This is a genomic window from Salmonella sp. NW1250 (genome assembly GCF_051812965.1).
GTDB classification, from domain to species: Bacteria; Pseudomonadota; Gammaproteobacteria; order Enterobacterales; family Enterobacteriaceae; genus Salmonella; species Salmonella enterica.
Genome location: NZ_JAMNDD010000005.1, coordinates 284776 through 340458 on the forward strand (window position 1 = coordinate 284776; position 55683 = coordinate 340458).

At 54.4% G+C, this 55683-nt stretch carries 62 protein-coding genes, 2 tRNA genes, 3 pseudogenes and 1 riboswitch (1 of these 68 only partly in view); of the genes and pseudogenes, 28 read left to right on the top strand and 39 right to left on the bottom strand.

Translation table 11 applies throughout. The features are described 5' to 3' along the window. Positions 1-51 precede the first annotated feature (51 nt). Positions 52-1746 (top strand): SEL1-like repeat protein, encoded by a 1695-nt coding sequence (locus NBA72_RS11425; protein ID WP_077917568.1) that lies wholly within the window; start codon positions 52-54, stop codon positions 1744-1746. A gap of 56 nt (positions 1747-1802) precedes the next feature. Beyond that, on the top strand, positions 1803-3533 hold the full coding sequence (locus tag NBA72_RS11430; protein ID WP_023242484.1) for a hypothetical protein: 1731 nt from the start codon (positions 1803-1805) through the stop codon (positions 3531-3533). Positions 3534-3590: 57 nt separating this feature from the next. Here the strand turns inward: NBA72_RS11430 and NBA72_RS11435 are convergent. Further along, positions 3591-3695 (bottom strand): annotated as a pseudogene (locus NBA72_RS11435) (DUF520 family protein); the annotation flags it as partial. 47 nt (positions 3696-3742) lie between these two features. On the opposite strand from NBA72_RS11435, the gene NBA72_RS11440 reads away from it, so the two are divergent. Beyond that, complete coding sequence (locus NBA72_RS11440; protein ID WP_000957535.1) at positions 3743-3916, top strand: hypothetical protein; 174 nt, start codon at positions 3743-3745, stop codon at positions 3914-3916. 506 nt (positions 3917-4422) lie between these two features. Here NBA72_RS11440 and NBA72_RS11445 read toward each other — a convergent pair. Then, entirely contained in the window at positions 4423-5877 is a 1455-nt protein-coding gene (locus NBA72_RS11445) for an AMP nucleosidase (protein ID WP_000428200.1), read from the bottom strand. 45 nt (positions 5878-5922) lie between these two features. Between NBA72_RS11445 and NBA72_RS11450 the strand changes: the two are divergent. Then, positions 5923-6083: pseudogene (locus NBA72_RS11450) on the top strand (cytoplasmic protein). Here the strand turns inward: NBA72_RS11450 and NBA72_RS11455 are convergent. The 4 genes from NBA72_RS11455 to NBA72_RS11470 all read right to left on the bottom strand — a co-directional run bounded on the left by NBA72_RS11455 (position 6072) and on the right by NBA72_RS11470 (position 8950). Next, complete coding sequence (locus NBA72_RS11455; RefSeq protein WP_000228159.1) at positions 6072-6398, bottom strand: DUF1493 family protein; 327 nt, start codon at positions 6396-6398, stop codon at positions 6072-6074. The pseudogene NBA72_RS11450 and the gene NBA72_RS11455 overlap by 12 nt on opposite strands. Next, complete coding sequence (locus NBA72_RS11460; RefSeq protein ID WP_000381834.1) at positions 6392-6856, bottom strand: STM2901 family protein; 465 nt, start codon at positions 6854-6856, stop codon at positions 6392-6394. Before NBA72_RS11460 ends, NBA72_RS11455 begins: the two co-directional genes overlap by 7 nt. 420 nt (positions 6857-7276) lie before the next feature. Then, positions 7277-7352: transfer RNA gene (locus NBA72_RS11465), tRNA-Asn, on the bottom strand. A 140-nt stretch (positions 7353-7492) separates the two neighbouring features. Beyond that, on the bottom strand, positions 7493-8950 hold the full coding sequence (locus NBA72_RS11470; RefSeq protein ID WP_042949194.1) for an EmmdR/YeeO family multidrug/toxin efflux MATE transporter: 1458 nt from the start codon (positions 8948-8950) through the stop codon (positions 7493-7495). A gap of 159 nt (positions 8951-9109) precedes the next feature. On the opposite strand from NBA72_RS11470, the gene NBA72_RS11475 reads away from it, so the two are divergent. Both NBA72_RS11475 and NBA72_RS11480 read left to right on the top strand, forming a co-directional pair. Continuing rightward, positions 9110-9185, top strand: a tRNA-Asn gene (locus NBA72_RS11475). A gap of 165 nt (positions 9186-9350) precedes the next feature. Then, positions 9351-9649: pseudogene (locus NBA72_RS11480) on the top strand (integrase arm-type DNA-binding domain-containing protein); the annotation flags it as partial. 21 nt (positions 9650-9670) lie between these two features. On the opposite strand, the gene arsB reads toward NBA72_RS11480, so the two are convergent. Genes arsB through NBA72_RS11505 form a run of 5 tightly spaced genes read right to left on the bottom strand, consistent with a single transcriptional unit; the run spans position 9671 to position 13785 of the window. After that, on the bottom strand, positions 9671-10720 hold the full coding sequence (gene arsB / locus NBA72_RS11485) for an ACR3 family arsenite efflux transporter (RefSeq protein WP_042949059.1): 1050 nt from the start codon (positions 10718-10720) through the stop codon (positions 9671-9673). Between the two features lie 17 nt (positions 10721-10737). Continuing rightward, positions 10738-12498, bottom strand: coding sequence for an arsenical pump-driving ATPase (gene arsA, locus NBA72_RS11490; protein WP_042949058.1), 1761 nt, complete (start codon positions 12496-12498; stop codon positions 10738-10740). A 43-nt stretch (positions 12499-12541) separates the two neighbouring features. Continuing rightward, a complete protein-coding gene (arsD, locus tag NBA72_RS11495) occupies positions 12542-12904 on the bottom strand; it encodes an arsenite efflux transporter metallochaperone ArsD (protein WP_000849418.1) in 363 nt (120 codons plus the stop codon). Positions 12905-12937: 33 nt separating this feature from the next. Continuing rightward, on the bottom strand, positions 12938-13414 hold the full coding sequence (locus tag NBA72_RS11500) for an arsenate reductase ArsC (protein ID WP_001101541.1): 477 nt from the start codon (positions 13412-13414) through the stop codon (positions 12938-12940). Continuing rightward, entirely contained in the window at positions 13411-13785 is a 375-nt protein-coding gene (locus NBA72_RS11505; protein WP_001041817.1) for an ArsR/SmtB family transcription factor, read from the bottom strand. The genes NBA72_RS11500 and NBA72_RS11505 overlap by 4 nt, the downstream gene beginning before the upstream one ends. A 413-nt stretch (positions 13786-14198) precedes the next feature. On the opposite strand from NBA72_RS11505, the gene NBA72_RS11510 reads away from it, so the two are divergent. Further along, positions 14199-14384, top strand: coding sequence for an Arm DNA-binding domain-containing protein (locus tag NBA72_RS11510; protein WP_023242481.1), 186 nt, complete (start codon positions 14199-14201; stop codon positions 14382-14384). A gap of 148 nt (positions 14385-14532) precedes the next feature. On the opposite strand, the gene ldtA is transcribed toward NBA72_RS11510, so the two are convergent. From ldtA to pduF, 23 genes are all read right to left on the bottom strand, one after another. Continuing rightward, on the bottom strand, positions 14533-15462 hold the full coding sequence (ldtA, locus tag NBA72_RS11515) for a L,D-transpeptidase (protein ID WP_042949057.1): 930 nt from the start codon (positions 15460-15462) through the stop codon (positions 14533-14535). Positions 15463-15539: 77 nt separating this feature from the next. Then, on the bottom strand, positions 15540-16610 hold the full coding sequence (gene cobT, locus NBA72_RS11520; protein WP_042949056.1) for a nicotinate-nucleotide--dimethylbenzimidazole phosphoribosyltransferase: 1071 nt from the start codon (positions 16608-16610) through the stop codon (positions 15540-15542). Positions 16611-16636: 26 nt separating this feature from the next. Further along, on the bottom strand, positions 16637-17380 hold the full coding sequence (gene cobS, locus NBA72_RS11525; RefSeq protein WP_023181993.1) for an adenosylcobinamide-GDP ribazoletransferase: 744 nt from the start codon (positions 17378-17380) through the stop codon (positions 16637-16639). Next, complete coding sequence (gene cobU, locus NBA72_RS11530) at positions 17377-17922, bottom strand: bifunctional adenosylcobinamide kinase/adenosylcobinamide-phosphate guanylyltransferase (RefSeq protein WP_000973189.1); 546 nt, start codon at positions 17920-17922, stop codon at positions 17377-17379. Before cobU ends, cobS begins: the two co-directional genes overlap by 4 nt. Further along, positions 17919-19439 carry a cobyric acid synthase gene (locus NBA72_RS11535; protein ID WP_042949055.1) on the bottom strand — a complete coding sequence of 507 codons (1521 nt, stop codon included), beginning with the start codon at positions 19437-19439 and terminating at the stop codon, positions 17919-17921. The genes cobU and NBA72_RS11535 overlap by 4 nt, the downstream gene beginning before the upstream one ends. Continuing rightward, on the bottom strand, positions 19436-20251 hold the full coding sequence (locus tag NBA72_RS11540; RefSeq protein WP_042949054.1) for an energy-coupling factor ABC transporter ATP-binding protein: 816 nt from the start codon (positions 20249-20251) through the stop codon (positions 19436-19438). The genes NBA72_RS11535 and NBA72_RS11540 overlap by 4 nt, the downstream gene beginning before the upstream one ends. A gap of 8 nt (positions 20252-20259) precedes the next feature. Then, entirely contained in the window at positions 20260-20937 is a 678-nt protein-coding gene (locus tag NBA72_RS11545) for an energy-coupling factor ABC transporter transmembrane protein (RefSeq protein ID WP_000147137.1), read from the bottom strand. Further along, positions 20924-21205: an energy-coupling factor ABC transporter substrate-binding protein gene (locus NBA72_RS11550; protein WP_000753212.1), complete on the bottom strand. Its 282-nt coding sequence runs from the start codon at positions 21203-21205 to the stop codon at positions 20924-20926. Before NBA72_RS11550 ends, NBA72_RS11545 begins: the two co-directional genes overlap by 14 nt. 1 nt (position 21206) lies before the next feature. Beyond that, positions 21207-21944, bottom strand: a complete 738-nt coding sequence (cbiM, locus tag NBA72_RS11555) for a cobalt ECF transporter S component CbiM (RefSeq protein WP_042949053.1) — start codon at positions 21942-21944, stop codon at positions 21207-21209. Further along, positions 21941-22654, bottom strand: a complete 714-nt coding sequence (locus tag NBA72_RS11560) for a cobalt-factor II C(20)-methyltransferase (protein ID WP_001013552.1) — start codon at positions 22652-22654, stop codon at positions 21941-21943. The genes cbiM and NBA72_RS11560 overlap by 4 nt, the downstream gene beginning before the upstream one ends. After that, positions 22651-23445, bottom strand: a complete 795-nt coding sequence (cbiK, locus tag NBA72_RS11565; protein WP_000709784.1) for a sirohydrochlorin cobaltochelatase — start codon at positions 23443-23445, stop codon at positions 22651-22653. The genes NBA72_RS11560 and cbiK overlap by 4 nt, the downstream gene beginning before the upstream one ends. Positions 23446-23447: 2 nt before the next feature. Next, positions 23448-24239, bottom strand: a complete 792-nt coding sequence (locus NBA72_RS11570; RefSeq protein ID WP_001001983.1) for a cobalt-precorrin-6A reductase — start codon at positions 24237-24239, stop codon at positions 23448-23450. Beyond that, positions 24236-24961, bottom strand: a complete 726-nt coding sequence (locus tag NBA72_RS11575) for a precorrin-3B C(17)-methyltransferase (protein WP_042949052.1) — start codon at positions 24959-24961, stop codon at positions 24236-24238. The genes NBA72_RS11570 and NBA72_RS11575 overlap by 4 nt, the downstream gene beginning before the upstream one ends. Further along, the gene (cbiG, locus tag NBA72_RS11580) at positions 24961-26016 is read right to left on the bottom strand and encodes a cobalt-precorrin 5A hydrolase (RefSeq protein WP_042949191.1); all 1056 of its coding nucleotides are present in this window, start codon (positions 26014-26016) and stop codon (positions 24961-24963) included. Before cbiG ends, NBA72_RS11575 begins: the two co-directional genes overlap by 1 nt. After that, a complete protein-coding gene (locus NBA72_RS11585; RefSeq protein ID WP_000004859.1) occupies positions 25997-26770 on the bottom strand; it encodes a cobalt-precorrin-4 methyltransferase in 774 nt (257 codons plus the stop codon). The genes cbiG and NBA72_RS11585 overlap by 20 nt, the downstream gene beginning before the upstream one ends. Further along, positions 26754-27332, bottom strand: coding sequence for a decarboxylating cobalt-precorrin-6B (C(15))-methyltransferase (locus tag NBA72_RS11590; RefSeq protein WP_042949051.1), 579 nt, complete (start codon positions 27330-27332; stop codon positions 26754-26756). The genes NBA72_RS11585 and NBA72_RS11590 overlap by 17 nt, the downstream gene beginning before the upstream one ends. Further along, entirely contained in the window at positions 27322-27927 is a 606-nt protein-coding gene (locus NBA72_RS11595) for a cobalt-precorrin-7 (C(5))-methyltransferase (RefSeq protein WP_023242476.1), read from the bottom strand. The genes NBA72_RS11590 and NBA72_RS11595 overlap by 11 nt, the downstream gene beginning before the upstream one ends. After that, positions 27921-29060, bottom strand: coding sequence for a cobalt-precorrin-5B (C(1))-methyltransferase CbiD (gene cbiD / locus NBA72_RS11600; RefSeq protein WP_042949050.1), 1140 nt, complete (start codon positions 29058-29060; stop codon positions 27921-27923). Before cbiD ends, NBA72_RS11595 begins: the two co-directional genes overlap by 7 nt. Then, on the bottom strand, positions 29060-29692 hold the full coding sequence (locus tag NBA72_RS11605) for a cobalt-precorrin-8 methylmutase (RefSeq protein WP_000558993.1): 633 nt from the start codon (positions 29690-29692) through the stop codon (positions 29060-29062). The genes cbiD and NBA72_RS11605 overlap by 1 nt, the downstream gene beginning before the upstream one ends. 10 nt (positions 29693-29702) lie before the next feature. Further along, positions 29703-30662, bottom strand: a complete 960-nt coding sequence (gene cbiB / locus NBA72_RS11610; protein WP_000153654.1) for an adenosylcobinamide-phosphate synthase CbiB — start codon at positions 30660-30662, stop codon at positions 29703-29705. After that, on the bottom strand, positions 30659-32038 hold the full coding sequence (locus NBA72_RS11615; RefSeq protein WP_042949049.1) for a cobyrinate a,c-diamide synthase: 1380 nt from the start codon (positions 32036-32038) through the stop codon (positions 30659-30661). Before NBA72_RS11615 ends, cbiB begins: the two co-directional genes overlap by 4 nt. Before the next feature lie 97 nt (positions 32039-32135). Beyond that, a riboswitch (cobalamin riboswitch) is annotated at positions 32136-32310 on the bottom strand. A gap of 325 nt (positions 32311-32635) precedes the next feature. Continuing rightward, positions 32636-33547, bottom strand: a complete 912-nt coding sequence (pocR, locus tag NBA72_RS11620; protein WP_000622326.1) for a transcriptional regulator PocR — start codon at positions 33545-33547, stop codon at positions 32636-32638. Between the two features lie 216 nt (positions 33548-33763). Continuing rightward, a complete protein-coding gene (gene pduF, locus NBA72_RS11625; RefSeq protein ID WP_001000023.1) occupies positions 33764-34558 on the bottom strand; it encodes a propanediol diffusion facilitator PduF in 795 nt (264 codons plus the stop codon). 524 nt (positions 34559-35082) lie between these two features. Between pduF and pduA the strand changes: the two genes are divergently transcribed. The 21 genes from pduA (at position 35083) to pduX (ending at position 51857) form a co-directional block, all read left to right on the top strand. Further along, positions 35083-35367: a propanediol utilization microcompartment protein PduA gene (gene pduA / locus NBA72_RS11630; protein ID WP_001183618.1), complete on the top strand. Its 285-nt coding sequence runs from the start codon at positions 35083-35085 to the stop codon at positions 35365-35367. Continuing rightward, a complete protein-coding gene (gene pduB, locus NBA72_RS11635) occupies positions 35364-36176 on the top strand; it encodes a propanediol utilization microcompartment protein PduB (protein ID WP_000097500.1) in 813 nt (270 codons plus the stop codon). Before pduA ends, pduB begins: the two co-directional genes overlap by 4 nt. Positions 36177-36194: 18 nt before the next feature. Beyond that, on the top strand, positions 36195-37859 hold the full coding sequence (gene pduC / locus NBA72_RS11640) for a propanediol dehydratase large subunit PduC (RefSeq protein WP_001256896.1): 1665 nt from the start codon (positions 36195-36197) through the stop codon (positions 37857-37859). Between the two features lie 10 nt (positions 37860-37869). Next, positions 37870-38544, top strand: a complete 675-nt coding sequence (gene pduD, locus NBA72_RS11645) for a propanediol dehydratase medium subunit PduD (protein ID WP_000405049.1) — start codon at positions 37870-37872, stop codon at positions 38542-38544. A 14-nt stretch (positions 38545-38558) separates the two neighbouring features. Then, positions 38559-39080, top strand: coding sequence for a propanediol dehydratase small subunit PduE (gene pduE / locus NBA72_RS11650; protein WP_001090600.1), 522 nt, complete (start codon positions 38559-38561; stop codon positions 39078-39080). A 15-nt stretch (positions 39081-39095) separates the two neighbouring features. Further along, the gene (gene pduG, locus NBA72_RS11655) at positions 39096-40928 is read left to right on the top strand and encodes a propanediol dehydratase reactivase alpha subunit PduG (RefSeq protein ID WP_017441814.1); all 1833 of its coding nucleotides are present in this window, start codon (positions 39096-39098) and stop codon (positions 40926-40928) included. Continuing rightward, positions 40918-41268 carry a propanediol dehydratase reactivase beta subunit PduH gene (gene pduH / locus NBA72_RS11660; protein WP_042949048.1) on the top strand — a complete coding sequence of 117 codons (351 nt, stop codon included), beginning with the start codon at positions 40918-40920 and terminating at the stop codon, positions 41266-41268. The genes pduG and pduH overlap by 11 nt, the downstream gene beginning before the upstream one ends. Before the next feature lie 18 nt (positions 41269-41286). After that, positions 41287-41562: a propanediol utilization microcompartment protein PduJ gene (gene pduJ / locus NBA72_RS11665; protein WP_001057755.1), complete on the top strand. Its 276-nt coding sequence runs from the start codon at positions 41287-41289 to the stop codon at positions 41560-41562. A 3-nt stretch (positions 41563-41565) separates the two neighbouring features. Beyond that, entirely contained in the window at positions 41566-42048 is a 483-nt protein-coding gene (gene pduK / locus NBA72_RS11670) for a propanediol utilization microcompartment protein PduK (protein ID WP_077248383.1), read from the top strand. After that, complete coding sequence (locus tag NBA72_RS11675) at positions 42048-42680, top strand: phosphate propanoyltransferase (RefSeq protein WP_042949047.1); 633 nt, start codon at positions 42048-42050, stop codon at positions 42678-42680. The genes pduK and NBA72_RS11675 overlap by 1 nt, the downstream gene beginning before the upstream one ends. Continuing rightward, positions 42677-43168 (top strand): propanediol utilization microcompartment protein PduM, encoded by a 492-nt coding sequence (gene pduM / locus NBA72_RS11680; protein ID WP_001012960.1) that lies wholly within the window; start codon positions 42677-42679, stop codon positions 43166-43168. The genes NBA72_RS11675 and pduM overlap by 4 nt, the downstream gene beginning before the upstream one ends. A gap of 3 nt (positions 43169-43171) precedes the next feature. Beyond that, positions 43172-43447 carry a propanediol utilization microcompartment protein PduN gene (gene pduN, locus NBA72_RS11685; RefSeq protein WP_000549825.1) on the top strand — a complete coding sequence of 92 codons (276 nt, stop codon included), beginning with the start codon at positions 43172-43174 and terminating at the stop codon, positions 43445-43447. A 9-nt stretch (positions 43448-43456) separates the two neighbouring features. Continuing rightward, on the top strand, positions 43457-44467 hold the full coding sequence (gene pduO, locus NBA72_RS11690) for a two-domain cob(I)yrinic acid a,c-diamide adenosyltransferase PduO (protein WP_042949046.1): 1011 nt from the start codon (positions 43457-43459) through the stop codon (positions 44465-44467). After that, a complete protein-coding gene (pduP, locus tag NBA72_RS11695; protein ID WP_042949045.1) occupies positions 44464-45858 on the top strand; it encodes a CoA-acylating propionaldehyde dehydrogenase PduP in 1395 nt (464 codons plus the stop codon). The genes pduO and pduP overlap by 4 nt, the downstream gene beginning before the upstream one ends. Before the next feature lie 11 nt (positions 45859-45869). Then, the gene (pduQ, locus tag NBA72_RS11700) at positions 45870-46982 is read left to right on the top strand and encodes a 1-propanol dehydrogenase PduQ (RefSeq protein WP_042949044.1); all 1113 of its coding nucleotides are present in this window, start codon (positions 45870-45872) and stop codon (positions 46980-46982) included. After that, positions 46979-48334 carry a cobalamin reductase PduS gene (gene pduS, locus NBA72_RS11705; protein WP_042949043.1) on the top strand — a complete coding sequence of 452 codons (1356 nt, stop codon included), beginning with the start codon at positions 46979-46981 and terminating at the stop codon, positions 48332-48334. The genes pduQ and pduS overlap by 4 nt, the downstream gene beginning before the upstream one ends. 2 nt (positions 48335-48336) lie before the next feature. After that, on the top strand, positions 48337-48891 hold the full coding sequence (gene pduT / locus NBA72_RS11710) for a propanediol utilization microcompartment protein PduT (protein ID WP_042949042.1): 555 nt from the start codon (positions 48337-48339) through the stop codon (positions 48889-48891). Continuing rightward, positions 48891-49241, top strand: coding sequence for a propanediol utilization microcompartment protein PduU (gene pduU, locus NBA72_RS11715; protein ID WP_000441100.1), 351 nt, complete (start codon positions 48891-48893; stop codon positions 49239-49241). The genes pduT and pduU overlap by 1 nt, the downstream gene beginning before the upstream one ends. 4 nt (positions 49242-49245) lie before the next feature. Beyond that, a complete protein-coding gene (pduV, locus tag NBA72_RS11720) occupies positions 49246-49698 on the top strand; it encodes a propanediol utilization protein PduV (protein WP_000826272.1) in 453 nt (150 codons plus the stop codon). After that, positions 49683-50897, top strand: a complete 1215-nt coding sequence (gene pduW / locus NBA72_RS11725; RefSeq protein ID WP_000120647.1) for a propanediol utilization propionate kinase PduW — start codon at positions 49683-49685, stop codon at positions 50895-50897. The genes pduV and pduW overlap by 16 nt, the downstream gene beginning before the upstream one ends. A gap of 93 nt (positions 50898-50990) precedes the next feature. Beyond that, positions 50991-51857 carry an L-threonine kinase PduX gene (gene pduX / locus NBA72_RS11730; protein ID WP_031618913.1) on the top strand — a complete coding sequence of 289 codons (867 nt, stop codon included), beginning with the start codon at positions 50991-50993 and terminating at the stop codon, positions 51855-51857. Between the two features lie 33 nt (positions 51858-51890). On the opposite strand, the gene NBA72_RS11735 is transcribed toward pduX, so the two are convergent. From NBA72_RS11735 to phsC, 5 genes are all read right to left on the bottom strand, one after another. Further along, positions 51891-52226, bottom strand: coding sequence for a DUF496 family protein (locus NBA72_RS11735; protein ID WP_000450405.1), 336 nt, complete (start codon positions 52224-52226; stop codon positions 51891-51893). A 244-nt stretch (positions 52227-52470) separates the two neighbouring features. Further along, positions 52471-53529: an FUSC family protein gene (locus NBA72_RS11740; RefSeq protein WP_042949041.1), complete on the bottom strand. Its 1059-nt coding sequence runs from the start codon at positions 53527-53529 to the stop codon at positions 52471-52473. Between the two features lie 118 nt (positions 53530-53647). After that, positions 53648-54115 carry a DNA gyrase inhibitor SbmC gene (gene sbmC / locus NBA72_RS11745; RefSeq protein ID WP_000384326.1) on the bottom strand — a complete coding sequence of 156 codons (468 nt, stop codon included), beginning with the start codon at positions 54113-54115 and terminating at the stop codon, positions 53648-53650. A gap of 150 nt (positions 54116-54265) precedes the next feature. Further along, the gene (gene dacD, locus NBA72_RS11750) at positions 54266-55438 is read right to left on the bottom strand and encodes a serine-type D-Ala-D-Ala carboxypeptidase DacD (RefSeq protein ID WP_000925042.1); all 1173 of its coding nucleotides are present in this window, start codon (positions 55436-55438) and stop codon (positions 54266-54268) included. A gap of 123 nt (positions 55439-55561) precedes the next feature. Then, positions 55562-55683, bottom strand: the end of a protein-coding gene (gene phsC / locus NBA72_RS11755; RefSeq protein ID WP_001092553.1) for a thiosulfate reductase cytochrome B subunit. Its footprint extends 643 nt past the window's final position; only the last 122 of its 765 coding nucleotides appear in the window; its start codon lies beyond the right edge, outside the window; it ends in the stop codon at positions 55562-55564.

Consider the following 55683-nt stretch of genomic DNA (forward strand, 5'->3'; position numbering starts at 1 on the left):
GATGATGAACTGCAACCGACGGTTAAACGTCAGGCAACAACAGTAGTCCATATGCCTCTCCCCTATGACAAAGAGAAAAAATTATGGAAAGTCACCGGCTGGTATCTGGAATCCTCAGAAGAAACAGGGGAAGTGATGCAGAGTAAACAGATAGCCTTTGAAGGCTATACCAACGAAGAAAACTTCGCTAACCGACAACGAGTTTCTGTATTTAAATCTTTCTATGAAAGCGGCAATCTCAAAAGTATTTATCATTATAATGCGCAAAATAAGCGTGACGGAAAAGCTGAAACTTACTTTGATGAAAAAGACAAAATAGCGGAAACGCTGACGTTTAAAGATGGTCAACCCGAAGGGGAATACATCGTATACCATGAAAACGGAGCCGTTGAAAGTAAACGTTACTTTGCCCAAGGTAAAATTAAAGATGGCGAATGCCCACATTTTTATGATAACGGCGTTTTAAAACAAAAACACAGCTATTTAAATCAGAAACTGGAAGGCCCGGCATTTGAATATTTCCCTGATGGGAAAATAAAGGAGAAATATTCATACAGTAAAGGCACCATTGTCGGCACCAGTACGGAATATTATTCTACCGGTAAAATTCGTGGTGTTTACCACAGAAATAACCAAGGTGAAAACGACGGAACGTTCGAACAATACAGTGAAGAGGGCAAACTCCTTTCTAAAGCGACCTATAAAAATGGCAAACAGCTTTCTGCTCAGAGCTGGTATGGAAATGGGCATCCCAAAGAAGAATCCTCTTTTGATAGTGAAGGCCGTAAACATGGTGCGGTCAAAGAATGGTTCAGCAACGGAAAGCCTGCCTCATCCAAAATGTATAAACATGATGTGTTAGACGGGGATTCCGAAAAGTGGTACGAAAATGGTCACCGCGAATCAGTCTATCCCTATAAAAACGGTATGCTAAATGGGGACGTTAAGCACTGGAATGAACAGGGCAAACTCACCTATACCACCGAATATAAAGACGATAAAAAGCAGGGAGCCGATCGCCGCTGGAGCGAACGTACCGGCAAACTTGTTGAAGAGGTTATGTTTGCTAATGATGAAAGAAACGGCCTGAAAAGAGAGTTTAACGATCGTACGGGTAAGGTCTTAAGTGCGCTGCCCTATGTCGATGGCGACAAGGAAGGTACAGAAGAAGCCTATGATGAAGACGGCATAAAATACATCCGTTGTTACCACAACGATGAAGAGCTTTCAGAGCTATATGCACCGACTGACGTCACCAATAAGGCAAAGCAGGGTGACAGCACTGCGCAATATCATTTAGGTAAGTATGAGTTTGAATGCACAAACTACGATGCGGCGATGAAATGGTTAACTCAGTCCGCAGAGCAAAATCATCCCGGCGCGCTTCTCTTTTTGGCCTATGCGTACAACGACGGTGATGGCGTAGCGCAAGACAGCAAAAAATATCTCTCCTATTTATTCAAAGCGGCAGAGCTTGGCGAAAGTTATGCGCAGTTAGAAGTGGGATATTTAAATCTTATCGGCGAAGGAATGCCGAAAAACCTGCCGGAAGCCTATAAGTGGATTAAAAAATCCGCTGACCAGGGAAATGCTCAGGCGCACTATAACCTTGGACTCATGTACAGGAATGGTGATGGCGTTGAGAAAGACCTCAACAAAGCCAAACTTCATCTTACAGCGGCGGTAAAAGGCGGCGTCAAACCTGCACTGGCAGCCTTAAAGGAATTAACGCCTCAAACTAAGTAAATATGACTTTGCTGTAAAGAGGCTATTCAAACGGAACTGAAAGGATACACGTTGCTATGAAATTTAAATTCGCCACATTACTCACAGCCGCCACGGTTTTTTACTCTTATCAGAGCGTTGCACAAAGTCAGCAATCGCCTGATGTCTGGTCAGTTGTCGAACAGAAACTGCAAAATGCCGTCCCTTTAAATGAAAACACCACTTTTAAATCGCAGGCAGCCTGGTTTGAATTACACAGGGAACTGTTTATGTACGGCCCGATGAGCCGTGCGGATGCATTACTGAAAAAGCTGGACACACAATCGAATGATGCGAAGTTTTCGCTAAACCATGAGGCCTCGTGGATCGCTGAAAATAATAGCCCGGATGCCGCGATGGTTTTCCTGTCCAAAATTGGTCTCGATAAACCGTCGAGCATTACCGCCTACGAGAGCTACGTTGATGGCTGGGTTAATCGCAAACAGCCTGAAAAAGCCTTAGCCCTTCTTAGCAAAAATGCCGACGCGAGGAATTTTTATTTAGCCACGGTTTTAGAATCCTGGCACTCAGAGCCTGATAAAACCGCCGCTATTTATAATGAAAATTACGCTGATAAAATTGTTGTTCCTTATACTCAGCTAAAAATGCTGCTTATTATTGCGAAGCAGTACCATGCCAAGGGCGACACCGCAAAGGCGTTGGTTTACGCAGATAGCGCGCTGAAAATGTTTGATACGGCTATTGCTCAACAACCGAGTGCTGAAGCCTACCGTTATCAAGAGTATCTCGACCTGATGGAGATCTATTACGCCACGGGTAATAAAGAGAAGGCGATGGCGTTGTCTGCGAGATTGCGCAAAGCAACCGGCAATAAAGGAAGCTATTTCCAGTATTCATTATCGGGATTGCTCTCTTTTTATAAGAAAAACGAGCTGACACAGAATTATCAAGAGACGCTTTCAACCTATGTGACGCAGGTCGATAAAATATTCAATTTTGCCCCTTCGCCGCGCATTGAAATGGAGCTGATTAATTTATTAAGCAAGCTTGATGATGTTGCGCTGATGAATAAGCGTATCGATTTGCTGATGAGCGCGCCGGAATATACCTGCTACGACGACAGGTATTGCTACGAGTACAAAATCAAAGCGCTGAAGAATCTCTTTCAGCATAAGCAGAATGCTGTGGCGGAAAAGCATATCGCAACCCTCTCCGCCGAGGCGCAAACCCTGACGTTCGCCGAATGGGAAGATGCAACAAATGAAATAGGTGAAGTACTCAAAGAAATTGGTCATCCTGAGGCAGCGCAAAAATTAGCCGTCAGCGCCGAGGCGATTTACCTCAGCCAGGCAAAAGCCTGGCCTGATGAAGATATGTCGCGTTCCTTTCAAAGGCTTGCGGAGCTTTACGGCTATGGCAACGACACGGTGAATGCCAAACGGGTGTTACACCAGCACGTTCCCTCTCTCGAAGAGGAGGCGATGATCGACCACTACATGAATGCAAAACAGTGGAGTCAGGCAAGGGAATTGATGATTAACGCAGACAGGGTCGATAATAAAAACCTGATGCTGTTACGCCAGATTTGTTCTGAAAACACGCCCGAGTGTCAGGAACATATTACCTTTACGCTGAAAAAATTAACCACGCAGGCGTCGATTACCCGCCAGGACGACACCGGTAATCAGCAGCTTTATCAGATTGGGAATATTTTTCACAGATTGGGTATCATACCGGGAGCGGAACAGCAGGCGTTGATTCAGGCGTTGTATAACAAGGCCGCAGAGCCTAAAAAAGCCACGCCTTAATCGATTTACCCGCCCTGCCACCTTTCTCACATGCGGGAAGGCGGCGGGCGGGAAAAATCAATCGCGGAAGTTTTTGAACTGGAACGGCTGGCCCAGATTGCCGCCGCGCACCAGCGCCATCGCTGCCTGCAGATCGTCGCGGGATTTACCGGTCACACGCACTAACGTAAATTCGAATCCAAACCCACAGAGATTACCGCAAGATATTAATGTTGACCCAACACCGCCTGCCGGAAGACCCGCGCTGGAACGCCCTGCACGAGGAGTTCAGCTTTGACGACGACGACAACCTGCTGGGCATGAACATGCCGCCCGAAGGTGGCGAGCATCAGGCGAAAGTCAAAGGCGACCGCCTGCTGCTACAGGGCAGACCACCACTATGAGTACGGCGAGTCCGGCAATCCCATCGCTGACCGCTGGGGCAAGGCGCAGTGCCGGGAGCACCGATTTGAATGGAACGGCGAGCACCGGCTGGTGCGCTTTACCGACGTGCGCCAGCTTTGCGCGCCACTCGTGGCGCTATGAGTTCGATAATAACGTGACCACCCTATATCCCTGCCCAACGCGAAAATCCTCAGTATCAAGCCTTCTGACACCCCTTTAAGCTGACCGCTTCTCACGGTCGGTATCTGCTTGTTAATCCGGGCTTGTGGGTCAGGCGCTCAAGGAGCGTGAAGTGCGACGCAATGTTTTCGCCTTCCGGCGCGTTTCCTGGCGTAGACGCGATTATCGGCGGCAGGTATCCGGCGATGGTGATGAAGCTCGCGGCACAATAAGGCCTTGGCGGGATGCAAAATCGCCTCCCGCTAAGGCTTCATTCAGCCGCTTTTCATATCACATAAATACGCCTCTTCCACTCCTGTCCAACAGCAGGCGACAGCTCATTTCGTTAGCGAAACGGTGGCTCATTAAACGTGCGTAATTTACGTGAGTGCAAACGATCACCTTCTGCGCGTAGTAAATCAATAGCACGAATACCAATTTGCAAATGTTCTGAAATAGCCCCCTCATAAAACCGGTTTGCCTGCCCGGGCAGTTTAATTTCACCGTGTAAAGGTTTGTCAGAAACACAAAGCAGCGTGCCGTAAGGCACGCGGAAGCGATAGCCCTGGGCTGCAATCGTCGCGCTCTCCATATCAATCGCGACCGCGCGGCTAAGGTTGAATCGCAGCGCCGATGCGGAATAACGAAGCTCCCAGTTACGATCATCCGTGGTGACGACCGTTCCCGTGCGCAGTCGCTGTTTCACCTCTTCGCCGGGCATTCCGCTAACCGCTTTGGTAGCGTCGTACAGCGCACGCTGTACTTCCGCAATGCTTGGAATAGGAATATCAGGCGGCAGAACGGCATCCAGCACATGATCATCGCGTAAGTAGGCATGGGCCAGCACATAATCGCCAATCGCCTGACTTTCTCGTAACCCTCCACAGTGCCCAATCATAAGCCAGACGTCAGGCCGCAACACGGCCAAATGGTCGCAAATCGTTTTAGCATTTGAAGGGCCGACACCGATATTTACCAGCGTAATCCCCTGCCCATCTGCCGTTACCAGGTGCCAGGCGGGCATCTGATGCTTCTTCCAGGCCAGATCGGAAATAGCCTCTTCCGGCGCTTCCGTTTCTGCCGTGATCCAAATTCCGCCAGCACAGGAAAGCGCGACATAGGGACTGTCAGGATCAAGAATTTGGCTGCATCCCCAGCGCACAAACTCATCGACATAGCGGGTGTAGTTGGTAAACAAAACGAAGGGCTGAAAATGTTCAACCGGCGTACCGGTATAGTGCCGTAACCGGGCCAACGAGAAGTCAACACGACGCGCGTCGAAGTGCGATAACGGATAGAATTCGCCGGGGTGGAACAGACCGTCTGCTGTCTCATCGCCAATCTGCGCCAGTTCTGTGGTAGGAAAATGGCGCGTTAGCCCAGCGCTCATAGAACGATCCAGCGTCAGAGCCGAGCCATCGATCACGTAAGGATACGGGATCTCATGGTGCGAGGCCTCCACCGCAATATGCGCGCCATAATCATGGTAAACGAGGTTAAGCTGTTCCAGAAGATAAGCGCGAAATAGCGCAGGCCGCGTAACGGTAGTGGTATAACAGCCAGGATGAGTAAAGCGTCCAAAAGCGCGTGTTTTAGGCGGGTTCGGTGTCGCGCCATCCCAGCTTACAGACAGCGAAGGATAAACAAACAGTCCGTTAAGCCTGGCGTGGGGATCGGGCAGCGTACCGTTATCAACATAGTCAGCGATGGCTTCACGGAGCGCGTTAACCGACTGCTCGTACAGCTCCTCCAGGCGCTCCAGCGCCTGCTCGGGCGTCAGGTTTGTGCCTTTATTTTCCATATTATTCTCCTTAGCGTTCACAGGTGAGGCACGTCATTCGATAGTATGACAGCAAAGGAGGAAACTAAAGGGGTTAGCGTAAGGGTGGCGGCAGTAAACATGAACCCTTTAAAAAGAAAAGAGAACTATCTTAGCGCCACCATCATCGCTCAAAAGAAGGGTACTGGTACAGCCATTTGTTAAGTTCATTACAATTAGTCATATAACCATTTCCCGGCTTTTGCTGACTCGATCAGCATGCTGATAGTGAAATCTGGGACGGGTACAGGCTCCGTTTTCTTGAACGGATGCCATGAAAAAGGGTGATTAGGAAAATAGGTTTCTATTCTGAAGTTACCTCGCTCGACATTGAGTTTCTCGAAGAATTTATTCATGAGATCTTCGGCTTCAAGTTCATCAATGCTCAGATCAGTATCAAGGTCAATCTCTGGTGTTAATTCCACTTGCTTAATGTTGAAAAGATATGTGCCAGCATAAGGCCGTACAAGCTCGTAAACTTGCTGTTCAATATTGTCTACCATAACTTATCATTGCCCCGAGCAATGGTATTGTAGTCGCGTATAGTGCGATATGTTATTTGTGACACATCTGCGGCAAGGATAATTTCCCCGATCAAAGGAATGGAACGTCCAACAAACGGCGCAATGTTACGAACCATAACACGTCTGGCTGTCCATGGGGTGTAACCGCCTAACCATGTCGGAAGGGATATTCCAAAGGGAAATTTTGACTTTTTAAACACTGCACGTGCAGTCCTGGACGCGTATGATGTGCCTTTAGTCGCTCCAGCGGGTTTCGCCCTTGTCCAGAGATTATTACGACCTGATAGCAGAGCAACAACGGCCCCGAAATCTGCAACACCAATCCCAAACTGGCTTGCGGTATTCTCACAAAAAATCATAAACAGAAGTTCGGCAGCAGTCAGATTGGATTTTCCTGCATAGAAGTATGTTCCATTTAGTTCTTCTACTGTATCCATTAGAAACTCTATAGTTGCTATTTTGGTTTACTTATTGTACAGCCTTGTTTCGAATGAAAGAAATCAATCTTTTGGGAAAGAACGGATCAAGATCACGGGAAATATCTGAAATCAGATGAAAGAGACGGTCGCGATTCCCACCAGGGGCATCACCTCGCAAGCTTGTGTGATCGCTCCGTTTGAACCGAACGCATCTATATGTCAGCATACTGATACGGATTTGATCTTGCGGATAGCGGTATCGGTTAATGCCATAGGAGGGGGCTCCATTTACTCAACGAACCGTGAGGCCCCGATTAAGCCCCCAAAAACCATGGATGTCAAAAAACCCGGTAAACCTTCTCAGGTCAACCGGGTAAAGATAAGTTATTGTTTTTTTAAACGTCTCCGGACTCGCTGGGATATCCCGAAACTAAAATTTGGCTCCTCTGACTGGACTCGAACCAGTGACATACGGATTAACAGTCCGCCGTTCTACCGACTGAACTACAGAGGAATCGTGTGAACGGGGCGAATATTAACGAGGTGCCCCTGGCTTGTCAAAGCCTGTTTTCACAAAAAAAGTTCGTTTGCTGCTTTATTCCACACTTCGGTTAAAATTCACCGTTTCCTGATGATTTTCACAGCAAAAAGCGCTTACTCCCTCTTTACGCGCGGGTACCTCCACAGCCAGCGCCCGCTTACCAGACGCCAGTAAAACAGTGCGCCGCGCACGGCCCAGTCAAGAAACATCCCCAGCCAAACCCCTACAACCCCCATACCCAGCACAATACCAAGCGTATACCCTGCCACAACGCGACAGCCCCACATCCCCAGCATCGATACCCACATCGCAAATCGCACATCGCGCGCGCCTTTAAAACCCGACGGCAACACCCACGCGGCCGCCCAAATTGGCATAAAGGCAGCATTAAGCCAGAGCAGAACTTTCACTACCTCTTTTACGTCCTGCTCCTGGGTATAAAATGAGGCAAACAGACCCGCGAACGGCGCCGTCCCCCAGGCAATTGCCGTAAGTACGATAGTCGACATCCAGAATACATGGCGCAGTTGACGCTCTGCCTGACCAATTTGCCCGGTACCAAGACGCTTACCGGTGATAATAGTCGACGCCGAACCAAGGGCGTTACCCGGCAGGTTGATAAGCGCCGCCACGGAAAAGGCAATAAAGTTACCCGCAATAACGTTAGTGCCCATTCCTGCGACAAACATTTGCGTCAGTAGCTTGCCACCGTTGAACAGCACTGATTCAATGCTCGCCGGAATACCGATACCCATCACTTCCCAGATAATGCCGAAATTCAGCGGCTTCAGATAGCTTTTCAGCGGAATACGCAGCGCCGGATTAAAACCAATCATCAGCACCCAAATAATCGCTACCGCGCCGATGTAGCGCGAAATGGTTAATCCCAGCCCCGCGCCGGCAAAACCCAGCCCTTGCCAGGAGAAAGCCCCGTAAATCAGGATGCTGCTGATGATAATATTGAGAATGTTCATCCCGCCGTTAATCATCAACGGGATTTTCGTATTCCCTGCCCCACGCAGCGCGCCGCTACCGATTAGCGCAATTGCCGCAGCCGGATAACTCAGCACCGTCAGTTCAAGGTACGTTAACGCCAGCCCCTTTACTTCTGGCGTCGCCTCGCCTGCGACAATATTAATAATTTCACTGCCGAAATAATGAATGACCACTGCCAGCACAACGGCAAATAGCGTCATAATCACCAGCGACTGGCGCGCCGCCGCCCTTGCCCGTCGCCTGTCGCGCTTGCCCAGGCTAAAGGCAACCACCACCGTAGTACCAAGATCGATAGCCGCAAAAAAAGCCATAATTACCATATTAAAACTGTCGGCAAGCCCCACGCCCGCCATTGCTTCCTTGCCCAGCCAACTGACGAGAAAAGTACTGAGCACGCCCATTAGCAAAACACAGGTATTTTCCAGAAAAATGGGGACAGCAAGTGGGGTGATTTCACGCCAGAACAACACTTTGTAGCTCTTGCGTTTGGCATACCAGGGCGTACGGACGACAGCCTGGCGTAAGGCAGTGGAGACGTTCAAAATGGACCTTAAAGAAGAGAGTTGAAACCACATTTCAATAATGAGCGAGAAATCGTAAGGCTGCAAAGCTTTTTGCAGAAAAAATGTCTGCAAATGCAACAAAGTGATGAGATAACCCGCAATCGAATCTGTAAGAGGTTAAATGGGGTTTGACAAAAATTTTTCCGCCGCTAATATACGACCCCACACGATTCCTCTGTAGTTCAGTCGGTAGAACGGCGGACTGTTAATCCGTATGTCACTGGTTCGAGTCCAGTCAGAGGAGCCAAATTTTAGTTTCGGGACATCCCAGCGAGTCCAGAGACGTTTAAAAAACAAGAACTTATCTTTACCCGGTTGTCCTGTGAAGGATTGCCGGGTTTCTTGACATCCATAGTTTTTGGGGGCTTAATCGGGGGCCTCACGGTTCGTTGAGAAAATGGAGCCCCCACCTATGGCATTAACCGATACCGCTATCCGCAAGATCAAACCCACCGAGAAATCTTCAAGATTACCGACAGTTCAGGACTCTACCTGCTGATCAAACCCAACGGCTCAAAGCTCTGGTATATGAAGTACCGCATCGATGGCAAAGAGAAAAAGCTGGCTTTTGGCCCCTATGCGGTGAAAAAACAGTTAATCAGGTCGAACCCTGCGCAAAATCTGGATGGTGAGTTCACGCCGCCTGAAACACAGCATTACCCGGCCCTGCCCCTTGAGAAACTGCCTGAATGTTTGTCGCGAACGGATAATTAGAGAGGGATAATATCTCCACTAAGCTCTCTCATACCACCCTTTCGAACGATTCACCACCCGCACAACCAGCAGCATCACCGGCACCTCAATGAGCACCCCAACCACGGTCGCCAGCGCCGCACCGGAATGAAAACCAAACAGGCTGATTGCCGCTGCGACAGCCAGTTCAAAGAAGTTCGATGCGCCGATCAGGCTGGATGGACAGGCAATATTGTGCTTTTCGCCCACCAGTCGATTCAACCCATAGGCCAGTGCCGAGTTAAACAGCACCTGAATCAGAATTGGCACCGCCAGCAGGGCAATGACCAGCGGCTGTTGCAGAATGGCTTCGCCCTGAAACGCAAACAGTAACACCAGCGTTGCCAGTAATGCCGCCATTGACCACGGGCCGATTTTCGTCAGCGCATTATCGAATGCCACTTGTCCCTTGCGTAGCAGGGCCTTACGCCAGAGCTGGGCCAGAATAACCGGCACAACGATGTACAGTACCACGGAGGTTAACAGGGTGGCCCACGGCACGATGATTGAGGACAAGCCGAGCAGCAGCCCAACAATCGGCGCAAAGGCGAAAATCATGATGGCATCGTTCAGCGCCACCTGCGACAGCGTGAAATAAGGGTCGCCGTTGGTGAGTCGGCTCCAGACAAACACCATTGCCGTACAGGGCGCGGCGGCCAGCAGAATAAGCCCGGCAATGTAGCTGTCAAGCTGATCGGCTGGCAACCACGGCGCAAATAAATAACGGATAAACAGCCAGCCGAGCAGCGCCATTGAGAATGGTTTAACCAGCCAGTTGATAAACAACGTTACGCCGATCCCGCGCCAGTGCGCTTTGACCTGCCCCAAAGCACCGAAATCAATGCGCAGCAGCATCGGAATAATCATTATCCAGATAAGCAGACCGACCGGCAAATTGACGCGAGCGATCTCCAGACCGCCGATAACGCGAAAGACGCTCGGCACCACCTGTCCGAGCAGAATACCGATGGCGATGCAGAGCGCAACCCAGACGCTCAGGTAACGTTCAAACAGGTTCATGGCCGGAGCGGCCTGGGTTTGTGCGGACATGTCAGGCTCCTTTGGGTTTATTTTCCGGTAGTGCTCAGTTGTAGTAAACGCTCAACGCCGACAGGCTCTTCCGCCTGTAGCGGCACCAGCGCACAGCGTCGGGTATGGTGGGTACAGACGGCATCAATCTGCGACCGTTCGCGTTCGGCACGCTGGCGCAGCAGCGGCGATGTAGTCGGCGTATTGATCAGGCTGTTATTAATGACCCAGCCCCACGGTTCAATCCCCGCGCGACGCAGGTCGTCCTGCAAATGAGCGGCTTCCAGCACCGGCGTGGTTTCCGCCAGCGTGGCGATGAGAACTTTCGTCTGATCGCTGTCCTGCAGGCGCATCATGGGCGTCAGTACGGGCTGACCGTGTTCCCCGGCCAGTCGGGCAATCTCACGGTGGTAAGCGCCGGTGGCGTCAAGCAGTAGCAATGTATGGCCGGTTGGCGCTGTATCCATAACGACAAACTGCTTACCCGCTTCCTGAATGATGCGTGAAAAAGCCTGAAACACGGCAATTTCTTCCGTACAGGGAGAACGCAGATCTTCTTCAAGAACGGCACGCCCCTGTTCGTCGAGGTTTTTACCCTGCTCAGCCATCACCTGCTGCCGGTAACGCTCGGTTTCAGCCTGCGGGTCGATACGGCTGACGCTCAGACCGTCGAATGAGCCGTCCAGCGTGTCAGTCAGGTGCGCCGCCGGATCGGATGTGGACAGGTGAACAGGATAGCCGCGACGAGCCAGTTCAACAGCAATCGCCGCTGCCAGCGTAGTTTTCCCCACGCCGCCTTTGCCCATCAGCATGATCAGGCCATGTCCCTGCGACGCGAATCCGTCGATCAGTGATGACAACGAAGGAAGATCTACGGGGGAGATATCTCCGACTTCCGCCGGGGTGCCAGTTGAACTGTCGTCCAGCAGACTCCGTAATGCCGCCAGCCCCACCATATTGAACGGTTTTAACGGCAGGCGATCGCAGGGCAATGCGCGCAGGTTATCAGGTAAATGTTGCAGCGCCTGTTGTTCACGCTGATACAGTGCCTGCGCCAGCTTATCGCGAGCGGTTTCCTGCTCAGGCAACAGGCCGTTAATGACCAGATACTGCTGCGTCAGACCAATGGCGGCCAGTTCGTCATAGGTACGCGATACTTCTTTCAGTGTTGCGGTTTGCGCTCTGGCGACCAGCACCATCCGCGTCAGTTCCGCATTCGCCAGTGCGTCTACGGCGGCGCGATACTGGCTGCGCTGTTTTTCCAGCCCGGCCAGCGGGCCGAGACAGGACGCACCGTGCTGGCTGTTGTCGAGATAACCGCTCCACGCGCCGGGCAGTTGCAGCATTCGTAGCGTATGCCCGGTTGGCGCGGTGTCGAACACAATATGATCGTACTCATCGCGCAGTTGCTGATTAGTCAGCAGCGCGGTGAATTCGTCAAAGGCGGCAATCTCGGTGGTACAGGCACCGGAGAGCTGTTCCTCAATACCCGCCACGATATCGTCCGGCAGAATTCCACGCACCGGTCCAACAATATGCTCACGGTATGCCGCTGCGGCAGCGGACGGATCGACTTCCAGCGCAGCCAGTCCGTTGACCGCTGCAATCGGGGTTATCTGATGACCGATAGTCTGTTCAAATACCTGCGCCACATTGGAAGCCGGATCGGTGCTGACCAACAGTACACGTTTGCCAGAGGCGGTCAGATGAATCGCGGTAGCGCAGGCCAGCGATGTTTTACCCACACCGCCTTTACCGGTAAAAAACAAAAAGGGGGGCACCTGCCGAAGCATCAGCATAAAAAAGACTCCTTTAAATTAAATAAAGCGGGAAATCAGTCCATCAGCAGCACTTATCGCCACCGCAACAGGAGGAAGTCGCTGGCGTAAAACTCGAATAGACGGTAAGCCCCATCCAGCGCGCCAGTTCCTCTCTGCGAGGGTAACGACCAGCCAGTGCGACTTCACCATCCACCAGAATCAGCGGTAGCGCCTCTTTGCCGGAACGGGCCAGAAAGCCTTTAACGATTTCGTTCTGTGCGAAGAGCAATGGTTGCTGTGCCAGATTGAAACGCTCAATATTGACGCCCTGCGTTCTGGCCCACTCAAAATCAGCGGCAAACGCGACCAGCGCCGGATCGGTTTCCGGGCCACAGACGCCGGAAGAACAGCATAAAGCGGGATCGAAAATCTGAATCGTCTTCATTTGACTCTCCATCAATTATTGAAATACAGGTCGTTAAAAAATTTCGCCAATACGATCCAGTTCGACTTTCAGACGAGCGCGATCGTGCAGCAATTCATTCAGCGGCAGCGCCAGAAAAGCTTCAATACGCGCACGTAATGTCTGGTAAGCAGTGACAAAAGCCGCATCGATTTCGGCATCGCTACCGGTAGCATGAGCCGGATCGTCAACGCCCCAATGGGTACGCATCACGTTACCGAGCCAGGCCGGACAGGTTTCTCCGGCAGCGTTTGAACAGACTGTCACGACAGTATCCGGCGTCTGCGGCAGATCGTTCCACGATTTGCTGAAATAGCCTTCTGTTGAAATGCCTTCCCGCGCCAACAACGCCAATGCTCGGGGATGTACGTAACCCGCCGGGTGACTGCCTGCGCTCATGGCGCGCCATCCGGCAGGAGCCAGATGGTTAAACGTGGCTTCGGCCAGCACGGAACGGCAGGAGTTGCCGGTACAGAGAAAAAGTACGTTCATGATTTACTCTTTTTCGTGGTGTTGAGTGGTGGTAAAACGGCTTCTGAGCAGGAAGAAGCCGAACGAAAACCTGCGCATTGTTCCGGGTGGCCTGAGCAGCACTCCTCGGTCAGCCAGCCGATTAAATCCAGCATCAGTGGGATGTTGGCACGATAACGCTGGTAACGACCTTCCTGTTCTACCGTCAGCATCCCGGCCTGCGTCAACGCCTTTAAATGAAACGATAAGTTAGTCGGCGGGATATCCAGCGTTGAAGCGATCTCCCCGGCAACCATGCCCTCGGTACCCATTTTGATCAGTAGGCGATATACATCCAGACGCACGCCGGAGGAGAGGGATTCAAAGATGGTTGTGGCAGTTTGTTTGTTCATAATGTGGGGCGGCCCTCTATGATTCAATACTTCAATCATTATTGAATAATCGAATTAATTCAAGTATCCGTTAATAATATCTAGTGGAAATGGCAAGATGGGGGGAAATAATCCCACTTTTAAAATGTGATAAAAATCACATTCTTAGTGCATCATTACGATCGGGGCTTTTATAAGGGCCTTATTTTGAATTTAGAAAATAAATATTTTATTATTCAATGAGATAAAAAACGCACCCAGTCAGAGGAGCCAAATTCCTGTTTTCAGGCATCTCAGCATGTCTCAATAGTATTTTGATTCAGAGAGTTAGCGTAGAAAACTGTCTCAGTGCATATTGATTTATCTCTCCGCATCGGGACAAATTGGTGGTCTGATTTGGGGTCACTTCAGTTCGATAAAGGAGTGACCACCACATGCCCCTTACTGACAGTAAAATCCGCGCTACTAAACCTTCACCAACTCCCTTTAAACTGATCGCTTCTCACGGTCTGTTTCTGCTTATCAATCCGGGCGGTTCCCGCCTCTGGTATCTCAAATATCATTTCGACCGAAAAGAATACTCGGCGCGGTGGATAAGAGAGCCTTGCAGACGCATATGAAAAACCTCCGGCGATACCGGAGAAAAGATTTATGACTTTGAGCTTAATCGGAGGGCTCACGGTTCGCTGAGAAATGGAGCCCCTGCCATGACACTCACTACTAATACAGATACTCCAGCCCATGAAAACCAGCAATGTGGCGGGATATTTAAAGGCCAGACCTGCCCGCGCTAATGTTGACCGGCATTCCGGAACGGCGCTCCAGCACCTCATTAACCCGCGAAGTATCAACGTCATCCCCTTTGATAAACGTGCGCAGCACTGGCGTAACGGGCAATGGAACTTTTTTGTCTGACTCAAATTCAGCACGGTTGCGAGAAAGCGGTTCGTGTACCTCCAGCCAACGACTGCCATCCGGCTCTACCGAAAATTTAACGGGCCTGTCGATAATCTGAACGCGGGTTCCTACAGGAATATGGTCGAATAAATATTTAATATCGTCATTGCGTAAACGGATACAGCCCTGACTGACGCGAAGGCCAATGCCAAAGTTAGCGTTAGTGCCATGGATGGCATATAACCTGCCGATATATATTGCGTATAGCCCCATAGGGTTATCCGGCCCCGCAGGCACCATCGCGGGCAGCGTTTTTCCCTCTTTAGCATATTCCCGACGCGTATTAGCCGTTGGCACCCAAACCGGGCCATCTTGTTTGCGTTCAACCGCAGTTACCCAGTTGCGCGGCGTTTCACGGCCAGCCTGACCAATACCAATGGGTAGCACCTCAACCGTATTCGTGCCTGCGGGATAATAATAAAGGCGCATCTCGGCGACGTTTACCACAATACCTTCACGAACGGTGTCAGGCAGAATCAACTGCTGCGGCACCACCAGTGTGGAACCAGACTGAGGTAAAAACACATCCACGCCGGGATTCGCTTCAAGCATATTACTCAGCCCCTGACCGTAGCGGGCGGCAAATGACTCTAAGGGCTGAGTATTGTTCTGCGGTACGGCGATTGTGACAGGCTGTCCTACCAGACGACTGCCTTCGGGCGGCAACGGATAGCTTATAGCCAGCGAGAAATGGCTTACCAACAAGACGAAAAACGGAAAAAAAGGTGTGATACGACGCATTATATCCCTTCCTTTGTCGCGGCAGGTGTGCGTTAAGTATAGCTTTTTTCTCACATGGCTGGTGTTGTGCGCCCGGGTTATGTTGCGCTTGCGTTCCTCTCCGGCAGGACAATATTACTGGCCGCTAACTCCCCCATATTGTGGAACATGGCGCACGCGGCTTCCACGATCGGCATCGCCAGCGCCGCGCCGCTTCCTTCACCTAACCGCATCGCCATATGCAAATAGGGTTCCATAGACAAATGCGCGAGCGCGATGCGGGCACCCTTTTCCGCCGAAAAGTGCGACGGGATCAGATAAGGTCTCACCGCAGGCGCAATCTGACAGGCCGCCAGCGCTGCCGAGTAGGAAAGAAAGCCATCCAGCAATACGGGTAAGCCACACCTTGCCGCACCAAGCATCACGCCGGTCATCCCGACCAGATCGAAACCACCCACCTTCGACAACACATCAATGCCATCGCGCGGATTGGGCTGATTAATCGCAATCGCCCGCCGCACGACGTCCACTTTATTATCGATGCGAGAAGGCGGAAGATTCGCGCCAATCCCCACCACCTCTTTTGCATCACTTCCTGTAAAAACGCTGACCATCGCGGCGGCTGGCGTAGTGTTCGCCATTCCCAGCTCCCCTACGCCAAATAAGGTCACGCCGCGTTGCGCCAGGTCGCAGGTGTAGCGGGAAACCTCCAGCAAAAGCGCCTCAGCCTGCGAGCGACTCATCGCCGGGCCAACGGCAATATTTCCGCAGCCGCGCGCGACGCGCATATTAACTACGCCAGGAATAGGTTCAGCATCAATACCAACATCAATGACATGCACCTTCGCACCGGCCTGAGCGGCAAGCACGCATACGCCGGTTGTTCCCTGCGTCATATTCGCCGCCTGAATCGCCGTCACGATTTTGGGCGAAACCGCTACGCCTTCATCCCAGACGCCATGGTCGGCGCACATCACCAGCACCGCCTTTTCACCTACCTGCGGCGTACCGTTAAGACCCGGCATTCCTGCGAGCTGAACGGCTAAGGTTTCCAGTCTGCCCAGGCTGCCCGGCGGTTTGAGCAGGCCGTCAATATGTTGCTGCGCACGCGCCATCGCCTCGGCGTCCGGCGCAGGAATGTCACGGAGTAAAGCGTGTAGTGTCTGCATAAGATGTCTCGTCCGTAATAATCGGCTCATAACAGAGCCAGCAGAAAGATCAGTTCGCCAAGTTCGATCGCCGCGCCCAGCGTATCGCCGGTTTGACCGCCAAGCGTACGTTTAAGCAACTGGCCAAGGATGAAAATCGCCGCGCATGTGACCACCATTGCGGCCAACCCTTGCATACCAGGCAGTAATACCGTGGCGACGATTACCGCCAATCCCAGAGTAATGCAGGTTTGCCGTCCGCTGACTTTACCGATAAATACATTGCCAAGCCCCTCTTCACGGGCGTAGCGATGACGGTACATCAATAAAACGGCGCTGCCGCGCCCAGCCGCACAGGCCGCCGCCAACGCCGCCAACATTGGCGTTCCACGTAACGCCAGTTCGCTGACCACCAGAATTTTTGCCAGTAGCACAAAAATAAGCGCCAGCCCGCCATGGGTTCCCAGACGACTATCACGCATAATCTCCAGCATTCGCTCACGGCGGCGCGCGGAAAAAATACCATCGCAGGTATCGGCCAGCCCATCCAGGTGAAAACCACCTGTCAGCAGCGCCAGCGCCAGAATACAGAGCAACGCCGCTAGCGGAATACCACACCAGGGTTGCAGGAGGATGAAAATCAGGCCGCTTACCCCTCCCAGAATCAACCCGATAAAGGGAAACATCACGATCCCACGCGAATACTGCTCGAAATCCAGTCCCTGCGACCAGCGTGACGGCACGGGCAAGCGGCTAATAAAAGCGAGCATGGCCCAAAACAGCTTACTCATTTAATTTTGACTCCAATACCTGAGACTACCAGCCAGACCTCATCCGCCGCTGCCGCCAGTCGTTGGTTGACCCGACCGGCAATATCACGAAAATGGCGCGCCAGACGGTTTTCCGGGACGATCCCCATTCCCACCTCATTTGTCACCAGTACCACTTTCGCCGGGCAGCGCTGGCAGGCTGCAATTAAAATCTGAATTTCATCGTCAATGGCGCGCTCCATCGCTGCATAATCCCATTGTTCGGGATCGTTTTCGCCTCCCAGCGCAAACAGCAGATTCGTCACCATGGTGGTAATACATTCCAGCAAAATCGCGTCGTCAGGGGCAAGATCCGCGGTAATCAACGTATCAAGATGCCGCCAGCATTCTGCGGTCCGCCAGTGTGCCGGCCTGCCATCTTTATGATGCTGAATTCTCGCCGCCATCTCGTCATCAAGAATGTGCGAGGTGGCGATATACAGTACCTGCGGCGCATCGCCAATTAAGGTTTCAGCATGACGGCTTTTACCACTACGCGCCCCGCCCGTCACCAGAATCATCATACCGGCTCCTGATGTTGTTGCATGATGTTATAAATTTCATCAATATCAATATGTTGCCGCATCGCTTCCGCCAGCAGATCAAATTGCCGCGCTTTATGCTCCGCATAACAAAAAGTCGTTTCCCACGGCGCAAGCCCTTTTCGCGCCCGTAACCCATTGACCACCGCACGGGTAAACGCATCGCTGTCAAACAGGCCGTGAAGGTAAGTGCCAAACGCCAGTCCGTCGGCGGTGACCGCGCCATCCGCCACAGAGCATCCATTTTTCTGTAACGTCATGGCCGTACAGCATCCTTCCTGCAGCACCGTTTCCCCCATGTGAATTTCATAACCGCGTACCGGTAGCCCCGCCGCGGCAGCCAGCCAGCCGGGCAGCTCGCCTGACATTGTCGCGTTAACCTGCGTCGTGGTTTTATCCTGTGCAAAGCGAGTGATCGTATTAAGCAGCCCCAGGCCCGGCTGCGTACCCAGCCCCGACTCCACCTCATCCACAATGGTGTCGCCCAGCATCTGGTAGCCGCCGCAAATCCCCATCACCGGCACGCCCTGCCGATGTGTCTGCAATACCGCATCCGCCATCCCGCTTTCACGCAGCCAGGCGAGGTCGCTCAGCGTATTCTTACTGCCCGGCAGGATCACCAGATCAGCGTCAGTCAACGCTTCCGGGCGGCGAATATAGCGTATGCGCACATCCGGCTGCGCCGCCAGAGCGTTAAAATCCGTAAAGTTAGAAATATGTGGCAGTTGCACAATGGCAATAGTGATATCACGGGGGGCGTTACCGCGATATTTATCGTTTTGCAGCGCGACGCCATCTTCATCTTCCAGATCCACATCCAGCCATGGCATCACTCCCAGGACCGGGACGCCAGTAAGCGATTCGATTTGTTCGATACCGGAATAGAGTAGCGCCACGTCGCCGCGGAATTTGTTGATAATGACGCCCTTTACTCTGTCACGCTCCTGTTTATGCAGCAGCGCCAGCGTGCCATAAATAGCGGCGAATACGCCGCCCCGGTCGATATCCGCCACCAGAATAACCGGACACTGGGCCATTTCCGCCATTCCCATATTGACGATATCGCGATCGCGCAGATTGATTTCCGCCGGGCTTCCGGCGCCTTCCAGCACAATAACGTCATATTCCTGCGCCAGGCTGTTATAGACCGCAAGGATTTGCTCACGCAAACGCGGTTTATAGTCATGGTAACTCACCGCATCCATATTGGTCGCCACTTTCCCCATCAGCACGACCTGCGCCTGGCGATCGCTGGTCGGTTTGAGCAGCACCGGGTTCATACGCACATCTGGCGTGATCCCCGCGGCTTCCGCCTGAAAAATCTGCGCCCGCCCCATCTCTTTACCATCCGGCGTAATACCAGAATTAAGCGCCATATTTTGCGATTTAAACGGCGCGGTACGCAGACCATCCTGATAAAAAATGCGGCATAAACCCGCCGCCAGCACACTTTTGCCGACGTCGGATGCCGTCCCCTGCAACATAACTACCTGCGTCATGACGCCTCCCTGAATACGCGCTTTTGCATTCGATGAAAAAACTCCGTTTCTGTTTTACACAGCGGCAGTCCCAGTTGAGTATGAAGTTTGACCAGCCAGGGCTGGGTTAGCCCCGCTTGTTCCATCGCTTCCGTACACGCGAAAACCTCGCCAGGCGCGCCATGCGTCAGGATCTGGCCATGGCGTAACACGTATACGGCATCGCTAATTTCATAAATAAGATCGATATCATGGCTGGAGATAATGACATGATTTCCCTGCGCCACAATCCGCCTGATGATAGCAAGCATCTGAGTGCGCCCTGCGGGATCGAGACCAGCAGTGGGTTCATCCAGCAATAGATAGCGCGCCTGTAGCACCAGCGCTCCGGCGATAGCCACACGTTTTTTTTGCCCATGACTCAAACACTGAATGGGCTGATGGCGAAAATGTTGGGCGTCAACCAGCGTTAGCGCCTCGTCGACGCGGCGCGTGATTTCCGCCTCCGGCACCCCCAAATTACGTAAACTAAACGCAATATCGCTATCGATATCAGTATAAAAAATCTGCTGTTCAGGGTCCTGAAAAACCGTCGCAACTTGCTGGCGCAGCGCCAGTAGTCCGCGCTTGCTGTAATCCAGCGGTTTTCCCTGCCACAACACGGCCCCTTTTTGCGGACGCAACAGGCCGCTCAGGTTCATAAAAAGCGTAGACTTCCCACAGCCGTTCGCGCCCACCAAACCGGTAACAGGCGAAAGCGAAAAATCCAGATTTAACCCTTTAAGTACCGGCTCATCCTGATAACGAAACCACAGGTCTGAAGTGGCAAGCATAATAGTCCTTACAGGTGAAAATCACCCTGATACAGTTTGATATCCAGCGTGGTGGTCATTTGCTGATAACGCATTAACACTCGCGTAAACAGGAGTCCAGCCAGCATCGCCAGAGATCGATAGCCGTTCGGCAGGCTGCAATAACCAAAACGCAGCGTTTGCGCGCGACGGATTGCCACCGCCTCATCCAGAAGAATAAAGAGAAAGCGCCACGTTAACAGGATTTGCTCGGTAAGCAGGCGTGGAATATGCGCGCGCTTAAGCAAGCTAATTAACTGCGGAAACGGTAGGTTCATCACCAGCCACAACGTCGCGGACAGCGCCGTCAGGCTACGCCAGAACGTTTCATTCGCCGTAACCACGCCCGCACGGGTAATCCCGATCCAGTACGGCCCGACAGAGATGCCAGCCAGCAGCATTTGCGGCTCGCGGCTGATGCTGAAGATAATCGTTATCACGCCGACCAACAAAAATCCAAAAGGTATCGCCATCCATCGACACCAGCGCCAGAGGGATATGCGCAATAGCCAACAGCTCAATCCGGCAATGATCAGCAGCTCAATGCCCTGCCCTACAGGCGGCAGAACAAACGCCAGTATCATCATCGCCAGCCACAGCAAAAACTTGCGCTGCGGCGCAACGTGTGCCCAGCGGCTTTGATAGCTGAGTCGATCAAGCCCGGTCATCACGGCGTTGTTTACCTTTGCAATACCCCAGGATATAAAAAATCACCGCCGCGCCAAGAGAGCCCTGAAGGGTAAACAGCAGGCTTTCAATTTCACCGCTGGCAGGTTCATATAACGGCTGAAACCAGGGTTTATACTGCGGCGCAATAGCCTGAATCTGGCTTTCCGCTTCGCCGTCTGAACCGCCATATTCACCGCCATGGTTAATAAAAAACGGCAGAATCACCAGCGCCACCACCATCGCTAACAACATCAACGTTTTTTTCATTTTAATGTCCTTGTACGGTAATCACTTGCCGTTTGGTTAACTGGTCATAAATCATGACGGTTAATAAACCTTCAGCAATGGCGACAGGAATCTGTGTGAGGCAGAAAATTCCCATAAATTTCACAACAGACCCTGTCGCTCCGGCATGGGGATCGGGAAACGCAACGCCAAGCTGGACTGAAGTCACAAAATAGGTCGCCAAATCCGCCAGCATCGCGCACAGAAAAACGGCGACATCGCGGCGCAGTCCGGCACGGCAGGCCATTTTCCACACCAGATAACCGACAACCGGGCCAATCACCGCCATCGACATTCCGTTTGCGCCAAGCGTCGTCAGGCCGCCGTGCGCCAGCAACAGCGCCTGAAACAACAGCACAACCGCACCGAGAATCGCCACCACCCCGGGCCCGAACAAGATAACCGCCAGACCAACGCCGGTCGGATGTGAACAACTCCCCGTTACCGACGGAATTTTGAGCGCGGACAGGACAAAAATAAACGCGCCGCACAGCGCCAGCAGTACCTTCTGATGATTATCCTCCCGCACAATACGCCGTAAGCGCACCAGTCCATACCACAAGCAGGGTAAAAACAGTAACCACCAGGCCAGCGCCCACACTGGCGGTAAAAAGCCCTCCATGATATGCATCGCAAACGCCTGTTGCGGGACAACCATCAGCAATAGCGCTGCAGCCAGTCCACTGAAAGACAACTGTCGAAGCTGCTGTTCAAGTTTCATTCTGCATACTCCCACTGTTTATTGACCAGAATGGTCGAAAAATAGGGCAACGGTCGATCATCGTTGACCTCGTGGAGATGGCGCCAGCACTGCTCGCCGGGCAGTGTGGCCTCGGACATCATTAAGGCGCATTCCAGCAGGCCAGCCTGCGCCAGCAACGCTTTAATACGGGCGAACCGGCCATACACTTTCATCAACACCAGGCTATCATGCTGTTGTAGCGCCTGGGCTATTTCCGCTTCCGGCGCGGTACAAGAAATAACCGCCAGCGATTGCCGTTCTATGGCGAGCGGCATTTTCGCGCGGGCGGCTATCGCGGCGAAGGACGTGACGCCGGGGACAATCTCCAGCCACTCCGGGCAGCCGATTCGCTGGAGTAAAAAAATCCAGGTACTGAATAGCATCGCATCGCCCAGGGTAATAAAACCGACCTGTTTACCCGCTTCCACCTCTGCGGTAAGCGCGGCGGCAACCTCGTTCCAGACTGCTTCTTTCTCGGCGCCGTCAGCGCTCATAGGGAAATGGCAACAACGTACTTCCGTCTGCTCGCCGAGATAGTCGCGCACAATCGACAGCGCCAGACTATCGCCCCCCTTACGACCGGCGGGCGCATACAGAATGTCCAGCGAGCCAAGAATCCGCGCTGCGCGGACGGTTATCAGGTCGGGCGCACCTGGCCCGGTACTTAATGCGTATAATTTACCGTTCATGCCGCCTCCTCTACCGCCATGTTCAGCGCCTGGTGCAAATGCGCGACAAACATCGCCCGGATAGCCGGGTTTTCTCCCAGCCCGCTCAGCCACGGCGTCGCCGGAATGCCCGCCGCGTTAAAGCGCATTTTCCATGAGTCGCCGTCGTCTGAAGCCATATCATTAATGGCGTGATCGCCCGCCACCAGCATTAATGGCATCAAATGTACGCCGGTGACGCCTTCGTCACGCAGGCTGTCGATCAGGATGTCGACCTCCGGGTAGCTTTCTACGGCGCCGACGCGCGCCGGAAAGCGCTGCGCGGTCATCATATGATCGAGACAGGCATAAGCTGCGAATGCGTGATGGCTGGCGCCGTGGCCCATAAAAACGACTTTCTCCGTTTGTCTGAGCGATGGCATCTGTTGTCGCAACGCCTGCATTAGCTGCACATAATCGTTATGGCTGCTCAGCAGCGGCACGCCCAGCGTCAGGCGAGTGAATAACGGACGCAAGAGTTGTACCTCACGGACAATTTTTTCATATTCGTCGCCGTTAATAATGTGCAACGACTGAATCGCCACGTCCTGATATCCCTGTGCGGCAAGCTTTTGCAAAGCCTGTAATGGCGTATCGATGTCGATACCGTCACGCTGGCGAAGCTTGCGAATGATCATTCCGGAAGTGAAGGCGCGAAACAGGTCGCGATCGGGACAGGACGCCGCCAGATCACGTTCGCACGCCACAATGTTTTTTTCACAGGTGTCGTGATAGCTGGTGCCAAAACTGACTACCAGAAGCGCTTTTTTCATTTTTACTCCTTAGCTGCGGCCAGCCAGCGCGATAAACGCTGCGCAAAGGCGGCCTGGCTTTCCAGTAACTCATCACCCGTCACAAGCGGCGTCGGGCGCGCAATAACGATGCAGGGAATGCCCGCATCCAGACAGGGCTGAACTTTTTCCTGATATCCCCCCTCCGCGCCGGACGCTTTGGTAATGACTACGTCGGCCCGGCACTGGTGGTAAAACGCGGCGTTAAAATCAGCGCTGAACGGCCCACACAGTGCGAAAATTTCTCCAACGCCGAACCCCAGTTCGCTGCAGCGTTGAATCACCTCCGCCACGGGCAGTACGCGCGCCAGCAACGTTTTTTCCGCCAGCCCGGCACGCCAGACGGCCAGATCTTTACTGCCGGTTGTCAGTAACACGCGCGGACCAAAACGCCTCGCTATCTCGCAGGCATCGGCAATACTACGCGCCGTATAGAGAAGCGGATGCGTCAGATTGCTAAGCTGCTCCGGACGCTGATAACGACTTAACAACACGCCCGCCGTTTCACAGGCGCGAAGGAGGTTATGGCTAACCATTTCTGCATAAGGATGCGATGCATCTATTACCCAGCGAGTACGGTTTTCTTTTAGCCAGGCGACCATCTGCCCGTATTCCAGACGACCACAGCGCACCTGTCCTTTAATGTCGCCAGCCAGCGCTTTTCCGGCTGGCGTCGCAACAGATAAGGTGTACGCGACGTTCGCCGCATCCAGTTGTCGGCATAACGCGCGCGCATCGCTGGTGCCGCCCACCACCAGCACTTCCCCCTCATTCACAGCGTGTAACCTCGCGGCGTTACCATCAGCCCATCCTGAACATAGGTCGTTTTATTACCAACGATGACCAGACTGGTCATATCTACCGGTTCAAAATCCATATCGCCGAGCGTAGTCAGCCATTTTTCCTCTTTCTTACGTCCGGCGGATTTCACCACGCCAACCGGCGTTTGCGCGCTTTTACTGGCGGCAAGCAGGTCAAACGCGCGCGCCAGATGCCCTTCGCGCCCGCGGCTGCGCGGATTGTAAAAACAGATAACGAAGTCGGCTTCGCCTGCGGCAACAATGCGTTTTTCAATCACCGGCCACGGGGTCAGCAGGTCGCTGAGGCTGATATGGCAGAAGTCATGCATCAGCGGCGCGCCCAGTAAAGAGGCGGCGGCGATGCTGGCGGTCATGCCAGGAATGAGCCGCACCTCGACGTCCAGTTTTTGCTTGCCGACCAGCTCCAGCACCAGCCCCGCCATGCCGTAAATACCGGCGTCGCCGCTGCTAATCAGCGCCACGTTATGACCGGCCTGCGCCAGTTCAATAGCCGCCTGGCAGCGTTCAATTTCCTTACACATGCCGGTCTTGATCACCTGTTTGTCGCCGGTGAATGCTTTCACCAGGTGGGTGTAGGTTTTATAACCGACGACGATTTCCGCCGCCTGTAACGCCTCAATCGCTTCCATGGTCATCATTGACTGTGAGCCAGGGCCAATTCCGATTACGCTTAACATCAGTGTGCAACTCCCAAAGTAATAGTGACGCCCTGTTCGCGCAGGGTTTCGCCTAACAATTGTCCCTGGCTTAATAACCACGCAGCCGGGCCGGATACGCTGCCAACGCCCACCGTTTTTCTGACGAAGCCAGAACCGGGAAAATGGTGTTCGAATTCGCGCAACGCTTCGGCGGTAAAGGTTTTAAAAGGCACGCGGCAGCAGGAGGCGAGCTGAATAAGCCCCGGCTCCCCTTTTTTGAGCGTGACGCTGCCAATCGCTTTTAACGCCAGCGGATCGAGTTTCTGCGCTTCAAGCTGGCGCGCCAGTAATGTTGCTAACAGGGGAAATGGCGTATCGCGGCGACAGCCAATTCCCGCCACCACGCGCTGGGGCACCAGTTTCCAGTGCGGTACGGGAAGCTCAGGGAGGTCATTACGCAAAGAGACGCAGATAAGCGCATCCAGTTCAGGCAGCCGCTGCAAATCATCAACAGGGATAAAACCGCGAATATCGCACTGGTCGATCTCTTCCGTTAGTTCGGCATCCCACCATAGCCCCACACGTTGATGACTGACCAACATCTGGTTAACGGTTTTTACCGCCGTGCGAAGATCGGTCATGCGGGCGTTAAGCTGGAAAGCTAAGGTGTCCAACGCGGACATCTCATTGACATCCGTTGCCGTGGTAATCACCGGATCGGCGCCTAACATTCCTGCCAGGTAACGCGTCAAGGCATTGGCCCCGCCCGCATGACCGGAAAGCAGGCTAATGACATGCTGACCACGTTCATCAATGACGACCACCGCAGGATCGCTGAACTTGTCGTTCACTAACGGCGCCAGGACACGAACGGCAATGCCGGTCGCGCCAATAAAAATAAGCGCGGTATAAGTGGTAAAAGCCTGCCGAGCGGTATTAGCGAATCCGCCATCGAAGGGAATAAATCCCTCTTCCCGCAGTTTATCACTGGTAAAGCAGGTTAACGGCAGCATCGCGGCGAGTCTCTTTGCCAGCGCCACGCCGCCGGGCGTCAGGCAAAACAACGCAATGGATTCAGGCTTTACGGTATTCATGGCTAAAGTCCGCTGCATAAAGTCTTGAGTAGTGATACTCCTTACCCAGAAAATTCCCGACCAGGATTAGCGCCGTCTTACGGATGCCAGCATCACGTACTTTGTCGCTAATATCCGCTAACGTGCCGCGAACGGTCTGACTTTCCGGCCAGGTAGCCTTATAGATGACTGCGACAGGCGTAGTTGCCGGATAACCGCCGGCAATGAGACGTTCCGCCACCCGATGAATACGCTGAACGGAGAGATAAATCGCCATCGACGTCTGGTGACTGGCGAACGCCTCCAGTTGTTCGCGCGCCGGTACTGGCGTACGCCCTTCCAGACGGGTAATAATGAGACTCTGCGATACCTCCGGTACGGTATATTCCACACCCAGCTCCGCCGCAGCGCCGAGAAACGCGCTGACGCCAGGCACTACCTGCCAGTCGATACCACGGCGGGTTAACTCTTCGCCTTGCTCACGTACGGAGCCGTACAGCGAGACATCGCCCGTTTGCAACCGCACCACCGTTTTTCCCGCTTTCACGCCCGCAGCCATCAGCTCGATAATCTGCTCAAGATGCAGTTCGGCGCTGTCGTAGCGTTCTGCCTGCGCGGGGCAGTAATCCAGCAGTTCGGTATTGATCAGCGAACCGGCATAGATAACTATCTGCGCCTGTTGCAGCAGGCGGTAGCCTTTAAGCGTGATCAGCTCGCGATCGCCCGGCCCGGCGCCGACGAACCATACACAGCGTGGATCAAATGTCTCTGACATGGTTTTCTTCCTTCTGACAGGCGATAACAAAAACAGGGTTGTTCGGTTTGAAATAGTGTCCCGCCCCCAGCGGCGTTAACGATGAAAGCTGAAGCTGTACACAGTCCATTCGACATGCGCCGATGTGCGCAAGATGCGCCAGCGCGCTATGGAGGTTTTCCTGCAAGATAAAGGTCATCACCAGACGGCCACCGGGATGCAGATGGCCCATCGCCCAGTCAATCAGCGCCGTCAGATGCCCGCCGCTGCCGCCCATAAACACCGCATCGGCTTTCCCGGTTATGGTCATTGGCGCTTCGCCGGGGAGAATATCGATATTGCCGCAGGCAAAGCGCTGACGATTCTCATCAAGCAGCCGTAGCGCGGCAGGATTACGCTCGATAGCCATCACCTGCAACGAAGGAAATTGCAGCGCCGCTTCAATTGAGACGCTTCCCGTTCCCGCCCCGACGTCAATCAGGTGACTGGCGCGGTGGAGCTCAAGTTTCGACAGTGCCAGCGCCCGTACCGCCTCTTTGGTCATTGGCACGTTCTCGCCGCGCAGAAAAAGCTCATCTTTCATCCAGGATCACCACTGCATTCATTTCATAGTCGGCGTTGACCGCACTGACGGGTAGCCAGTGGATCCGCTCATTTTCCATCGCCAGATTTTCACCAATCACCATTAAGCGATGCCCTTTACCGCGCGCGACCAGCTCCCGCGCGATTTCCCGCGGCCCGCAGCGGGCATCCGTGACCATCGCCACTTTGCGATGGTTCGCCAACTGCTCGAAGCTGACGCAACGACCGTGGCTACTGGTCAACCACATGTCATTCATATCAATTCCAGCCTGTGCGCACAGATACTGTACGGCGCTGATGCCAGGGATAATACGAACCTGTTCGATACCAAAATGCGCCACCAGGCGTGTACCGATGCCATAAAACAGCGGATCGCCGGAGGCCAGCACCACGATCCCTTTATCCCGACGGGCGGCAATCCATGACAACAACGCGCCAATATCCGCGCCCAGCGTAAATCGTTCGCCGCCAAACGCCGGAAACTGCTCCAAATGGCGTTTACCGCCTGCCAGCGCATCGGCGTGGTCTATCGCTTCCAGCGCCGCAGGCGTCATCAAATGCCGTCCAGCGGGCCCCATTCCCACGACCGTTAACATTGCAGCTCCTTAGCAATCTCGTCGACGGGACGATTACTGCCGAGAATATGGTTATCAAAAGAAAACAGGATGGCGTCGCAGACAGGCGGCGTTTTGGTAAAACGCAGCATCTGCATGACTCGCAAACAAATACGCCTGGCAAGATGGTTATAGATATGCCCGAAGCCATATGCTTCAATGTGCTCCATTGCCGCTTCGGTGGTATCGCAATCGCCGACCAGGGTGAGTAACTCCAGCGGCGCGCCCAGTAAAGCTAAATGCGCGACCAGCGTTTCCATGCGCGCATCGGCAATATGGCTATGGGTATGAAAGATCCCGGCGGCGATTTTGATCAATTTTCCAGGATGACCCACCAGCACTATCTGGCAAAATCCCAGCCGTACCGCCTCTTCAATCATGTAGCCGACAAAATTGCTCATGGTGACGACTGCCTGTGTGTCGACGCCCATTTGTTCGCGAACAAACCGTTCGCCGTGGTTGCCCGGCACGAGTATCACCCGCGTTAATCCTGACGCCCGTTTGATCTCCAGCTCCAGCGATAGCGAGCGTTTCCAGCTTTCTTCCGACATCGGCGTCACAATGCCGGTAGTGCCAATAATGGAAATGCCGCCAAGGATGCCAAGCCGCGAGTTATACGTTTTTTGCGCCCGCACTTCGCCTTCCGGGGCAAAAATCTCCACATCGGCCCCACGCGCCGGGCCTATCGCTTCGCGCACCGCTGACTCAATGGTATGGCGCGGCGTACGATTGATGGCGGCGCTCCCGAGCGGCAGCCCAACCCCTTTACGCGTTACCGTACCAATACCTTCGCCGCCAGTGAGCGTAATCTCACCGCTGTCGTTGAGCGTAACGCGGGCAAAAATCAGCATTCCGTGCGTGGCATCCACGTCATCGCCGCCATCTTTACGAATTGCGGCTATCGCCTGCTGGCCTTCAATGTGCGGCGACTCCACGTTCAGGCATAGCGTGACGCCCGACGGCGTGACGATGGAGACCTGATGAATCAGATGTTGACGCAATACCATCAGCGCGGCGACTTTTGCCGCCGCCGTCGCGCAGGAACCGGTGGTATATCCTTTACGTAACGCTTTACCGTGGTGCCAGACCGGCGCGTCAAAAGAAAGCTCGCTCATCAGGCCTCCCGGAGATGATAGAGCAGCGCATTGACGATAGCGGCAGCCACGTTACTGCCGCCTTTACGCCCTAACGCGGCAACCGCGGGGAAATGGCTATGGGTGAGCGCCTCTTTGGACTCCGCCGCGCCGACAAACCCTACCGGTACGCCCACCACGCCGCTCACCGTCACGTTATGTTCAAGCAAACGGAACAGGGCCGTCGGCGCATTACCGAAAACAAAGAGCTTGTTTTTCTCCTCCTCGGCGATAGCGATATCGACGGCGGCCATTGAACGGGTAATCCCCTGCGTTTTTGCGGCGCGCACTACGCGCGGATCGCTGATATAACAGCGACACTCGCCGCCAAACGTCGCCAGTAATCTTTTATTAATGCCGGACAGCGCCATCGTGGTATCGGTATAAATAATGCATGGTTGACGTAGCGCATCACAAAGCTGCTCCAGCGCATCGGCAGAGAACCACAAAATGTCCAGCCAGTCGAAATCGGCGGTGGTATGAATAACCCGCTTGATAATGGCCTCATGGAGCGGACTGGCGAAACGGTAATCAGGACGCGTTTCGCGAATAATGTCGCTAATAATGGTGAAACTGTTGGCCTCAATGGTTTGGGGCTGCTGGATATAATGCATACTGTCGTCCTCAGGCCACGCCAGATAACCCGCACCGCGCCGCAATAAACAGCGCCAGCGCCAGGGTTGAAGCGACCCACATCAATCGAATCGTTCGGGAAATATCGTCCACGGAAATATCGCGCTGCGCGTCGCCGATCCAGGGCTTGTCCACACGCTCGCCAAAGTAGTTATTTGGGCCACCGAGCTGGATACCTAAGGCGCCGGCCACACACGCTTCCGACCAGGCGCAATTTGGGCTACTGTGGTTATAACGGTCACGCCAGCCAATACGCAGCGCCCGCCAACCACTCAGGCGACACAGTCCTGCCGCAATGCCCAGCAACAGCCAGCTCAGTCGGGCAGGAAGATAGTTCGCTACGTCGTCCATACGGGCGCTGACCATACCAATCGCCCGGTATTTTTCATGTTTGTAGCCCACCATTGAATCCAGGGTATTGACGGCTTTGTAGGCCATCGCCAGCGGCGCGCCGCCGAGAAAGAGGAAAAAGAGCGGCGCGATAATGCCGTCAACGGTGTTTTCTGCAACCGTTTCCACCACGGCGCGATTGATCTGCGCTGGCTGAAGTTGCGACGTATCGCGCCCGACGATCCAGGAGAGTTTTATTCGGCTTTCCGCAAGGTCGTTCTCCCGCAACGGTCGCTCAACCTCCTGCGCGGCGCGGGCCAGAGAGCGTCCGGCCAGCGTGGTAAAGATCATCCAGACTTCGACGCTCCAGCCAAACCAGGGGTGAATCCGCTGCGCCAGCGCCAGTACGCCCCATGCCACGCCCCAGGTCGCCCCGACAACCACAACCCACATTACGCCGCCGCCAATCCGCAGCGCTTTATCGCCGGGACAATAGCGACGCACAATACGCTGCACAAACGTGATTAAACGGCCTATCCAGCGTACCGGATGGGGCCAGTGTTGAGGGTCGCCGATGATAAAATCCAGCACCCAGGCGATACACCAGGCAAGGATCGTCATAATATGCGCCTCGCCGCCGCCAGCCAGTGCTGCAACATTTCCGGACGCTGGGCGAAATGGACGTGCAGATAGCTGGCAAACGTGTTGCCTGTCTGCCAGCCGCCGGTCCATTCCTGTAACACGCGACCATCGCGAACCTTACGACAGGCCATAACGGCGGGTGTTTCGGGGATAAAATCTGAGTAGTGAAATTCATGGCCGCGCACTATCTCACCAGGCACCGCCAATAGCGTTGGCTGCATAGCCTGCGCCTCACAGTAACCAAAGCGGGTAAGTCGCTTACCCATTTTGCTGTGACCGGGGATAATATTCGCCATCTGATGAATTTCCCCGCCGCTATCCTCCAGAGTGCTCCCCAAATACATCAGACCGCCACACTCCGCGTAAATCGCCACGCCGCGCTGATGCGCCGCCCGCAAATGTTTTAACATCGCCGTATTTGCCGCCAGCTCTGCGGCGTATAATTCGGGATATCCACCGCCCAGCCAGATCATCTGACAATCAGGCAATACGCGGTCATGCAGTGGGCTAAAACGCACAATGTTAACGCCGGCACGCTCCAGCAAATCGATGTTATCGGGGTAATAAAAGTTAAAGGCTTCATCATCCGCCAGAGCAAGCGTCAGCCCTGCCCCCGCTGTGTTATCGGGGCGTTCAGGCCACATTCCCGCCGGAAGCGCTGATAACACGCTCAGCGAGAGTAGCGCATCCACATCCACTGTTTGTTCCAGCGTGGCGGCAAAATCATGCCATGATTGCTGATTGACGAGGGATTCTCTGGCGGTAATCAACCCCAGGTGGCGTTCAGGTAATGCGATGCCGTCGCAAGGAGGGACATACCCCAGTACCGGCAGTGAGCAATAATGTTCAATGGCATTTTTGAGGAGCTGATAGTGGGCGTCGCTAGTGACGCGATTCACAATCACGCCCGCGAGGTTGAGGGTCGGGTCGAAGTGCTGAAATCCCATAACGGTAGCCGCAAGCGACGTTGAAACAGCCTTGCCGTCCACCAGTAGGATGACCGGGCAACCAAGCTGTTTGGCCATCGCGGCTGTGCTGCAGTAATTGGGGTCGACGCCATAGCCGTCATACAGCCCCATGACGCCTTCAATGACAGCGATATCCGCCTGCCGCATTTGTTCGCAAAATAAGGCGTTGAGAACAGGAGGAGGAAGCATGAAACTGTCAAGATTACGGGACGCCACGCCACAGATAGCGGTATGCCAGCCGGTATCAAGGTAATCTGGCCCAACTTTAAACGGCTGTACGCGCAGCGCGCGTTTTTGCAGCAGCCTCAACAAACCAAGCGTCACCGTGGTTTTGCCGCAACCGCTTCCTGTGCCTGCAAGAATAAATGCGTGATGCCTTGCCGCCATTACCCTGATCCTGTTCAGGGTGGTAGAGGTATACAGGTACGCGCATGTTCAGTCTTTCGACTGTACGCGTCTTCGCAACCCACTTCCCACCGAAGTTGTTGGTTATCACCGACAGGCAGGTCTTCTGGCTTAGCGTCCTCCTCGCCCGTCCTTCCCAATCTTGCGATCAGTGGTCTTTACGGGGTCGTCAGCATCACAGCAGCGGGGGCTGCGGGGGATTTTCACCCCCTTCCCTACCACAAATGTGGCAAACCTGTTGGTTTACGTTATGGCTGTACGGCACACCCATAACGACAATTAATAATGTGCTACGTTTTACATTTCTGTGAGCAATAGCCTGAGCGGTTGCTCATCTGACGTTAATCTACTCATCCTTACCGGTATATTGACGATAAAACGTATCGACAAAGCGTAATAAAACTTATCTTTCCTGACACTGTACTTCATCACAAAAATAAAAACTGGTGCAGTTTATGCCCTAAATTTTATTATTTTGTTGCGCTATGACAATTTATTGTTACACCAGATAAATTTTCTTTCTGAAATGATTAAGATACAAAAGACTATCAAAAATCGGCAATAGCAAAATATTGCTATTCATAACGATGGAGGATGAGAATTCTCATTTATCTGCTGGCGATAAGCCTGCGGCGTAACCTGATAGGTCTGGCGGAAGACTTTGCAAAAATAGCTGGTTTGCGAAAAGCCTAAATTACGCGCAATACTGGCAATACTCCAGTCACTATGGCAAAGCAATTCTCTGGCGCTAACCATTCTCTGGCGGTTTACCCACGCATTAAATCCGATTCCCTGATATTTCTTGAATAGCTTACTGAAGTAATAGGGGCTGAGATAGACATGTGAGGCGACATCCTCAAGACGAAGATCGTCGGACAAATGCGCATCAATATAGCGAAGCGCTTTTTTCATTTTACTGTCATGCGGAGTGGGACCACGAGTGGTTTTATTTGCCTCCGATTGCTGCGGATTGTCTTTGATAACCACGAAATTGAGCTGTTTTTTCAGGCAATTCTCAACAATCAGTTTAAGAAGATCGGCGGAAGCGATAACGCGTGAATAGTCCATCTCTGGCACATTCCGAAATTCATTCAAGAGCTCAGGGTCAGCCTGCCAGCGATCGTCGACATTAAGAATGTTTACCAGCTCCACGTCATTACTTAAACGAACCTGCCCGCATAAAACAAAGCCAACTAAATGCCCTGCGATTACCAGCGGAATAGAAAAATCCGTTAGACCGGCATGACAACGATAAATACAGGGTTGATCGGACTTCGATGCCTCCAGTCCCCCGCAGCGATCGCTCATACGACAACGTGTACTATGCTGGGGATGCTGCCGCATCAACTGACAAAACGGCGTGAAATTGAATAGCTCAGATATTTCATCACCATGAATATTGACAACCACAACCGCCAGACCGGTGGCTTGTGCAAAATCCTGTGCGATTTTATTAATGAGTTCTGAGTTCAGAGCGCTCGCAGAAATCATGATAAAACCCCTCAGTTAATTTATTGTTATAAACAAAACACATTATTTACATTCACTTTTTATTAGCATTATCCTGGCCCTGATAAAAAGTACAATGACAATATCAAAAGTCTCCCATTGCTGGGAGACGTTTTGATCAGTTCGTGAAAGCAGATCACGAAATTATCTCACCTGTTTTTACGATACATCATTGCTGTGAATCTGGTTCGCATTTTCTTACAGTTCACAGCGGTTACAAGGTAAATTCTTACCAATAAAATAGCGATATATGGCTGCTCCGGCACAGGCGCCGATAACAGGCGCGACAATCGGCACGATAAAATAAGGGATCTCTCGCCCACCGCTCATCGCCATGTTCCCCCACCCCGCTAACCATGTGAACAGTTTGGGACCGAAATCACGCGCCGGATTCATTGCAAAACCGGTAAGAGGTCCAGTAGACGCGCCGATAACGGCAACCAGTATCCCAATAAGCAAAGGCGCAAGCGGCCCTTTAGGAATGCCATTGCCATCATCCGTCAATGCCATGATCATGCCCATCAGAATCGACGTAATGACCACTTCCACCAACGCAGCCTGCCATACATTTAGCGCTGCGGCCGGATAGGTACTGAAAATGCTGGCTAATTGCAAACTTTCGACGCTACCGCGCACCATATGATGCGCAGTCTCAAATTCAGTAAAAAGGCTACTATAAAGCACATACGCCAGCAGAGCGCCGCCAAAAGCGCCGGCAAACTGGGCAATAATATAAGGCAATACTTTCTGTTTGGGGAAGCAGGCAAACAGCCACAGCGCAATCGTCACCGCAGGGTTAAGATGTCCGCCGGAGATCCCGGCCGTAAGGTAAACGGCCAGTGAAATTCCAAGCCCCCAAATAATGCAAATCTCCCATAATCCGAGGCTGGCGCCTGCGACTTTGAGCGCGCTCAAACAACCGATACCAAAAAACAAAAAGAGTCCGGTGCCTAAAAATTCCGCACCACATTGCGCCTTTAGAGAATCATTCATGTGACACCTTCTGAGCAAAGTTCGTGTCCTGGCCAGCGCAAGTTTCGGCTGGCGGTAGAGTACAGCTAACCTCACTATAAAAAGTGCCGCCTGTAAATTGTTGGCAACCTGCGGGCCTGCCTCCCGGAAAAGTCGTGTTGCGATAGCAAAATTTTGCTTTTCCGATATTTTTATCAGCCCATCACACGGGAAATTTGAGCTATAAAATACGCCTGTGGAAATAATAAAATATTGCACAAGCCAACTTATCAATTTCGAATAAGCATCACATTTTGCGTCTTTCGCCATATCAAATAAAAATACTCTCGTCACTAACAAAAATGTAAAAATGAAATAATAAAAACAAAATAATCATATAGACAATAATAAATTAAATGTAATTTATCAATAAGTTACAAAAGCAAAAGACAATTTAGTCATATTGCTTTCCCATTATTTTCTGATGCTCAATAGCAAGTCAGCCATTCTTTTTCCTCGCATCTTCTTATAGTCCCAACTATCGGAACACTCCATGCGAGGTCTTTATGCAACAAGAAGCACTAGGAATGGTAGAAACCAAAGGCTTAACCGCAGCCATAGAGGCCGCTGATGCAATGGTTAAGTCAGCCAATGTGATGTTAGTGGGCTATGAAAAGATTGGCTCCGGGCTGGTAACCGTCATCGTGCGCGGCGATGTTGGCGCGGTCAAAGCGGCCACCGATGCAGGTGCCGCAGCCGCACGCAACGTGGGTGAAGTGAAAGCCGTACACGTCATCCCACGCCCTCACACCGATGTAGAAAAAATCTTACCGAAGGGAATTAGCCAATGAGCAGCAATGAGCTGGTGGAACAGATCATGGCGCAGGTGATTGCCCGTGTGGCAACGCCGGAACAACAGGCCATCCCTGGTCAACCCCAACCTATACGAGAGACGGCTATGGCAGAAAAAAGCTGCAGTTTAACGGAATTTGTCGGGACCGCCATTGGCGATACCCTGGGCCTGGTTATCGCCAACGTCGATACCGCCCTGCTGGACGCGATGAAGCTTGAGAAGCGCTATCGTTCCATCGGCATTCTCGGCGCCCGCACCGGCGCAGGCCCGCACATTATGGCGGCGGACGAAGCGGTGAAAGCCACCAACACCGAAGTGGTCAGCATTGAGCTGCCGCGCGATACCAAAGGCGGAGCGGGCCACGGTTCGCTGATTATTTTAGGCGGTAACGATGTATCCGACGTCAAGCGCGGTATCGAAGTCGCGCTGAAAGAGCTGGACCGCACCTTCGGTGATGTTTACGGCAACGAAGCCGGGCATATCGAGCTGCAGTACACCGCTCGCGCCAGCTACGCGCTGGAAAAAGCGTTCGGCGCGCCGATTGGCCGTGCCTGCGGCGTCATCGTCGGCGCTCCGGCTTCCGTCGGCGTACTGATGGCCGATACCGCCCTGAAGTCAGCCAACGTTGAAGTCGTGGCGTACAGCTCTCCGGCGCACGGCACCAGCTTTAGTAACGAAGCCATTCTGGTGATTTCCGGCGACTCCGGCGCGGTCCGTCAGGCGGTGACCTCCGCCCGCGAAATCGGCAAAACCGTCCTTGCGACCCTCGGTTCTGAACCGAAAAACGATCGCCCGTCCTACATCTGATACCCACGAGGCTGATTCATGAGATCGAAAAGATTTGAAGCACTGGCGAAACGCCCTGTGAATCAGGACGGCTTTGTTAAGGAGTGGATCGAAGAAGGCTTTATCGCGATGGAAAGCCCGAACGACCCAAAACCGTCGATTAAAATCGTTAACGGCGCGGTGACCGAGCTGGACGGAAAACCGGTTAGCGAATTCGACCTGATCGACCACTTTATCGCCCGCTACGGCATCAACCTGAACCGCGCCGAAGAAGTGATGGCGATGGATTCGGTCAAGCTGGCTAACATGCTCTGCGATCCGAACGTCAAGCGCAGCGAAATCGTCCCGCTAACCACCGCGATGACCCCGGCGAAAATTGTTGAAGTGGTTTCGCATATGAACGTGGTTGAGATGATGATGGCAATGCAGAAAATGCGCGCCCGCCGCACGCCATCTCAGCAGGCGCACGTCACCAACGTTAAAGACAACCCGGTGCAAATTGCCGCCGATGCCGCCGAAGGCGCATGGCGCGGGTTTGACGAACAAGAAACCACGGTTGCGGTAGCGCGCTACGCGCCGTTCAACGCCATCGCGCTGCTGGTTGGTTCTCAGGTAGGTCGTCCGGGTGTACTGACTCAGTGCTCGCTGGAAGAAGCCACCGAGCTGAAGCTCGGCATGCTGGGCCACACCTGCTACGCCGAAACAATCTCCGTTTACGGCACCGAGCCGGTCTTCACCGACGGTGACGATACGCCATGGTCGAAAGGCTTCTTAGCCTCTTCCTACGCCTCTCGCGGCCTGAAAATGCGCTTCACCTCCGGTTCCGGCTCCGAAGTGCAGATGGGCTACGCCGAAGGCAAATCCATGCTGTATCTGGAAGCGCGCTGCATCTATATCACCAAAGCCGCGGGCGTTCAGGGGCTGCAAAACGGCTCCGTAAGCTGTATCGGCGTACCGTCTGCCGTGCCGTCAGGCATTCGTGCCGTGCTGGCGGAAAACCTGATCTGCTCGTCGCTGGATCTGGAATGTGCCTCCAGTAACGACCAGACCTTCACCCACTCCGATATGCGTCGTACCGCGCGCCTGCTGATGCAATTCCTGCCGGGTACCGACTTTATCTCCTCTGGTTATTCCGCGGTGCCGAACTACGACAACATGTTCGCCGGTTCCAACGAAGATGCGGAAGACTTTGACGACTACAACGTTATCCAGCGTGACCTGAAAGTGGACGGCGGTCTGCGCCCGGTTCGCGAAGAGGACGTTATCGCCATCCGTAACAAAGCCGCCCGCGCGCTGCAGGCCGTGTTTGCCGGAATGGGACTACCGCCGATTACCGATGAAGAAGTTGAAGCCGCGACCTATGCCCACGGTTCGAAAGATATGCCGGAGCGTAACATCGTCGAAGACATCAAGTTCGCCCAGGAAATCATCAATAAAAACCGCAACGGTCTGGAAGTCGTTAAAGCGCTGGCGCAGGGCGGGTTTACCGACGTGGCCCAGGACATGCTCAACATCCAGAAAGCCAAGCTAACCGGCGACTATTTGCACACCTCCGCCATTATCGTCGGCGACGGACAAGTGCTCTCTGCGGTTAATGACGTCAATGACTATGCCGGTCCGGCAACAGGTTATCGCCTGCAGGGAGAACGCTGGGAAGAGATTAAAAACATCCCTGGCGCTCTTGATCCCAACGAGATTGATTAAGGGGTGAGAAATGGAAATTAATGAAAAATTGCTGCGCCAGATAATTGAAGACGTGCTCCGCGATATGAAGGGCAGCGATAAACCCGTCTCGTTTAATGCGCCTGCGGCATCCACAGCACCACAGACCGCTGCGCCTGCGGGCGACGGCTTTCTGACCGAGGTGGGCGAAGCGCGCCAGGGCACTCAGCAGGACGAAGTCATTATCGCCGTCGGCCCGGCATTTGGCCTGGCACAGACTGTTAATATCGTCGGCTTACCACATAAGAGCATTCTGCGCGAAGTCATTGCCGGTATTGAAGAAGAAGGTATCAGGGCGCGCGTGATTCGCTGCTTTAAATCTTCCGACGTGGCGTTCGTCGCCGTGGAAGGTAACCGCCTGAGCGGCTCCGGCATCTCCATCGGCATCCAGTCGAAAGGTACTACGGTTATCCACCAGCAGGGGCTACCGCCGCTCTCCAACCTGGAGCTGTTCCCACAGGCGCCGCTGCTGACGCTGGAAACTTACCGTCAGATTGGTAAAAACGCCGCCCGCTATGCGAAACGCGAATCACCACAGCCGGTCCCTACGCTCAATGACCAGATGGCACGCCCGAAGTACCAGGCAAAGTCGGCCATTTTGCACATTAAAGAGACCAAGTACGTCGTGACGGGCAAAAACCCGCAGGAACTGCGCGTGGCGCTTTGATAAAGGATAACTCCATGAATACCGACGCAATTGAATCGATGGTTCGGGACGTATTGAGCCGCATGAACAGCCTGCAGGGCGATGCGCCAGCAGCGGCTCCTGCGGCAGGCGGCACGTCCCGCAGCGCAAAGGTCAGCGACTACCCGCTGGCGAACAAACACCCGGAATGGGTGAAAACCGCCACCAATAAAACGCTGGACGACTTTACGCTGGAAAACGTGCTGAGCAATAAAGTCACCGCTCAGGATATGCGTATTACCCCGGAAACCCTGCGCTTACAGGCGTCTATCGCCAAAGATGCGGGCCGCGACCGTCTGGCGATGAACTTCGAACGCGCCGCCGAACTGACCGCGGTACCGGACGATCGCATTCTTGAAATCTACAACGCCCTTCGCCCCTATCGCTCGACGAAAGAAGAGCTGATGGCTATCGCCGACGATCTCGAAAACCGCTATCAGGCGAAGATCTGCGCAGCTTTCGTTCGCGAAGCGGCAACGCTGTATGTCGAGCGTAAAAAACTCAAAGGCGACGATTAACTTTAGGGGTAGACAATGCGATATATAGCTGGCATTGACATCGGCAACTCATCGACGGAAGTCGCCCTGGCGACTCTGAATGAGGCTGGCGCGCTGACAATCACCCACAGCGCGCTGGCGGAAACGACCGGGATCAAAGGCACGTTGCGTAACGTGTTCGGCATTCAGGAAGCGCTCGCCCTCGTCGCAAAGCGCGCGGGGATCAATGTCAGCGATATTTCGCTCATCCGCATTAACGAAGCCACGCCGGTGATTGGCGATGTGGCGATGGAAACCATTACCGAAACCATCATCACCGAATCGACAATGATTGGCCATAACCCAAAAACGCCGGGCGGAGCAGGCCTTGGTGTGGGTATCACGATTACGCCGGAGGAGCTGTTAACCCGCCCGGCGGACTCGTCCTATATTCTGGTGGTATCGTCAGCCTTTGATTTTGCCGATATCGCCAATGTTATCAACGCCTCAATGCGCGCCGGATACCAGATTACCGGCGTCATTTTGCAGCGCGACGATGGCGTGCTGGTCAGCAACCGGCTGGAAAAATCGCTGCCGATCGTTGACGAAGTTCTGTACATCGACCGCATTCCGCTGGGGATGCTGGCGGCGATTGAAGTCGCCGTGCCGGGGAAGGTTATCGAGACCCTCTCCAACCCTTACGGCATCGCCACCGTATTCAACCTCAACGCCGATGAGACGAAAAACATCGTCCCGATGGCGCGCGCGCTGATTGGCAACCGTTCCGCCGTGGTCGTTAAAACGCCATCCGGCGACGTCAAAGCGCGCGCAATACCCGCCGGTAACCTGGAGCTGCAGGCTCAGGGTCGTACCGTGCGCGTGGATGTTGCCGCCGGTGCCGAAGCTATCATGAAAGCGGTGGACGGCTGCGGCAAGCTCGACAACGTCACCGGCGAGGCCGGGACCAATATCGGCGGCATGCTGGAGCACGTACGCCAGACCATGGCCGAGCTAACCAATAAGCCCAGCAGCGAGATTTTCATTCAGGATCTTCTGGCCGTTGACACCTCGGTTCCGGTGAGCGTCACCGGCGGTCTGGCCGGGGAGTTCTCGCTGGAGCAGGCCGTCGGCATCGCCTCGATGGTGAAATCAGACCGTCTGCAGATGGCGATGATTGCCCGTGAAATCGAGCAGAAGCTTAATATCGACGTGCAGATCGGCGGCGCTGAGGCTGAAGCCGCCATTCTGGGCGCGCTGACCACGCCGGGTACCACCCGACCGCTGGCGATCCTCGACCTCGGCGCGGGCTCCACCGATGCCTCCATCATCAACCCTAAAGGTGAAATCATCGCCACCCATCTCGCCGGGGCAGGCGACATGGTCACGATGATTATTGCCCGCGAACTGGGGCTGGAAGACCGCTATCTGGCGGAAGAGATCAAAAAATACCCGCTGGCTAAGGTCGAAAGCCTGTTCCACTTACGCCACGAGGACGGCAGCGTCCAGTTCTTCCCGACGCCGCTGCCTCCCGCCGTGTTCGCCCGCGTCTGCGTGGTGAAACCGGACGAACTGGTACCGCTTCCCGGCGACTTAGCGCTGGAAAAAGTGCGCGCCATTCGTCGCAGCGCCAAAGAGCGCGTCTTTGTCACCAACGCGCTGCGCGCGCTGCGTCAGGTCAGTCCAACCGGCAACATTCGCGATATTCCGTTCGTGGTGCTGGTCGGCGGCTCGTCGCTGGATTTCGAAGTTCCGCAGTTGGTCACCGATGCGCTGGCGCACTACCGCCTGGTCGCCGGGCGAGGAAATATTCGCGGTAGCGAAGGCCCAAGAAACGCGGTGGCCACCGGCCTGATTCTCTCCTGGCACAAGGAATTTGCATATGGACAGTAATCACAGCGCCCCGGCCATCGTCATTACCGTTATCAACGACTGCGCCAGCCTCTGGCACGAAGTGCTGCTGGGCATTGAAGAGGAAGGCATCCCTTTCCTGCTTCAGCGTCACCCGGCTGGAGATGTCGTTGACAGCGCCTGGCAGGCGGCGCGCAGCTCGCCGCTGCTGGTTGGCATTGCCTGCGATCGACACTCGCTGGTCGTGCATTACAAGAATTTACCCGCATCGGCGCCGCTTTTTACGCTGATGCATCATCAGGACAGTCAGGCCCAACGCAACACCGGTAATAACGCGGCACGACTGGTCAAAGGGATCCCTTTTCGGGATCTCCATGTTTAATCACAGGAGAACGGCAGTATGAATAACGCACTGGGACTGGTTGAAACAAAAGGGCTGGTCGGCGCCATTGAAGCCGCCGATGCAATGGTTAAATCCGCCAACGTACAGCTGGTGGGCTACGAAAAAATTGGTTCTGGCCTGGTTACCGTCATGGTTCGCGGCGATGTCGGCGCGGTTAAAGCAGCCGTAGATGCCGGCAGCGCAGCGGCAAGCGTCGTGGGTGAAGTGAAATCCTGCCACGTTATCCCGCGTCCGCACAGCGATGTTGAGGCCATTTTACCGAAATCAGCCTAATCGATGGCGAATAAGGAGCACCGCGTGAAGCAATCACTGGGATTACTTGAAGTTTGTGGTCTGGCACTGGCTATCAGCTGCGCCGATATCATGGCGAAATCCGCTTCTATCACGCTGCTCGCCCTCGAAAAGACCAATGGTTCAGGCTGGATGGTGATTAAAATTACCGGTGATGTGGCCTCCGTTCAGGCGGCTATCACCACCGGTGCGCATTTCGCCGAACAGCGGAATGGCCTGGTGGCCCACAAGGTTATCGCCAGGCCCGGAGAAGGGATCCTGCTCGCAGAAACGCCTCCCCCCTCCGTCATTGAACCTGAGCCTGAAGCGTCAGAGATAGCTGCTGTCGTTTCTGAAGCGCCAGCAGAAGAGGCCCCGCAGGAATCAGAACTGGTCAGCTGCAATCTGTGTCTGGATCCAAAATGTCCGCGCCAGAAGGGCGAACCTCGTACGCTTTGCATCCATTCCGGCAAGCGAGGTGAAGCGTAATGGATAAAGAGCTTCTGCAATCAACGGTCCGTAAAGTTCTCGACGAGATGCGCCAGCGGCCTATTCCGCTGGGCGTCTCAAACCGTCATATCCACCTGTCCGCGCAGGATTATGAGCAGCTATTTCCTGGCCATCCCATCAGCGAAAAAAAAGCGCTACTGCAGCCGGGACAATATGCTGCGGAGCAAACCGTCACCCTGGTGGGACCGAAAGGGCAGCTCAAAAATGTGCGCCTGCTCGGCCCGCTGCGCTCGGTAAGCCAGGTGGAAATTTCGCGTACCGATGCGAGAACGCTGGGGATTGCCGCGCCGCTGAGAATGTCCGGCAATCTGAAGGGGACGCCGGGCATCCGCCTGGTCAGCCCCTTTGGCGAACTGGAATTATCTTCCGGGGTTATCGTCGCGCAGCGGCATATTCATATGTCGCCGCTTGATGCGCTGATCCTGAAGGTTTCCCACGGCGATAGGGTTTCAGTGGCGATTGAAGGCGACGAGCGCGGGCTGATTTTCAACAACGTGGCGATTCGCGTTTCACCGGACATGCGCCTCGAAATGCACATTGATACCGATGAAGCCAACGCCGCTGGTGCCGATAACCCGCAGGCCTTTGCCCGGCTGGTAGGCCCGCGATGAACGGCGAAACCCTGCAGCGCATTGTCGAGGAGATTGTCTCCCGGCTGCATCGCCGTGCCCAGAGCACGGCGACGCTGAGCGTTACGCAACTTCGCGATGCCGACTGTCCAGCACTGTTCTGTCAGCACGCGTCGCTGCGCATCCTGCTCGTCGACCTGCCGCTGCTGAGTCAGCTTGCGGATGCAGAAACCGACGATGCCGCCGCCCGGAAAATTCACGACGCGCTGGCGTTTGGCATCCGCGTACAGCTCAGCCTGCACAGCCAGCTGCTGCCGGTTATCCCGGTAAAAAAACTGGCTCGTCTGCCGCTGGTATTCACCGACGAGCACGGACTGCCGCTGGTTCTGCATGCGGGTTCGGTGCTGAGCTATCGCGATGTCGCGCTGCTAAGCCGGGGGCGTGTGGTTGTCCACCGCAAATGCATCGTGACCGCCATGGCGCGTGACGCGGCCAATGCGCGGAATATTCAATTAATTAAGCAGGAGTAAATCATGCATCTGGCACGAGTCACAGGCGCGGTTGTCTCCACGCAAAAATCACCTTCTTTGATTGGGAAAAAGCTGCTGCTGGTGCGTCGGGTCAGCGCCGATGGCGAACTCCCCGCCTCGCCTACCTCCGGCGATGAAGTGGCCGTGGACTCCGTCGGCGCGGGCGTCGGCGAACTGGTTTTGCTCAGCGGCGGCTCCAGCGCCAGGCACGTTTTTTCCGGGCCAAATGAGGCCATCGACCTCGCCGTTGTCGGCATTGTAGATACGCTTTCGCGTTAAGGGGCGGTTATGGCGATTTATACCCGAACAGGTGACGCTGGCACCACATCACTGTTTACCGGCCAGCGGGTGAGCAAAACCCACCCGCGGGTTGAAGCCTACGGCACGCTGGATGAGCTGAACGCCGCGCTGAGCCTGTGCGTCTGCGCCGCTGCGGATGAAAATCACCGCACCTTACTTGAGGCCATCCAGCAGCAACTTTTTTGGTTTAGCGCAGAGCTGGCCAGCGACAGCGAGCAGCCGTCGCCCAAACAGCGCTACATCAGCAGCGAAGAGATTTCGGCCCTGGAAGCCGCTATCGATCGGGCGATGGCCCGCGTCGAACCGCTGCACAGCTTTATTTTACCCGGACGCTGCGAAGCCGCGAGCCGCTTACATTTTGCCCGCACGCTGGCACGCCGCGCCGAACGCCGTCTGGTTGAACTGGCAACTGAAGTCAACGTACGCCAGGTGCTAATGCGCTACATCAACCGCTTATCGGACTGCCTGTACGCCCTGGCCCGCGCGGAAGATAGCGATGCGCACCAGGCCAACATCATCCGTGAAGTTAGCAAGCGCTATCTGGCTGCCAGCCAGCCGACCCGCAGCAAGGAGACAACGCCCGTGGCCCTCTCATTCCACGATCTGCACCAGCTTACCCGCGCCGCCGTTGAACGCGCGCAGCAACTGCAGGTTCCGGTAGTCGTCAGCATCGTTGACGCGCACGGTACGGAAACTGTGACCTGGCGGATGCCGGACGCCCTGCTGGTCAGCAGCGAACTGGCGCCGAAAAAGGCATGGACCGCAGTGGCAATGAAAACGGCGACCCATGAGCTGAGCGATGTTGTTCAGCCAGGCGCGGCGCTTTACGGTCTGGAAAGTCATTTACAGGGAAAAGTGGTCACCTTTGGCGGCGGTTACGCCCTGTGGCGCGACGGCATATTAATTGGGGGTCTTGGCATCAGCGGCGGCAGCGTTGAGCAGGACATGGACATAGCACAGACCGCCATCGCGGCTATTAACGTGGGAACTCATCAATGAATACTTCTGAACTCGAAACCCTGATTCGCACCATTCTTAGCGAGCAATTAATCACGTCGGCGCAAACGCCGGCCCAGCCTCAGGGCAAAGGGATTTTCCAGTCCGTGAGCGAGGCCATCGATGCCGCGCATCAGGCGTTCTTACGTTATCAGCAGTGTCCGCTAAAAACCCGCTGCGCCATTATCAGCGCGATGCGTCAGGAGCTGACGCCGCTACTGGCAACCCTGGCGGAAGAGAGCGCCAATGAAACGGGGATGGGCAACAAAGAAGATAAATTCCTCAAGAACAAGGCTGCGCTGGACAACACGCCGGGCGTAGAAGATCTCACCACCACCGCGCTGACCGGTGACGGCGGCATGGTGCTCTTTGAATACTCGCCGTTTGGCGTCATCGGTTCGGTCGCCCCAAGCACCAACCCGACGGAAACCATCATCAATAACAGCATCAGCATGTTGGCGGCGGGCAATAGTATTTACTTTAGCCCGCATCCGGGCGCGAAAAAGGTCTCTCTGAAGCTGATTAGCCTGATTGAAGAGATTGCCTTCCGCTGCTGCGGCATCCGCAATCTGGTGGTGACTGTAGCTGAACCCACCTTCGAAGCGACCCAGCAGATGATGGCCCACCCGCGAATCGCAGTACTGGCCATTACCGGTGGCCCGGGCATTGTGGCAATGGGCATGAAGAGCGGTAAGAAGGTGATTGGCGCTGGCGCGGGTAACCCGCCCTGCATCGTCGATGAAACGGCAGACCTGGTGAAAGCGGCGGAAGATATCATTAACGGCGCGTCATTCGATTACAACCTGCCCTGCATTGCCGAGAAGAGCCTGATCGTAGTGGAGAGCGTCGCCGAGCGTCTGGTGCAGCAAATGCAAACCTTCGGTGCGCTGCTGCTAAGCCCTGCCGATACCGACAAACTCCGCGCCGCCTGCCTGCCAGAAGGCCAGGCGAATAAAAAACTGGTCGGCAAGAGCCCATCGGCCATGCTGGAAGCCGCCGGGATCGCTGTCCCTGCAAAAGCACCGCGTCTGCTGATTGCGCTGGTTAACGCTGACGATCCGTGGGTCACCAGCGAACAGTTGATGCCGATGCTGCCGGTGGTAAAAGTCAGCGATTTCGATAGCGCGCTGGCGCTGGCCCTGAAGGTTGAAGAGGGGCTGCATCACACCGCCATTATGCACTCGCAGAACGTGTCGCGCCTGAACCTCGCGGCCCGCACCCTGCAAACCTCGATATTCGTCAAAAACGGCCCCTCTTATGCCGGGATCGGCGTCGGCGGCGAAGGCTTTACCACCTTCACTATCGCCACGCCAACCGGTGAAGGGACCACGTCAGCGCGTACTTTTGCCCGCTCCCGGCGCTGCGTGCTGACCAACGGCTTTTCTATTCGCTAACCGAGGTCGCGATGAATACCTTCTCACTACAAACGCGGTTGTACAGCGGTCAGGGCAGCCTGGCGGTGCTCAAGCGCTTTACCAATAAGCACATCTGGATAATCTGCGATGGTTTTCTGGCGCACTCTCCGTTGCTGGATACCCTGCGTAACGCGCTGCCCGCAGATAACCGCATCAGCGTATTTAGCGAGATAACGCCGGACCCCACCATCCATACCGTGGTGCAGGGCATTGCGCAAATGCAGGCCCTGCAGCCGCAGGTGGTAATTGGTTTTGGCGGCGGCTCGGCAATGGACGCGGCGAAAGCGATTGTCTGGTTTAGCCAGCAGAACGGGATCAACATCGAAACCTGCGTGGCGATCCCGACCACCAGCGGCACCGGTTCGGAAGTCACCAGCGCCTGCGTAATTAGCGACCCGGATAAAGGCATCAAGTACCCGCTGTTCAACAATGCGCTGTATCCGGATATGGCGATCCTTGACCCGGAGCTGGTGGTCAGCGTACCGCCGCAGATTACCGCCAACACCGGTATGGACGTGCTGACCCACGCGCTGGAAGCGTGGGTCTCTCCGCACGCCAGCGACTTTACCGACGCGCTGGCGGAAAAAGCCGCCAAACTGGTGTTCCAGTATCTGCCCACGGCGGTGGAAAAAGGCGACTGCGTAGCGACGCGCGGGAAAATGCACAATGCTTCAACGCTGGCCGGGATGGCCTTCAGCCAGGCGGGTTTGGGGCTTAACCACGCGATAGCCCACCAGCTCGGCGGACAGTTCCATCTGCCGCACGGGCTGGCCAATGCGCTGCTGCTCACGGCGGTGATCCGCTTTAACGCGGGTGACCCGCGCGCCGCCAAACGCTACGCGCGGATGGCCAAAGCCTGCGGTTTTTGCCCGGCAGAAGCCAATGACGTTGCGGCGATCAATGCGCTGATTCAGCAAATCGAACTGCTTAAGCAACGCTGCGCCCTTCCCTCGCTGGCCGTTGCGCTTAAAGAAGGAAGATCCGACTTTTCCGCACGTATTCCGGCTATGGTGCAGGCCGCGCTGGCGGATATCACGCTGCGTACCAACCCGCGCCCGGCCAGCGCCGAGGAAATTCGCGAGCTGCTGGAGGAACTGCTATGAGCGCCGCCATCAATAGCGTTGAAATGTCTCATAGCGCCGATGAAATTCGCGAGCGCGTCCGCGCAGCGGGCGTTGTGGGTGCGGGCGGCGCAGGTTTTCCCGCTCACGTCAAACTACAGGCGCAGGTAGAGATTTTTCTGGTGAACGCCGCCGAATGTGAACCGATGCTCAAAGTTGACCAGCAACTGATGTGGCAGCAAGCTGCGCGCCTTGTGCGCGGCGTACAGTACGCCATGACGGCAACCGGCGCGCGCGAAGGGGTGATAGCCCTGAAAGAAAAATACCGCCGGGCCATCGACGCCCTCACCCCGCAGCTGCCAGACGGTATCCGCCTGCATATCCTGCCGGATGTATATCCCGCGGGCGATGAGGTGCTGACTATCTGGATGGCAACCGGTCGTCGGGTCGCCCCTGCCGCGCTACCGGCCAGCGTCGGCGTGGTCGTCAATAACGTGCAAACGGTGCTCAATATTGCCCGAGCGGTCGAGCAGCGGTTTCCGGTCACTCGTCGCACGTTGACCGTGAACGGCGCGGTCGCCAGACCGTTGACCGTTACCGTTCCTATCGGCATGTCACTGCATGAAGTGCTGGCGCTGGCGGGCGGCGCAACGGTCGACGACCCTGGTTTTATTAACGGCGGCCCGATGATGGGTGGCCTGATTACCTCTCTTGATAACCCGGTGACGAAAACTACCGGCGGCCTGCTGGTGCTCCCCAAAAGCCATCCGCTTATCCAGCGGAGAATGCAGGACGAGCGCACGGTGCTTTCCGTCGCGCGTACCGTCTGCGAACAGTGCCGACTGTGTACCGATCTCTGTCCGCGACACCTGATCGGCCACGAACTCTCTCCGCACCTGCTGGTGCGGGCAGTGAACTTTCACCAGGCCGCCACGCCGCAGCTGCTGCTGAGCGCCCTTACCTGCTCGGAATGCAACGTTTGTGAAAGCGTGGCCTGCCCGGTGGGGATCTCGCCGATGCGCATCAACCGCATGTTAAAACGCGAGCTGCGGGCGCAAAACCAGCGCTACGAAGGGCCGCTGAATCCGTCCGACGAAATGGCGAAATATCGCCTGGTGCCGGTGAAGCGGCTGATCGCCAAACTGGGACTAAGCCCCTGGTACCAGGAAGCGCCGCTGGTTGAAGAAGAGCCGTCAGTAGAAAAAGTCACTTTGCAGCTGCGCCAGCATATTGGTGCCAGCGCAGTACCGACTGTTGCCGTCGGCGAGCGCGTGACGCGCGGGCAATGCGTTGCCGATGTCCCGCCTGGCGCGCTCGGCGCCCCCGTTCACGCCAGCATCGACGGCATTGTATCGGCCATCAGCGAACAGGCCATCACGGTTGTAAGAGGTTAACCATGTCTCAGGCTATAGGAATTTTAGAACTCACCAGCATCGCCAAAGGCATGGAGCTTGGTGATGCCATGCTGAAAAGCGCCAACGTTAATCTGCTGGTCAGTAAGACCATCTGCCCAGGTAAGTTTTTACTGATGCTGGGCGGCGATATCGGCGCTATCCAGCAGGTCATTGAAACCGGTACGTCGCAGGCCGGCGAGATGCTCGTCGACAGCCTGGTGCTGGCAAATATTCATCCCAGCGTACTTCCGGCCATCAGCGGCCTGAACAGCGTCGATAAGCGCCAGGCGGTAGGTATCGTCGAAACCTGGAGCGTGGCGGCCTGCATTAGCGCCGCAGACCGGGCGGTGAAAGGCTCAAACGTCACCCTGGTGCGGGTGCATATGGCCTTCGGCATCGGCGGTAAATGCTACATGGTGGTGGCGGGCGACGTTTCTGACGTCAACAACGCCGTGACGGTTGCCAGCGAAAGCGCGGGGGAAAAAGGGCTGCTGGTTTACCGCTCGGTGATCCCGCGCCCGCATGAAGCCATGTGGCGACAGATGGTGGAGGGATAATGGAAAGACAACCGACAACGGATCGCATGATTCAGGAATACGTGCCGGGGAAACAGGTCACTCTCGCGCACCTGATTGCTAATCCAGGTAAAGATCTCTTTAAGAAGCTGGGCCTGCCGGATGCGGTCTCCGCCATTGGCATCCTTACCATCACGCCGAGCGAAGCATCGATTATCGCCTGCGATATCGCCACCAAATCCGGCGCGGTGGAAATCGGTTTTCTTGACCGCTTTACCGGTGCCGTGGTGCTGACCGGCGACGTTTCTGCTGTGGAATATGCCCTCAAGCAGGTAACGCGCACGCTGGGCGAAATGATGCAGTTCACCACCTGTTCGATCACCCGGACGTAACGTCATGAAGCGTTTGATGTTTATCGGCCCCAGCCAGTGCGGAAAGACCTCTCTGACCCAAAGCCTGCGCGGCGAAGCGCTCCATTATAAGAAAACCCAGGCCATTGAATGGTCGCCGATGGCCATCGACACGCCGGGCGAATACCTGGAGAACCGCTGCCTGTACAGCGCCCTGCTAACCAGCGCCTGCGAGGCCGACGTTATCGCCCTGGTGCTGAATGCCGACGCCCAGTGGTCGCCCTTTTCTCCGGGGTTTACCGCCCCGATGAACCGCCCGACGATTGGCCTGGTCACCAAGGCCGATCTCGCCGACCCGCAGCGTATTTCGCTGGTTGCGGAATGGCTTACGCAGGCTGGCGCCCGGCAGATTTTTATTACCAGCGCGTTGAATAATTCGGGTCTCGACGCCGTGCTGGATTTTCTGAATTCGAAGGAACCTTTATGTCTTACAAAATAATGGCCATTAACGCCGGCAGCTCATCGTTAAAATTCCAGCTGCTGGAGATGCCGCAGGGCGACATGCTCTGTCAGGGGCTGATTGAACGTATCGGTATGGCGGATGCGCAGGTGACAATTAAGACGCACAGCCAAAAATGGCAGGAAACCGTCCCCGTTGCCGATCATCGCGATGCGGTAACGCTGCTTCTGGAAAAGCTGCTGGGTTATCAAATCATTAACAGTCTGCGGGACATTGATGGGGTGGGCCATCGTGTGGCGCACGGCGGTGAGTTTTTTAAAGACTCGACGCTGGTCACGGATGAAACGTTAGCGCAAATCGAACGTCTTGCTGAACTGGCCCCGCTTCACAACCCGGTAAACGCGTTGGGTATTCACGTTTTTCGTCAACTGTTGCCTGATGCCCCTTCCGTAGCCGTGTTTGATACGGCATTTCACCAGACGCTGGATGAACCCGCCTATATTTACCCGCTTCCCTGGCATTATTATGCTGAACTGGGGATTCGCCGTTATGGCTTTCATGGCACCAGCCATAAGTATGTCAGCGGCGTTCTGGCGGAAAAGCTGGGCGTACCACTCAGCGCATTACGGGTGATTTGTTGTCATCTTGGAAACGGTAGCAGCATCTGCGCCATCAAGAACGGGCGTTCGGTCAATACGTCGATGGGCTTTACGCCGCAGTCAGGCGTGATGATGGGCACCCGTAGCGGAGATATTGATCCCTCTATTCTGCCGTGGATAGCCCAGCGCGAAAGCAAAACGCCGCAACAGTTGAATCAGTTATTAAATAATGAGTCAGGCTTGCTGGGCGTTTCTGGCGTGTCGTCTGATTACCGCGATGTCGAACAGGCAGCCAATACCGGTAACCGGCAGGCTAAACTCGCTCTCACTCTGTTTGCCGAACGCATTCGCGCCACCATTGGCAGCTATATTATGCAAATGGGAGGACTGGATGCGCTGGTATTCACTGGGGGCATTGGCGAGAACTCAGCGCGCGCCAGATCGGCGGTTTGCCATAATTTGCAATTTTTGGGCTTAGCCGTTGATGAAGAGAAAAATCAGCGTAATGCGACATTTATCCAGACGGAGAACGCCCTGGTGAAAGTCGCCGTCATCAACACCAACGAAGAGTTAATGATCGCACAAGACGTTATGCGCATTGCGCTACCGGCCACGGAAGGGCTTTGTGTACCAGCCTGAGAGGGTTATACGACGCATTGCGGCAAGTCATGGTAATAACGCTTTTACCATGACACTATGCGCGCACACTATTCGTACCTGAAAGGTGATAACGTGGCTGTTGCGCAATGCCCCGCCTCATGCGGAGAACTTATCCAGGGATGGATTCTGGGCAGTGAGAAACTGGTCTCCTGCCCCGTTGACTGGTACAGCACCGTAGCAGTCACGGCTGCGCCGCCGTTGGTAAACGAGCGTCCATTGTCGCGGGCGATGGTGGAGCGCGTTCTGGCGCACTGGCAGTATCCTGCGCACTGGAGTAACGAGATTCGCGTCGATGTGCGTTCGTCAATTCCCGTTGCCAAAGGCATGGCCAGCAGCACCGCAGATATTGCCGCTACGGCAGTGGCAACGGCGCATCATCTTGGCCATTCGCTGGATGAAACCACCCTTGCACAGCTTTGCGTCTCACTCGAACCCACCGATAGCACCGTTTTTCATCAGTTAACGCTGTTTGATCATAATAATGCGGCCACGCAAATCGCCTGCGAGCCACCGCCGCCAATCGATTTGCTGGTACTGGAAAGTCCGGTCACACTGCGCACGCAAGATTACCACCGTCTCCCTCGCCAGCAGAAATTAATAGCAAGTTCAGCAACCTTACAGCAGGCCTGGAATCTGGTGCAGGAAGCCTGTATAACGCAAAATCCGCTCCGACTGGGTGAGGCGGCTACGCTTAGCGCTATCGCCAGCCAGACGCTGTTACCTAAGCCAGGATTTACCGCCCTGCTGTCGCTGGTCGAAGAGTGTGATTTATACGGATTGAACGTGGCACATAGCGGTAGCGTGGTGGGTCTGATGCTGGACCGGAAACGTCATGACATTGCGCGCCTGAAAGGTAAGCTGGCAGAGAAAAAACTTACCCGACACTGGCCAAAACAACATTTACTCAAGATGGTCACAGGCGGGGTCAAACTGCAGTGAGAGCCTGATATACGCTCCCACTGCCGTAGCGCATTATTCGGCTTTTACATCGGCGTGTTTCATTTCGCCCATCGCTTTCAGCTTTTTGGAAATGTCGCGACGCTCTTTGGAGATTTCGGCATTTTTAATGATGTAGTCATCAACGCGATCTTCATAGTCGCTTTTCATACTGGCGATGATACCCTGAATCGCCTCAACGCTCATACCTGGCTTGATGTAGTCGCTCAGGTTGTCCAGCAGCAGCACACGCTTCTGGTTGTCACGGATCTTCTTCTCAATGTCCTGAATTTCACGCTGCAGTTTATTTTTGCGACGGAACAGACGAACAAACTCCAGCACGTCCTGGAAAGAAGGCTTGGTTGTTTCCATTTTTACACCCCTGATAATGTGAGATTCGGATTCGTTAAGCAACTGCTAGTGGATAAACATTACGTTTATCCCCGTCATACTTCAAGCCGCCAGAGGAAACACCGTTACGTCGCCGTCTGGGGAAACCTGAAGGTTCGGGGATAAAATCGTTGCCAGTAGCACTCATTTTATCCTTATATTAGTATCATACTCTTAATCTTTGCTGAATCGAAGCAGCAACAAATTCATTCGCCCCATCTGCTTTTTATTTGCGCAAAGCCCGGCAGCTCAAGTGTGAAAGCAGTTCCAACTGTCGGGCCGTTTCCATACTTAGCCAAACATAGCCGTGGATGGGGGTTTCAGCCACCGCGTCGCCCTGCTGCTCGTTCATTAGCTGTCGCAACTCGGCAGCAATATCATTCAGTTTACCGGTATTTGCCAGTACCGGCTGCGGGTTGCCTTCAAACAACGCGTGGGCGATCGTTAGCAAGGTTTGCTGCGTCATCTGCTGGGTTTCACGCAATGTGTGCGCGTTAAGCATCACAAAATGGCTGGCGCGCGTCGCCCAGTGGGCATTGATTTGTAATTCAAGCATACAAACCAGATTGCGGTTGATGGTCTGAATGGCCTCGAAAATAGATTTTTGTATCCGGGTTTCTTTACTGGCAGGCGTTATCAGCCCGCGCATTTTGACGACATCGTTCAGCAACCGTTGCAAATGTTTATCCAACCGGGGGCGCTCCAGCAAATTCGGCGACAGCGCTGCCTGATACACCCGATTATACGCCGTGACGCAATGCGCCAGTTGGATGCGCCAGTGCAAAAAGGCGCGCTGTGGCCAGATGCCGGTAAACAACATCGCCAGTAGCGACCCCAAAATCACATCCCCGCCACGCCATAATGCCGTATCCATATCACCAGCGGGAGCGCCGACAACAACGGCGAGCGTTATGCCTATCAGTAGCGCCTGATACGGTTTTTTCCCTAAGGCCAGCCAGCCGCACAAAAACATCGCTATCGCACACCACACCAGCATCAGCGGTAAGGAAAAGAGCTCCAGGCGTAGCGCCACCAGCCCTAACGCCGCGCCCAGAATCGTACCGCCTATGCGCTCAAAAGCACGAGGCACTACATTTCCCCAGAATGAGATGGGCCCCATAATCACCACTAACGTGATGAGCGGCCATGTGCCCTCGGGAATAGAAAACAGACGAACCAACAGAAAGGTAAGAATGAACGCCAGGGCGATACGTATGCCATGCACGATGCGATAATGACGGTACAACCGTATTTCAAAAGGGCTTAATGACTTATCGGCACGCACGCTTGCGCTCCTTACGGGAATGGCAAAAAATGCATTGTACCTGCTTTATAGCAAAAATAGCGCACTGGCGGACGGAACACATTATCCGTCCGCTCTTTTCAGCCAGGAAACCAGTCGATCACTTCCGCTGTACCGGAATATACATTTCAATATCCCAGTATCCATCTTCCATGCCGTTATTCAGATAGGTTTCAAAACAGGGCGCAGAGGCTATCTGATAAGCGCTATCCTGCTCGAGGACGTCAAAAAACCGTTCCCACGGCTTCGCAAAGTCACGGTCTTCCACACGCGCGACAGCAGTGGCATATTCGCCGCCTTCAATGGCGGTCACGATTACGCCTTCGCTATTGTCCGGCAGGATGAAATTCTCTGCCACGGACACCACGGTATCGCAGCGGAGTTTTTCCGCAGGTACGACATCTGGATTGTCGTAATAGACGGCAATCCATTCAACTGGCACGATCCGCTGTCGATCCACCCACGTCATCAGTTGTTCAAAACCCTGCTTCACGGTGTGTTCCCATGGACCGACCATGTGGAAACCGGCTATCTTGCGTTTTTGTTCCTGCCTGATTTCGTAATCCATGCTGCCTCCGTCACTTTACTATACTGTATGAATGTACAGTATAATTACAGCCTTTTACGGTCACAAGGACAGCGTGATCATTTTGTGAGCAACCTCGCAATCCCGCCCTTTTGACACCTCAGATGACGGTGAACGGTGTGTGACAACGGCTTACGCTTTATGCTGAAAATAGTCGCTCAGACGAGAGAACATACCGCCTTTACCCACCGATTCCAGAGTGACCAGCGGCCACTGAGCGATCAGTTTATCCCGATCGTAGAGCTCTATTTCACCTACCTGTTGATGAGCGGCGATTGGCGCCTCCAGCTCTTTTCTATCCAGCACATATTTTGCTTTGATATGCGGAATTTCCGCTTTGGGCAGCGCCATCCAGAAATCCTGTTCCGTACCCAGCGCAATCTTTTCTTTGTCTCCATACCAGATTCGCTCGCTGCCCACTTTTTTACCGCTGTGCAAAATCTGCACCGTCGCAAAGTTTTGCTGGCCCCACTGCAACAGTTTTCGCGCCTGTTCCTCACGACCTTTCGAACTTTTCGCTCCCATCACGACGGCGATAAGTCGACGCTGCCCGTCCACCGCCGATGCGATAAGATTAAATCCCGCCCCCGATGTGTGTCCGGTTTTAAGCCCATCGATATGCATGGTCTTATCCCATAACAAGCCGTTACGGTTCTGCTGCGTGATGCCGTTCCAGGTCAGGCTTTTCTCGCTGTACATGTGATAAAATTCAGGTTCACCGTGAATAATCGCCCGGGAGAGTACGGCCAGATCATACGCGGAGCTATGTTGTCCCGGCGCATCCAGACCGTGGACGGTTTCAAAATGGGTATCCTGCAAATTGAGTTTTTTCACATAGCTGTTCATCATCGCCACAAACTGCGGCTGCCCGCCCGCGATATAATCCGCCAGCGCCACACAGGCATCGTTACCGGAATCCACAATTAAGCCACGGCTTAAATCACGCACCGACACGCGATCCCCTTCTTTTAAAAACATCAACGAGGAGCCGACAAACACCGGATTATCCTTCGCCCAGGCGTCGCGCCCAACGGTGACGATATCGTCAGGGCTGATACGATGACTATCGATGGCGCGATCGACGACGTAGCCCGTCATTAGCTTGGTAAGGCTGGCGGGATTACGTTGCTGGTGTTCATTACCGGCGGTAAGAACCTGTCCCGTAGTGTAATCCATCAACACCCAGGCGCCTGCATCAATGGCTGGCGGTTGGGGAGCAAAACTTACGGCATCGGCCGCAAGCGCAGGAGAAAGGTGCATCGCGAATAAAGAAGCGGCAATAAACAAACGGCGTTTCAACAGCATGTCCTCAGGATGGTCTCAATTTGCCGTTCTTTTTACGGAAGTTCAGTTAAACAAACATGGATAAATTGCAAGAAAATGTGACACAAGGCACATTTTCTTGCTGACTTTATTTTATGGATACGCTCAGACGGCGGACTTATCCCCGCGCGGCGCGGTACGATGACGATGATAGCCGTCAACCATGCTACGGAAAATTTGTCCCGGCGTGTCGCCAAGAGTACACAGATAGAGATGCGCGCAAATAA

Coding starts and splice junctions, on each gene's coding strand:
- pduH (WP_042949048.1), top strand. CDS start 40,918: ATGGACAGTAATCACAGCGCCCCGGCCATCGTCATTACCGTTATCAAC.
- NBA72_RS11500 (WP_001101541.1), bottom strand. CDS start 13,414: ATGAACGTACTTTTTCTCTGTACCGGCAACTCCTGCCGTTCCGTGCTG.
- pduN (WP_000549825.1), top strand. CDS start 43,172: ATGCATCTGGCACGAGTCACAGGCGCGGTTGTCTCCACGCAAAAATCA.
- NBA72_RS11540 (WP_042949054.1), bottom strand. CDS start 20,251: ATGCTTGCCACTTCAGACCTGTGGTTTCGTTATCAGGATGAGCCGGTA.
- cbiM (WP_042949053.1), bottom strand. CDS start 21,944: ATGAAACTTGAACAGCAGCTTCGACAGTTGTCTTTCAGTGGACTGGCT.
- NBA72_RS11535 (WP_042949055.1), bottom strand. CDS start 19,439: ATGACGCAGGTAGTTATGTTGCAGGGGACGGCATCCGACGTCGGCAAA.
- cobT (WP_042949056.1), bottom strand. CDS start 16,610: ATGCAGACACTACACGCTTTACTCCGTGACATTCCTGCGCCGGACGCC.
- pduP (WP_042949045.1), top strand. CDS start 44,464: ATGAATACTTCTGAACTCGAAACCCTGATTCGCACCATTCTTAGCGAG.
- NBA72_RS11735 (WP_000450405.1), bottom strand. CDS start 52,226: ATGGAAACAACCAAGCCTTCTTTCCAGGACGTGCTGGAGTTTGTTCGT.
- pduW (WP_000120647.1), top strand. CDS start 49,683: ATGTCTTACAAAATAATGGCCATTAACGCCGGCAGCTCATCGTTAAAA.
- pduJ (WP_001057755.1), top strand. CDS start 41,287: ATGAATAACGCACTGGGACTGGTTGAAACAAAAGGGCTGGTCGGCGCC.
- NBA72_RS11590 (WP_042949051.1), bottom strand. CDS start 27,332: ATGAAAGATGAGCTTTTTCTGCGCGGCGAGAACGTGCCAATGACCAAA.
- pduT (WP_042949042.1), top strand. CDS start 48,337: ATGTCTCAGGCTATAGGAATTTTAGAACTCACCAGCATCGCCAAAGGC.
- NBA72_RS11615 (WP_042949049.1), bottom strand. CDS start 32,038: ATGGCGGCAAGGCATCACGCATTTATTCTTGCAGGCACAGGAAGCGGT.
- pduQ (WP_042949044.1), top strand. CDS start 45,870: ATGAATACCTTCTCACTACAAACGCGGTTGTACAGCGGTCAGGGCAGC.
- pduV (WP_000826272.1), top strand. CDS start 49,246: ATGAAGCGTTTGATGTTTATCGGCCCCAGCCAGTGCGGAAAGACCTCT.
- cbiG (WP_042949191.1), bottom strand. CDS start 26,016: ATGAATACCGTAAAGCCTGAATCCATTGCGTTGTTTTGCCTGACGCCC.
- NBA72_RS11605 (WP_000558993.1), bottom strand. CDS start 29,692: ATGCATTATATCCAGCAGCCCCAAACCATTGAGGCCAACAGTTTCACC.
- dacD (WP_000925042.1), bottom strand. CDS start 55,438: ATGCTGTTGAAACGCCGTTTGTTTATTGCCGCTTCTTTATTCGCGATG.
- NBA72_RS11425 (WP_077917568.1), top strand. CDS start 52: ATGCCTCTCCCCTATGACAAAGAGAAAAAATTATGGAAAGTCACCGGC.
- arsA (WP_042949058.1), bottom strand. CDS start 12,498: ATGCTGATGCTTCGGCAGGTGCCCCCCTTTTTGTTTTTTACCGGTAAA.
- NBA72_RS11445 (WP_000428200.1), bottom strand. CDS start 5,877: ATGGAAAATAAAGGCACAAACCTGACGCCCGAGCAGGCGCTGGAGCGC.
- NBA72_RS11430 (WP_023242484.1), top strand. CDS start 1,803: ATGAAATTTAAATTCGCCACATTACTCACAGCCGCCACGGTTTTTTAC.
- NBA72_RS11560 (WP_001013552.1), bottom strand. CDS start 22,654: ATGAACGGTAAATTATACGCATTAAGTACCGGGCCAGGTGCGCCCGAC.
- pduU (WP_000441100.1), top strand. CDS start 48,891: ATGGAAAGACAACCGACAACGGATCGCATGATTCAGGAATACGTGCCG.
- pduM (WP_001012960.1), top strand. CDS start 42,677: ATGAACGGCGAAACCCTGCAGCGCATTGTCGAGGAGATTGTCTCCCGG.
- NBA72_RS11455 (WP_000228159.1), bottom strand. CDS start 6,398: ATGGTAGACAATATTGAACAGCAAGTTTACGAGCTTGTACGGCCTTAT.
- NBA72_RS11545 (WP_000147137.1), bottom strand. CDS start 20,937: ATGACCGGGCTTGATCGACTCAGCTATCAAAGCCGCTGGGCACACGTT.
- NBA72_RS11550 (WP_000753212.1), bottom strand. CDS start 21,205: ATGAAAAAAACGTTGATGTTGTTAGCGATGGTGGTGGCGCTGGTGATT.
- cobS (WP_023181993.1), bottom strand. CDS start 17,380: ATGAGTAAGCTGTTTTGGGCCATGCTCGCTTTTATTAGCCGCTTGCCC.
- NBA72_RS11595 (WP_023242476.1), bottom strand. CDS start 27,927: ATGTTAACGGTCGTGGGAATGGGGCCCGCTGGACGGCATTTGATGACG.
- pduD (WP_000405049.1), top strand. CDS start 37,870: ATGGAAATTAATGAAAAATTGCTGCGCCAGATAATTGAAGACGTGCTC.
- ldtA (WP_042949057.1), bottom strand. CDS start 15,462: ATGCGTCGTATCACACCTTTTTTTCCGTTTTTCGTCTTGTTGGTAAGC.
- NBA72_RS11675 (WP_042949047.1), top strand. CDS start 42,048: ATGGATAAAGAGCTTCTGCAATCAACGGTCCGTAAAGTTCTCGACGAG.
- pduC (WP_001256896.1), top strand. CDS start 36,195: ATGAGATCGAAAAGATTTGAAGCACTGGCGAAACGCCCTGTGAATCAG.
- NBA72_RS11575 (WP_042949052.1), bottom strand. CDS start 24,961: ATGTTAAGCGTAATCGGAATTGGCCCTGGCTCACAGTCAATGATGACC.
- cbiB (WP_000153654.1), bottom strand. CDS start 30,662: ATGACGATCCTTGCCTGGTGTATCGCCTGGGTGCTGGATTTTATCATC.
- pduG (WP_017441814.1), top strand. CDS start 39,096: ATGCGATATATAGCTGGCATTGACATCGGCAACTCATCGACGGAAGTC.
- NBA72_RS11460 (WP_000381834.1), bottom strand. CDS start 6,856: ATGGATACAGTAGAAGAACTAAATGGAACATACTTCTATGCAGGAAAA.
- pduS (WP_042949043.1), top strand. CDS start 46,979: ATGAGCGCCGCCATCAATAGCGTTGAAATGTCTCATAGCGCCGATGAA.
- pocR (WP_000622326.1), bottom strand. CDS start 33,547: ATGATTTCTGCGAGCGCTCTGAACTCAGAACTCATTAATAAAATCGCA.
- pduK (WP_077248383.1), top strand. CDS start 41,566: ATGGCGAATAAGGAGCACCGCGTGAAGCAATCACTGGGATTACTTGAA.
- sbmC (WP_000384326.1), bottom strand. CDS start 54,115: ATGGATTACGAAATCAGGCAGGAACAAAAACGCAAGATAGCCGGTTTC.
- cobU (WP_000973189.1), bottom strand. CDS start 17,922: ATGATGATTCTGGTGACGGGCGGGGCGCGTAGTGGTAAAAGCCGTCAT.
- NBA72_RS11585 (WP_000004859.1), bottom strand. CDS start 26,770: ATGTCAGAGACATTTGATCCACGCTGTGTATGGTTCGTCGGCGCCGGG.
- arsB (WP_042949059.1), bottom strand. CDS start 10,720: ATGTCCGCACAAACCCAGGCCGCTCCGGCCATGAACCTGTTTGAACGT.
- NBA72_RS11470 (WP_042949194.1), bottom strand. CDS start 8,950: ATGTGGTTTCAACTCTCTTCTTTAAGGTCCATTTTGAACGTCTCCACT.
- arsD (WP_000849418.1), bottom strand. CDS start 12,904: ATGAAGACGATTCAGATTTTCGATCCCGCTTTATGCTGTTCTTCCGGC.
- cbiD (WP_042949050.1), bottom strand. CDS start 29,060: ATGAGCGAGCTTTCTTTTGACGCGCCGGTCTGGCACCACGGTAAAGCG.
- NBA72_RS11510 (WP_023242481.1), top strand. CDS start 14,199: ATGCCCCTTACTGACAGTAAAATCCGCGCTACTAAACCTTCACCAACT.
- pduA (WP_001183618.1), top strand. CDS start 35,083: ATGCAACAAGAAGCACTAGGAATGGTAGAAACCAAAGGCTTAACCGCA.
- NBA72_RS11505 (WP_001041817.1), bottom strand. CDS start 13,785: ATGAACAAACAAACTGCCACAACCATCTTTGAATCCCTCTCCTCCGGC.
- pduE (WP_001090600.1), top strand. CDS start 38,559: ATGAATACCGACGCAATTGAATCGATGGTTCGGGACGTATTGAGCCGC.
- pduF (WP_001000023.1), bottom strand. CDS start 34,558: ATGAATGATTCTCTAAAGGCGCAATGTGGTGCGGAATTTTTAGGCACC.
- NBA72_RS11440 (WP_000957535.1), top strand. CDS start 3,743: ATGTTGACCCAACACCGCCTGCCGGAAGACCCGCGCTGGAACGCCCTG.
- pduB (WP_000097500.1), top strand. CDS start 35,364: ATGAGCAGCAATGAGCTGGTGGAACAGATCATGGCGCAGGTGATTGCC.
- pduO (WP_042949046.1), top strand. CDS start 43,457: ATGGCGATTTATACCCGAACAGGTGACGCTGGCACCACATCACTGTTT.
- cbiK (WP_000709784.1), bottom strand. CDS start 23,445: ATGAAAAAAGCGCTTCTGGTAGTCAGTTTTGGCACCAGCTATCACGAC.